This is a genomic window from Burkholderia sp. MSMB1072 (genome assembly GCF_001524725.1).
Lineage (GTDB): Bacteria > Pseudomonadota > Gammaproteobacteria > Burkholderiales > Burkholderiaceae > Burkholderia.
In genome coordinates this window covers 113,575-170,269 of sequence record NZ_LOYC01000066.1, presented here as the reverse complement: position 1 = coordinate 170,269, position 56,695 = coordinate 113,575, and the positions used below count along the sequence as shown (strand labels likewise).

Here is a 56,695-nt window from a genome sequence, read left to right as displayed (position 1 = left end):
GCGTCTCGTGAACGCCCAGCCCCCAGCCGATCCCGCCGGCGACGACGTTGTCGAGCATGCCGGGGTCCGTGGCCTTGGTCGAGCTGCGGCGGCCGAGCCACAGCTTCGGCGTGGCCGCGGCGGCCGGCTCGCCCGGCGTAACCGCGTATTCTACGATGCCGTTCACGTGCACCGCATAGGTCTGCGTGCCGAAGAAGCGCGAAGCGGCGCGCTCGATGTACGCGAGCGGCGGATCGTCGAAGCGGTTGCGTATCGCATAGATCTCGTCGCGCCAGCCGGGAATCGCGCCTTCGGCGGCGAGCGCGCCGATCGCGCTGGCGAGCGCCATGCTGCGCGCGTCGACCGAATCGTAGCGCGCCGACAGCACGACCCGCTCGCCGGTCAGCTCGAACACGTCGGGCCAGCGCGCGAGCTTCGCGACGTCCCGGCGGCGCACCCAGCCGACCGCCTGGCCGGCGATCTCGAAGCGCAGGTGCGCGGCCGGATCGAAGCGGCGCGCGGCCGCGATGCAGGGAAACGTCATCGCGCTCAATCCTTCAGCGCGACCCGGATGCCGATCGCGATGAACGTCGCGCCGGCGATCCGGTCGAGCCACACGCCGGCCTTCGGGCGACGCTTCAGCCACGCGCCGATCATGCCCGCGCCGACACCGAACAGCGAGAAGACCGCGGCCGTCTGCAGCATGAACAGCGCGCCGAGCTCGAACATCTGCAGCGTCACGCCCTGCGCGCCGTGCGGATCGACGAACTGCGGCAGGAACACGACGAAGAACAGCGTGACCTTCGGGTTCATCAGGTTGCCGATCACGCTCTGCCGGAAAATCGCGCCGAGCGGCTGCGGCGGGCGCGCATGCGCATTCGCGAGGCCCTGGCTGCGCAGCGCCTTGATACCGATCCACACGAGGTACGCGGCGCCCGCGAGCTTCAGGATCTGGAACGCGACCGGCGACGAACGCAGCACGGCCGCGACGCCGAGCGCCGCGAGCATCGTGTGGAACAGGATCCCCGCCGTGAAGCCGAGCGCGGCGACGAAGCCGGCCGCGCGGCCCTGCGAGATGCCGCGTGCGAGCACCTGCAGGTTGTCGGGCCCCGGCGCGAGCGTGATCGCGATCGACGTGGCGAGAAACAGCATGAAGTTGGGCATCGTGACCTCGCTGCGTAGCGTGACCCGGGTGAACCGGGCAAGCCGGGGCGGTACCCCGGGGCGGACCGGCGTTCAGTGGCCGGAGAATTCGGTAACGGTATAGACGGGCAGGCCGGCGTTGCGCAGCAGCGCGGAGCCGCCGAGATCGGGCAGGTCGATGATCGCCGCGCCTTCGACGACCACCGCGCCGAGCCGCTGCAGCAGGTTGCGCCCCGCCATCATCGTGCCGCCGGTCGCGATCAGGTCGTCCATGATGATCACGCGGTCGCCGGGGCGGCACGCATCTTCGTGGATCTCGACCGTCGCGCTGCCGTATTCGAGGTCGTACGATTCCGAACGGGTCTTGTACGGCAGCTTGCCGACCTTGCGGATCGGCACGAAGCCGACGCTCAGCTCGTACGCAACGATCGGCGCGATGATGAAGCCGCGCGCGTCGAGGCCCGCGACGTAATCGAGCTTCGCATCGACATAGCGTTCGACGAACAGGTCGACGAGGATGCGCAGCGCCTTCGGGCTCTGCAGCAGCGTCGTGATGTCGCGGAACTGCACGCCCGGCTGCGGCCAGTCGGGCACCGTGCGGATCTGGCTATGGATGAAGGCGACCGGATCGAGCGGTGCGCCCGACGACGAATGCGGCATGAAACTCTCCGAAAAAAACGGTGCGCGAAGATCGGGCACCGTTTCTGATCAATACGGGTCAGGTTGCGAATCGCGGCTCACGCAGCCGCGGCCGGCGGATCGCGCCGATGGCGCGACAACCGCTCCTCCGCGAGCGCGAGCGCCTCGGGCAGCCCGCGCAGCACCACGATGTCGCTCGCGCGCAGCTTGGTTTGCGGATCGGGTTCGACGCCGCGAATGCCGTGCCGGCGGATCGCGGTGACTTCCAGCCCGAGCGCGTACAGCCCGAGTTCTTCCAGCGAACGCCCGACCGCGTCCGCGCGCGCATCGACCGGCACCGATTGTAGCCGCACCTGCTCGTGATCGTCGTCGTCCGCATCGTCCGCGCCGCGGAAATAGCCGCGCAGCAGGCTGTAGCGCTCGTCGCGCATCTCCTCGACGCGCCGCACGACCTTGCGCATCGGTACGCCGACCAGCACCAGCGTATGCGACGCGAGCATCAGGCTGCCTTCGACGATCTCCGGAATCACCTCGGTCGCGCCGGCTGCGAGCAGCTTCTCCAGATCGGCATCGTCGACCGTGCGCACGATCGCCGGCAGCGTCGGCTCGAGCTCGTGCACGTGATGCAGCACGCGCAGCGCGGACGGCGTGTTCGCGTAGGTGATCGCGACGGCCGCCGCACGGTGGATACCGGCCGCGAGCAGCGACTCGCGGCGCGCCGCGTCGCCGAACACGACCGATTCGCCGGCCGTCGCGGCCGCGCTGACGCGATCGGGATCGAGGTCGAGCGCGACGTACGAAATGCCTTCCTGCTCGAGCATGCGCGCCAGGTTCTGGCCCGCGCGGCCATAGCCGCAGATGATCACGTGGCCGCGCTGCTTGAGGCTTTGCGTCGCGATCCGCGTCATCTGCAGCGATTGCTGCATCCACTCCGTCGACGACAGCCGCATCACGATGCGGTCGGCGTTCTGGATCAGGAATGGCGCGGCGAGCATCGACAGCAGCATCGATGCGAGGATCGCCTGCAGCAGCGTCGAATCGACGAGATGCCGGTCGAGGATCAGGTTCAGCAGCACGAAGCCGAATTCGCCGGCCTGCGCGAGGCCGATCCCCGTGCGCATCGCCACGCCCGGCGTCGCGCCGAACAGCCGTGCGAGCCCCGCGATCATCGTCGCCTTGAACAGGATCTGCCCGACGAAAAAGCCGAGCACGATCAACGGATGCTCCCAGATCACGCGCGGATCGAGCAGCATCCCCGTCGTCACGAAGAACAGGCCGAGCAGCACGTCGCGGAACGGCTTGATGTCCTCTTCCACCTGATGGCGGAACGGCGTCTCGGAAATGAGCATCCCGGCGATGAACGCGCCGAGCGCGAGCGACAGGCCGAAGCGGTCGGTGACGAACGCGGCGCCGAGCGTGACGAGCAGCAGGTTCAGCACGAACAGCTCCTGCGAGCGGCGCCGCGCGACGACGTTGAGCCAGCGCGTCATGAAACGCTGGCCGATGACCAGCAGCAGCGTGAGCGCGATCACGATCTTGACCGCCGCGAAACCGAGCGTGATCGCGAGATCCTTCGACGATTCGGCGCCGAACGCGGCGATCACGATCAGCAGCGGCACGACCGCGAGATCCTGGAACAGCAGCACGCCGAAGATGTTGCGGCCGTGCTCCGTCTCGATCTCGAGCCGCTCGGCGAGCATCTTCGACACGATCGCCGTCGACGACATCGCGAGCGCGCCGCCGAGCGCGATGCTGCCCTGCCACGTGATGTGCACCCAGCGCTCGAACAGCACGCCGAGCACGAGCGCGAGCACGAGGGTCGCGACGACCTGCAGCAGGCCGAGCCCGAACACGAGCCGCTGCATCGCCCTCAGCTTCGCGAGCGAGAATTCGAGGCCGATCGAAAACATCAGGAACACCACGCCGAATTCCGCGAGGTGCTCGGCCCGTTCGAGATCTGCCGCGACGCCAAATGCGTGCGGGCCGACCAGGATGCCGACGGTCAGGTAGCCGAGCATCGGCGGCAGGTTCAGCGAGCGGAATACGACGACGCCCACCACCGAGGCCAGCAGCAGCAGCAGGGTCATTTCGAGCGGGGAAATCACAGGCGAAGCGTCCTCGTTCGTCGGGGCCACGGCAATGCGGGCGCGGGTGGTGGCGGTGGGCAGGCGACATCGGACGAGTCCGAAGGCGCGGCGCGGCGAACAAACGCCTTTGCTATACTCCGCGCATGATAGCGAAAATCAATGATGATCGGGCGCTCGCGCTCGCCCGCGACGTGCTCGACATCGAGGCGGACGCCGTGCGCGCGCTGCGCGACCAGCTCGACGGCGGCTTCGTCCAGGCCGTTGCGCTGCTGCTCGGCTGCCGCGGCCGCGTCGTGGTCTCCGGGATCGGCAAATCGGGGCATATCGCCCGCAAGATCGCGGCCACGCTGGCCAGCACCGGTACACCGGCCTTCTTCGTCCACCCTGCCGAGGCCAGCCACGGCGACCTCGGGATGGTCACCTCCGACGACGTCTTCATCGGCATCTCCTATTCCGGCGAATCGGAAGAGCTCGTCGCGATCCTGCCGCTCGTGAAGCGGATCGGCGCGAAGTTGATCGCGATCACGGGCCGCGCGGGGTCGAGCCTCGGCACGCTCGCCGACGTGAACCTGAACGCCGCGGTGTCGAAGGAAGCGTGCCCGCTGAACCTCGCGCCCACCGCGAGCACGACCGCCGCGCTCGCGCTCGGCGACGCGCTCGCCGTCGCCGTGCTCGACGCGCGCGGCTTCGGCTCGGAAGATTTCGCGCGCTCGCACCCGGGCGGCGCGCTCGGCCGGCGCCTGCTCACCTACGTGCGCGACGTGATGCGCTCGGGCGACGACGTCCCGTCCGTCGGGCTGAATGCAACGCTGTCGGACGCGCTGTTCCAGATCACCGCGAAGCGCCTCGGCATGACGGCCGTGGTCGACGCCGACGGCAAGGTCGTCGGCATCTTCACGGACGGCGACCTGCGCCGCGTGCTCGCGCGCGACGGCGACTTCCGCTCGCTGCCGATCACCGAAGTCATGACGCGCGACCCGCGCACGATCGCGCCGGATCACTTGGCGGTCGAGGCCGTGGAACTGATGGAGCGCCACCGGATCAACCAGATGCTGGTCGTCGATGCCGACGGCGCGCTGATCGGCGCGCTGAACATGCACGACCTGTTTTCGAAGAAGGTGATCTGATGAGCGCAGCGCTGACTGCGGCCGAACGCGCGAGCCGCGTGAAGCTGATGATTTTCGACGTCGACGGCGTACTGACCGACGGCGGCCTGTTGTTTACAGCGGCCGGCGACGCGATGAAGTCGTTCAATTCGCTCGACGGCCACGGCGTGAAGCTGCTCGGCGAAGCCGGCATCGCGACCGCGATCATCACGGGCCGCCGCTCGGACATCGTCGCGGCGCGCGCGAAGGAAATGAAGATCGCGCACCTGTTCCAGGGCGTCGAGAACAAGCTCGCCGTGTTCGCCGACCTGATCGCGTCGCTCGGCCTGACGGCCGACGCCTGCGGCTACATGGGCGACGACTGGCCCGACCTGCCGGTCATGCTGCGCTGCGGCTTCGCAGCGGCCCCCGCGAACGCGCACCCCGAGGTGATCGCCCGTGCGCACTGGGTCGCCGAAGCCCGCGGCGGCCACGGCGCCGTGCGCGAGGTCTGCGATGCGATCCTGCGCGCGCAGCGTCGCTACGACGCGCTGCTCGCCGCCGCCTGCGGAGCCTGACCGATGAGCACGCATTTCCGCTGGACCCAGATGCTGCCGCTCGCCGCGGTCGCCGCGCTCGCGGGCGTCACCTGGTGGCTGCTGCAGGCCACGCTGCCGCCGCCCGGCGAGGGCGCCGCGCAGCCGAAGCGCCATACGCCCGACTACTTCGCGGACAACTTCTCGGTCACCGAGCTCGACCAGTCCGGCACGACCCAGTACCGGCTGACGGCCGCGAAGCTGGTCCATTACGAAGACACCGAAAGCAGTGACCTGACCGATCCGGCCATGCGTGCGTTCCAGCCCGGCAAGCCCGTCGTGACGACCACCGCGAAGCGCGGCACCGTCAACGGCGACGTGTCGATCGTCGATTTGTACGACGATGCGCGCATCCTGCGCGCGGCCGGCGGCGGCGATCCGCAGATGCAGGCCGATTCCCAGCATTTCCGGATCTTCGTCAATGACGATGTGATCCAGACCGAAAAGCCGGTTAAACTTCAGCGCGGCCTGTCGCTCGTCAACGCGACCGACGGCATGAAGTACAACAACGTCACCCGGGTCATCGAGCTTTACGGCAACGTGCGCGGCACGATCGCCGCGGCGGACACGTCCGGCGGCTCGAAAGGTCAACCCAAGTGACGCATCCCTCACGTGACTGCATGAACGAACCGTTCCCTCGACAGATTTCCGGCGGCGCTGCGCGCGCCGTCCGCGCCGCGCTCGCCGCGACGCTCGTGGCGCTCCCGCTCGTCGGGCTGGCGCCGCTCGCCCATGCCGAGAAGGCCGACCAGAACAAGCCGATCAACGTCGAGGCCGACAATCTGACCTACGACGATCTGAAGCAGGTCACGGTCGCGACCGGCAACGTCGTGATCACGAAGGGCACGATCATCATCAAGGGCGATCGCGTCGAAGTGCGTCAGGACCCGGAAGGCTACCAGTACGCCACCTCGTTCGGCAGCGGCAAGAAGCACGCGACGTTCCGCCAGAAGCGCGAAGGCCTCGACGAATACATCGACGGCGACGCCGAGCGCATCGACTACGACGGCAAGCAGGACCTGACCACGCTGACCACCGCCGCGACCGTGCGCCGCCTGCAGGGCACGTCGACCGTCGCCGATACCGTGCACGGCAGCGTGATCACGTATGACGGCCAGCGCGACTTCTACACCGCGAAGGGCGGCAAGGACGTCGCGGCGCCGGGCAACCCGAACGGCCGCGTGCGCGCGATGCTGTCGCCGAAGAACGGCGGCCCCGCGCCGCTGAACGGGGCGCCGGCCAAGCTGTCGCCGTCGACCACGATCCAGGGAGCGCCCGGCCAATGAACGCGCTCCCGAACCGCCAGCCGGCCGGCACCACGAGCTCGCTCGTCGTCCGCAACCTGAAGAAGCGCTACGGCTCGCGCACGGTCGTCAAGGACGTGTCGCTCGACGTGAAGAGCGGCGAGGTCGTCGGCCTGCTCGGCCCGAACGGCGCCGGCAAGACCACGTCGTTCTACATGATCGTCGGCCTCGTGCCGACGGATGCGGGCGAGATCTCGCTGAACGGCAGCTCGATCGGCCTGCTGCCGATCCACAAGCGCGCGTCGCTCGGCCTGTCGTACCTGCCGCAAGAGGCGTCCGTGTTCCGCAAGCTGACCGTCGAGGAGAACATCCGCGCGGTGCTCGAGCTGCAGCACGGCGAAGACGGCAAGCGGCTGTCGAAGGACGCGATCTCGTCGCGCACCGAAGCGCTGCTCGACGAGCTGCAGATCGGCCATCTGCGCGAGAACCCCGCGCTGTCGCTGTCGGGCGGCGAACGGCGCCGCGTCGAAATCGCGCGCGCGCTCGCGACCAACCCGAGCTTCATCCTGCTCGACGAACCGTTCGCCGGCGTCGACCCGATCGCGGTGCTCGAGATCCAGAAGATCGTCAAGTTCCTGAAGCAGCGCAACATCGGCGTGCTGATCACGGACCACAACGTCCGCGAAACGCTCGGCATCTGCGACCACGCGTACATCATCAGCGACGGTTCGGTGCTGGCCGCCGGCGCGCCGAGCGAAATCATCGAAAACGAAAGCGTGCGCCGCGTGTACCTCGGCGAACACTTCCGCATGTAACTTTCTCCTCGTGGCTGGCTGCACCCCGCCCGGCATCGCCGCGCGGAGCCGCGCCCCGCTTGCATCCACGCCCGCGGCCATGCCCGCGGCCAGGCGGCGCGCCGCGCGTAATCGCGGATGGCTCAATGCGCCTGGGTCGTGGCAAACTGCCGGTATGACTCCCTCCTTGCCATGAAAGCCAGCCTCCAACTTCGCCTGTCGCAACATCTGGCGCTGACGCCGCAGCTGCAGCAGTCGATCCGGCTCCTGCAGTTGTCGACGCTCGAATTGCAGCAGGAAGTCGCGATGGCCGTCGCGCAAAACCCGCTGCTCGAGAACGACGACGAATGGATCGCGAGCCCGCTGCGCGTCGCGGCGGACGGATCGCTGATCGCGCAGACGCCGCCCGCACAGAACACCGAGCCCGCCGCGACGAACGGCAGCGGCACGTCCAGCGATCGCGCGGAGCGCGACGAGCCGGCCGGCGCCGACGAATACGACGGTTACGGGTCCAGCGACGGCAACGACGGCCCGCAGTGGAACCTCGACGAATACGGCCGCTCGGGCGGCGCGTCCGACGACGACGACCTGCCGCCGCTGCAGGTGCAGGAAGCCGCGACGTCGCTGCGCGACCACCTGTCCGCGCAGTTGCGCGTCACGCAGGCCGGCCCGCGCGATCGCGCGCTCGTGATGTTCCTGATCGAATCGCTCGACGACGACGGCTACCTGACCGCCACGCTCGACGAAGTGCTCGCCGACCTGCCGCCCGAACTGGAAATCGACTGCGACGAACTGAACGCGGCGCTCGCGTTGCTGCACAGCTTCGACCCGGCCGGCGTCGGCGCGCGCTCGGCCTCCGAATGCCTGAAGCTGCAGTTGCTGCGTCTCGATCCGTCCCCGACGCGCACGCTCGCGCTCGACATCGTGTCGCAGCATCTCGAACTGCTCGCCGCCCGCGACTTCACACGGTTGCGCAAGCACCTGAAGGCGAGCGACGACGCGCTGCGCGACGCGCACGCGCTGATCCGCTCGCTCGAGCCGTTCCCCGGCGCCGCATACGGCAAGGCCGAGGCCGACTACGTCGTGCCCGACATCATCGTGAAGAAGGCCGGCCAGGGATGGCTCGCGGAGCTCAATCCGGAGGTCGTGCCGCGCCTGCGGATCAACAACCTGTACGCGAACATCCTGCGCAACAGCCGTGGCGATCCGTCGGCCGGATCGCTGAAGCAGCAGCTTCAGGAAGCGCGCTGGCTGATCAAAAACATCCAGCAGCGTTTCGACACGATCCTGCGTGTCGCGCAGGCTATTGTCGAGCGTCAGAAGAATTTCTTTGCGCACGGTGAAATTGCCATGCGCCCCTTGGTTTTGCGGGAAATAGCTGATACGCTGGGCCTACACGAGTCGACTGTCAGCCGTGTGACAACCGGGAAGTACATGCTGACCCCGTTCGGGACGCTCGAATTTAAGTACTTCTTCGGATCTCACGTTTCGACCGACACCGGTGGCGCCGCCTCGTCGACCGCCATCCGAGCCCTCATCAAGCAACTGATAGGAGCTGAAGACCCAAAATCGCCACTTTCGGACAGCCGCATTGCCGAGCTGCTGGCAGAACAGGGTTTCGTGGTCGCGCGCCGCACGGTTGCGAAATATCGCGAAGCCCTCAAGATCCCGGCAGTGAATCTGCGCAAGTCTCTTTAAGCCTGCTGCCTGCCCGGCGGCAGGCGTGTTCCGGCCACCGCGCACACGGGGAACAGGCCGGGCGACCTGTCCGCGATACGCCGCCTCGTGCGGCACGGGCAAGTCGACCGGAGCGCCGCCTCGATGCGGCCGGGTGGTCACTCGCTTGGAGAAGCACTATGAACCTGAAGATCAGTGGACATCATCTCGAAGTCACGCCTGCAATTCGCGAATACGTGATCACCAAGCTGGACCGGGTGCTACGGCATAGCGATCAGGTGATCGATGGCACTGTGATCCTCTCGGTCGACAACCACAAGGAAAAGGACAAGCAGCAGCGCGCGGAAATCAATCTGCACCTGAAGGGCAAGGACATCTTCGTCGAAAGCGCGAACGGCAACCTGTACGCCGCGATCGATCTGCTGATCGACAAGCTGGATCGCCAGGTCGTCAAGCACATGGAGCGCCTGCAAACGCACGCGCACGACCCGATCAAGCTGCAGCCGTCGATCGACCAGATCGAACTGCCGCCGCAATAACCGTCACTGCAACACGCACGCCGCCCGGTTCGCCGGGCGTTTTTTTTGCGACTCCGCGCGAAGGTGCAACCGGTCGGTCCGTGCTGCGCCACGCACGCGGCTGTGCTCTATAATGTTCCGGTTATCGCCGGGGGGTGTTGGATGCGGTAGCGGCGTTGCAGGTTGCCATGCCACATACCTTGATATCGCCGAACATGGAAAATCAGTCCGCCGCCGCAAGGAGACCCCAGGCCGCCCAATCGCCTGCCAACATGAATCGCCTAGCCAAAATCCTGCCCATAGAGAACGTCGTCATCGACCTCTCGGTCACCAGCAAGAAACGCGTCTTCGAACAAGCCGGGCTGATGTTCGAGAATCAGAACGGCATCGGCCGCAGCACCGTCACGGACAACCTGTTCGCACGCGAGCGCCTCGGTTCGACCGGGCTCGGCGAAGGTGTCGCGATTCCGCACGGCCGCATCAAGGGCCTCAAGCACCCGCTCGCCGCGTTCGTCCGCCTCGCCGATGCGATCCCGTTCGAAGCGCCCGACGGCCAGCCGGTCGGCCTTCTGATCTTCCTGCTCGTCCCCGAGCAAGCTACCCAGCAGCACCTCGAGATCCTGTCGGAAATCGCGCAACTGCTGTCCGATCGCGACGCACGCGAGCGTCTGCACAACGAAACGGATATCGCCGAGTTGCATCGCCTGCTCACTCAGTGGCAACCTTGAGTTGTTCCGGGCGGAATATTTCCCCGTACCAGGCGGCACGCGCCGCCGTCCAGGGCCGCCCGGCGCCGGCCCGGCATGGCGACGTCCGTCGCCGCGCGCCCGCACCGGCCCATTGGAGTGACGAGAGTCATGGATACGTCCAGCATCAACGCCCAGAGCATCTTCGACGACAACGCAGCCACGCTGAAACTGAGCTGGCTGACGGGGCATGAAGGCTGGGAACGCGGCTTTTCGGCCGACACGGTCGGCAACGCAACGTCGAGCGCCGACCTCGTCGGCCACCTGAACCTGATCCATCCGAACCGGATCCAGGTGCTCGGCGAAGCCGAAATCGACTACTACCAGCGACAGACCGACGAAGACCGCTCGCGCCACATGGCCGAGCTGATCGCGCTCGAACCGCCGTTCCTCGTCGTCGCCGGTGGCGCCGCTGCGCCGCCCGAACTGGTGCTGCGCTGCACGCGCTCGTCCACGCCGCTGTTCACGACGCCGATGTCGGCGGCCGCGGTGATCGACAGCCTGCGGCTCTACATGTCGCGCATCCTCGCGCCGCGCGCGACGCTGCACGGCGTGTTCCTCGACATCCTCGGGATGGGCGTGCTGCTGACCGGCGATTCGGGCCTCGGCAAGAGCGAGCTCGGCCTCGAGCTGATCAGCCGCGGACACGGCCTCGTCGCCGACGACGCGGTCGACTTCGTCCGTCTTGGCCCCGATTTCGTCGAAGGGCGCTGCCCGCCGCTGCTGCAGAATCTGCTCGAAGTGCGTGGCCTCGGCCTGCTCGACATCAAGACGATCTTCGGTGAAACCGCGGTGCGACGGAAAATGAAGCTGAAGCTGATCGTCCAGCTCGTGCGGCGCCCCGACGGCGAATTCCAGCGCCTGCCGCTCGAAAGTCAGACCGTCGACGTGCTCGGTTTGCCGATCAGCAAGGTCACGATCCAGGTCGCGGCCGGCCGCAACCTCGCGGTGCTCGTCGAGGCGGCCGTCCGGAACACGATCCTGCAGTTGCGCGGAATCGACACGTTGCGCGATTTCATGGATCGACAACGACTCGCGATGCAGGATCCCGACAGTCAGTTCCCCGGCAAACTGGTGTAACCCGCACGCGCCCGGCCGCGCAACGCCGACGCGTCGAGCCGGTGCTATGATGAAACGTCAGGATTCTCCGTTCCCATGCGCATCGTCCTCATTACCGGCATCTCCGGCTCAGGCAAGTCCGTCGCGCTGAACGCGCTCGAAGACGCAGGCTATTACTGCGTCGACAACCTGCCGCCGCACGTGCTCCCCGAACTCGCCCGCTACCTCGCCCAGGACGGCCAGCGCCGGCTTGCGGTCGCGATCGACGCGCGCTCCAGCGCGTCGCTCGATGAAATGCCCGGCCTGATCCGCGAGCTGTCCCGCGAGCACGACGTGCGCGTGCTGTTCCTCAACGCGAGCACCCAGGCGCTGATCCAGCGCTTCTCCGAAACGCGCCGCCGCCATCCGTTGTCCGGCTCGCGGTCGCACGATGCGGACGTCGGCTTGCTGTCGTCGCTCGAGGAAGCGATCGAGCGCGAGCGCGAGCTCGTCGCGCCGCTCGCCGAATTCGGCCACCAGATCGATACCAGCACGCTGCGCGCGAACGCGCTGCGCACCTGGGTCAAGCGCTTCATCGAGCAGAAGAACAACGACCTGATGGTGATGTTCGAATCGTTCGGCTTCAAGCGCGGCGTGCCGCTCGACGCCGACCTGATGTTCGACGTGCGCGCGTTGCCGAACCCGTACTACGACCACCAGTTGCGCCCGCTCACCGGGCTCGACCAGCCGGTCATCGCCTTTCTCGACGCACTGCCGATCGTCCATCAGATGATCGACGACATCCATGCGTTCCTGATGAAATGGCTACCGCACTTCCGCGATGACAACCGCAGCTACCTGACCGTCGCCATCGGCTGCACGGGCGGCCAGCATCGCTCGGTGTTCATCGCGGAAACGCTCGCCGCGCGCCTCGCGCGCGACGCGAACGTGATCGTGCGGCATCGTGACGCGCCAGTGGATGTCGACGCGTCGTCGCGGCTCGTCTCCGAGGTCGATCGACCCTAGCGACACCCGCCCCCACGCCCGCGCGCCATGTCCTCCCTCTCGACCACCCTGATCGACCTGCCGCTGTTTCCGCTGCACACGGTGCTGTTTCCGGGAGGGCTGCTCCCGCTCAAGGTGTTCGAGGCGCGCTATCTCGACATGTCGCGCGCATGCCTGCGCGACGATGCGCCGTTCGGCGTGTGCCTGCTCAAGAGCGGGCCCGAAGTCGCGCAGGACGGCGCGGTGTCGGTGCCCGAAACCATCGGCTGCATGGCGCGCATCACCGAGTGCGATACCGGCGAGTTCGGGATGCTGTATCTGCAGGCGGTCGGCACGCAGCGTTTCGAGCTGCTGTCGTATCGCGTCGAAAGCAACGGGCTGCTGGTCGGCATCGCGGAGCCGCTGCCCGACGACATCCCGCTCGAAGGCGAACAGGCGCTCGCGCAGTTCGGCTCGTGCGCCGAGGTGCTCGAGCGCATCATCGACGCGCTGAAGAAGTCCGATCCGGAGAAAATGCCGTTCGGCGAACCGTTCCGCCTCGACGATCCGAGCTGGGTATCGAATCGCCTCGCGGAACTGCTGCCGCTCGACCTGCGCGCGCGGCAGAAGCTGATGGAGTTTCCGGACGTCGGCGCGCGCATCGACGCCGTGCACCACGTGCTCGACCGGCACGGCTGGCTGTAACGCCGCAGGCTCCGTCGCGCAGCGCACCTGCCCGGCGCACGCCTGCCTGCGCGACGGCACAGCCGCGGCAGTCAGGCGCCTTCCCGAACGCGGCCCGCGCCGCGCCCTACGCCGTTCGTTACAGCAGCGGCCCGCTCAGCGCATCGAGCAGCTTGCGCACCGGCGCCGGCACGCCGTACGCGTCGAGCCGGCTCAGCGGCACCCATGCGGTGTCCGCGTCCCGCGCCGGCGACGGTAGGCCCTTGCCCTCCGTCAGATCGCTCAGCCGCGGCTCGATTTCGAGCCGGAAATGCGTGAACGTGTGCGTGAGCGGCGCGAGCGGCACCGTGCCGCCGCCGCCGAAGCCGCGCGCGAGATCCGCGAGCGCGGCATCGCCGTCCGCTTGCGGCAGGCTCCACAGTCCGCCCCAGATGCCGGTCGGCGGCCGGCGCTCGAGCAGCACGGCGTCGCCGTCGCGCAGCACGAGCATCCAGGTCTTGCGCGTCGGCACGGCCTTCTTCGGCCGCGCGGCCGGCAGTTCGCGCTGACGGCCGGTCGATTGCGCGACGCAGTCGCCCGCGAACGGGCAGCGGGCGCAGTCGGGTTTGCCGCGCACGCACAGCGTCGCGCCCAGATCCATCAGCCCCTGCGTATACGCGCTCACGTCGGCCGCGTTCGCGGCGTCGGGCAGCAGCGATTCGGCGAGCGCCCACATGTCGTTCTCGACGCGCTTCTCGCCCGGAAAGCCCTCGACGCCGAATACCCGCGCGAGCACGCGCTTCACGTTGCCGTCGAGGATCGTCGCGCGCGCGCCGTACGCAAACGACGCGATCGCGGCGGCCGTCGAGCGACCGATGCCCGGCAGTTCGGCCAATGCGTCGGGGGTCGCCGGAAACGCGCCGCCGTGCTCGGCGACGACGACCTGCGCGCAGCGGTGCAGGTTGCGCGCGCGCGAGTAGTAGCCGAGCCCGGCCCACAGCGCCATCACGTCGTCGCTCGGCGCGGCCGCGAGCGCGGCGACGTCGGGGTAGCGGTCGAGAAAACGCGTGTAATACGGAATGACGGTCGATACCTGCGTCTGCTGCAGCATGATTTCCGACAGCCAGATCCGGTACGGATCGCGGGTGTTCTGCCATGGCAGATCATGGCGGCCATGCTCGCGCTGCCACGCGACGAGACGCGTGGCGAACGTGCGGTGCAGCGGCGTGACGGGGAACGGAGCGGGGGTGATGCGGGGCGGCTTCAAGTTTGTCTGATGGCGGAAAAGGGTTTCAACGCTGGCACGTCGGGCAGAAATAGGTCGATCGCTGGCCCTGCACGATCTGGCGGATCGATGTGCCGCATACGCGGCACGGCTGGCCGGCGCGATCGTAGACGAAGCAGTCGAGCTGGAAGTAGCCGCTTTCGCCGTTGCTGCCGACGAAATCGCGCAACGTGCTGCCGCCGCGCTCGATCGCGTCGGCGAGCGTCGCGCGTACCGCATCGGCCAGCCGCTCGTAGCGCGGCAGCGACACCTTGCCGGCGGCCGTCGTCGGCCGGATGCCGGCGCGAAACAGGCTCTCCGACGCGTAGATGTTGCCGACGCCGACAACCATGTCGCCCGCGAGCAGCGCCTGCTTGACCGATACCGTGCGGCCGCGTGTACGCGCATGCAGCAACGCGCCGGTGAACGCCGGCGAGAACGGCTCGACGCCGAGGCTCGCGAGTAGCGGATGCGCATGCACGTCGCCTGCGTCGCGCGGATGCCAGAGTACGGCGCCGAAGCGGCGGGGATCGCGGAACCGCAGCACGAATTCGTCGAAGATCCAGTCGATGTGGTCGTGCTTCGCCGCGACCGGCACGCCAGTTGCGGGCAGCACGCGCAGCGTGCCGGTCATCCCGAGATGGACGATGAACCAGCCTGCATCGACCTCGAACAGCAGGTACTTGCCGCGGCGCTCGACGGCGAGCACCTCGCGCGCGCGCAACTGTTCGGCGAGCCCCGCCGGCACGGGCCAGCGCAACATCGCGGTACGGACGTCGACACGCTCGACGCGGCGGCCCGCGACAAAGGGCTCGATACCCCGGCGCGTGACTTCGACTTCTGGCAACTCTGGCATGTTTTGCGGGTCTGAGGCTACGGTCTGTTTACATAGGAACGCGAGCGCTGCCACGAGAACGGCCGCGCTCGCGGCGCCCCCGAACGAGACGCGGGAATGCCCGAAATCGCCCGCCCGGCAGCACGCGAGACGGGCGATTTCGGGCATTCGCATGGGGATTCCACAGGTAAGCGGACCCTATCACGATCGTGCGTGTATTGTAGCGAGCGCGTTACAATCGGTTGAAACATCGAACGGATTTCCATGACCCTGCCCTCGAAGCTGCTTCAGAAGCGCCCCGCCGCCGTGCGCGGCGCGCGCGCCTTCCCGGTCCGCCGTGCAATCGGTGCCGCGCTGCTTGCCGCCTGGACCCTCACCGCCTTTCCGGCCCACGCGCAGGATCCGGCCTCGGACGACGCGGAGCCGCAGGGCGCGTTCGAGCATGTGATGCCGGACGAGCAGAAGAATCTCCCCGGCGTGCCGCTGACGAGCCAGATCGTCTACCAGGTGCTCGCCGCCGAGGTCGCGCTCCAGCGCAACCAGCCGGCACCGGCCTACCAGACCTACCTCGCGCTTGCCCGCGACACGCGCGATCCGCGCATGGCGCAGCGCGCGACCGAAATCGCGCTCGGCGCGCAGAGCCCGGCCGACGCGCTGTCCGCCGCGAATCTGTGGCGCCAGTACGCACCGGATTCGAACCGCGCGTCGCAGGTCGACGCCGCGCTGCTGGTGCTCGCCGGCAAGCCGGCCGACGCGCAACCGATGCTCGCGCGCGAGCTGGCCCGCGCGACCGGCGACACGCGCGGCCCGGCGATCCTCGCGCTGCAGGCGCTGCTCGTGCGCGGCCCCGACCGCGTCGGCGGCCTCGCGGTGCTGAAGGACATGTTGAAGAACGACATGAATCGCCCCGAGGCGCAGCTCGCGATCGCGCGGCAGCAGCTCGCGGTCGACGACAAGGACGGCGCCGCGCAGTCGCTGAAGCAGGCGCTGCAGATTCGCCCCGATTACCTGCCGGCGGCGCTGATGCTGTCGCAAATGGGGCCGGCGGAACGCGCGGCGGGCATCGCGTCGTTCGAGAAGTATGTTCAGCAGAATCCGAAGTCGCGCGACGCACGGCTCGCGCTGTCGCAGCTCTATCTCGCCGACGATCGCCTCGACGACGCACAGAAGCAGTTCGAGACGATGCGCAAGCTCGACTCGAAGGATCCGACGCCGCTGATGGCGCTCGCGCTGATCAAGATCCAGCAGAAGAAGCTCGACGAGGCGACCGGCTACCTGAAGCAGTACGTGCAGCTCGGCGACAAGCAGCCGAATCTCGACGTCGGCCAAGGCTACATCTACCTCGCGCAGATCGCGATCGACCAGAACAACGACGCGCAGGCGTCGCAATGGCTCGACAAGGTCGACCAGACGAGCCAGCACTACCTGCCCGCGCAGATCACCCGCGCGCAACTGCTGCAGAAACAGGGCAAGACCGACGAGGCGCGCAAGGTGCTCGACAACCTGCCGATCACGGATCCGCGCGACGCGGCCGTGGTGGCGCGCACCGATGCGTCGATCCTGTTCACGGCGAAGCGCTATCCGGAAGCGGAGGCGCGGCTCGGGCAGGCCGTCCAGGACTTCCCGGACGATCCCGACCTGCGCTACGACTACGCGATGGCGGCCGAAAAGACGGGCCACTATGCGACGATGGAAAAGCAGTTGCGCGAGCTGATCCGTACGCAGCCCGACAACCCGCAGGCCTACAACGCGCTCGGCTATTCGCTCGCCGACCGCAACCAGCGCCTGCCCGAGGCCAGCAAGCTGATCGACAAGGCGATGGCGCTCGCGCCGAACGACGCCTACATCATGGACAGCCTCGGCTGGGTGAAGTACCGGATGGGCGACACGGCCGGCGCGACGAAGGTGCTGCAGCGTGCATATGAACTGCAGCCGAACGCCGAAATCGGCGCGCATCTCGGCGAGGTGCTTTGGAAGAGCGGCGCGCAGGAAGACGCGCGCAATGCGTGGCGTGCCGCGCAGAAGCTCGAGCCCGACAACGAAACGCTCGTGCAGACGCTGAAGCGCCTGCAGATCAACGGCCTCTGATGCGGATGTTCCCGATGTTTTCCCTGTCCTCCCGCGCGTGGCGCACGCTCGCCGCGGCCGGCGCGGCGCTCGCGCTCGCCGGCTGCGCGAGCACGCCGCCGTCGGCCGGCACGCCGGCGGGCGCCGCACTGCAGACGGCGGCGACGCATGCGTACCACGGCCGCTTCGCGGTGCGGTACGACGATCGTCTCGGCAACCCGCAGAACGTGTACGGCAACTTCGACTGGCAGGAACACGGCGACGACGTGTCGCTCGAACTGCGCAGCCCGCTCGGCCAGACGCTCGCGGTCGTGAAAGCGACGCCGCACGCGGCGTCGCTCGAATTGCCGAACCGTCCGACCCAATATGCGCCGGACGTCGGCGACCTGATGCAGAAGACGCTCGGCTTCGAGCTGCCGCTCGCGGGCCTGCGCTACTGGCTGCTGCCGACCGCCGCGCCCGCGACGCCCGCGGAAACCGTGCGCGACCCGGCCGACGGCACGCGCATCAAGCAGCTCCGCCAGGACGGCTGGACGATCGACTACCTCGCCTACGCGGATGCCCCGGCCACGGGCGTCAAACGCGTCAACCTCGTGCGCGCGACGCCGCCGCTCGACATCAAGCTCGTGCTCGATCAGTGAGCACGCGCGCCTAGCCCCCGATACCCGCATGACCGATTCGACCCGCTCGCTGCGCAACTGCCTGGCGCCCGCGAAACTCAACCTGTTCCTGCACATCACCGGTCGCCGCCCGAACGGCTATCACGATCTGCAGAGCGTATTCCAGCTGCTGAACTGGGGCGACACGCTGCACTTCACGCGGCGCGACGACGGCCGCGTCGCACGCGTCACCGACGTGCCCGGCGTGCCCGAGGAAAGCGATCTCGTCGTACGCGCGGCCAACCTGCTGAAAGCGCATACGGGCACCGCGCACGGCGTCGACATCGAGATCGACAAGATCCTGCCGATGGGCGCCGGTCTCGGCGGCGGCAGCTCCGACGCGGCGACGACGCTGCTCGCGCTGAACCGCCTGTGGCAACTCGATTTGCCGCGCGCCGAACTCCAGTCGCTCGCGGTCAAACTCGGCGCCGACGTCCCGTTTTTTATTTTTGGAAAAAATGCGTTCGCAGAGGGTATCGGAGAAGAATTAGCTGAGGTAGAATTGCCGACTCGCTGGTTCCTGGTTGTGACGCCACGCGTTCATGTCCCGACCGCTGAAATATTTTCAGATGAGTTGTTGACAAGAGATACGAAGCCCGTCACAATTGCTGACTTTCTTGCACAGCAAACCAGCGATGCGGGATGGCCAGATAGCTTCGGCCGGAACGATATGCAGGAAGTTGTAACAAGGAAGTACGCGGAAGTTGCGCAGGTGGTCAAATGGTTGTATGATGTGACCCCCGCGAGGATGACCGGCTCCGGAGCAAGCGTGTTTGCAGCGTTTCACAGCAAGCACGAGGCAGAAGCGGCGAAAGCCAGACTGCCCGCCAGTTGGAATGGCGCAGTTGCCGAGAGCCTGAACGAGCATCCGCTCTTCGCTTTCGCGTCATGAAGTTTTACTTTGCCGAACGGCCTACACGAGTTCGGTGAAGTTATCAGTTAAGTGTAGGGGAGTCGCCAAGTTGGTCAAGGCACCGGATTTTGATTCCGGCATGCGAGGGTTCGAGTCCTTCCTCCCCTGCCAAAAATTTTCCCGCATTTCCCGCCCAAGCCTGAAGCAGGTGCACGATGAGCAGCCACAGCCATGATGGCCTGATGGTCTTTACTGGCAACGCGAATCCCGCGCTCGCCCAGGAAGTCGTCAATATCCTTGGTATCCCCCTCGGCAAAGCGATGGTCAGCCGTTTCTCCGACGGCGAGATCCAGGTCGAGATCCAGGAAAACGTGCGCGGCAAGGACGTCTTCGTCCTGCAATCCACGTGCGCACCGACGAACGACAACCTGATGGAACTGATGATCATGGTCGATGCGCTCAAGCGCGCATCCGCCGGCCGGATCACTGCAGCCATCCCCTACTTCGGCTATGCGCGTCAGGATCGCCGCCCGCGTTCGGCGCGCGTCGCGATCTCGGCGAAGGTCATCGCGAACATGCTGGAAATCGCCGGCGTCGAGCGGATCATCACGATGGATCTGCACGCCGACCAGATTCAAGGCTTCTTCGACATTCCGGTCGACAACATCTACGCCACGCCGATCCTGCTGGGCGACCTGCGCAAGCAGAACTACTCGGATCTGCTCGTCGTGTCGCCGGACGTCGGCGGCGTGGTGCGTGCCCGGGCACTCGCGAAGCAGCTCAACTGCGATCTCGCGATCATCGACAAGCGTCGCCCGAAGGCGAACGTCGCCGAAGTGATGAACATCATCGGTGAAGTCGAAGGCCGCACCTGCGTGATCATGGACGACATGGTCGATACGGCCGGCACGCTCTGCAAGGCCGCGCAAGTGCTGAAGGACCGCGGTGCGAAACAGGTGTTCGCGTACGCGACGCACCCGGTGCTGTCGGGCGGCGCCGCAGATCGCATCGCCGCATCGGCACTCGACGAGCTGGTCGTGACCGACACGATTCCGCTGTCGGCCGAATCGCTGGCGTGCTCGAAGATCCGCTCGCTGACGAGCGCGAGCCTGCTGGCCGAAACGTTCTCGCGGATTCGCCGCGGCGATTCGGTGATGTCGCTGTTCGCGGAATCCTGATCGCGAAACGACGGAACAAAGTATGCGCGGAAAGCGAAGCGGCAACGCTTCGCTTTTTGCACAATCGGACGGGATAGACGAAACCCCGGCCGTTTCATCGGGGGCCGCTTGATGGCCCCGTTTCACTGCCTGGTCGCGGGCAGCCATTGGAGAATCACATGAAAGTCGTCGCTTTCGAGCGCCAACAGCAAGGTACGGGTGCGAGCCGCCGCCTGCGCAACGCCGGTAAGACCACGGGTATCGTCTACGGTGGCGAAGCCGCCCCGCAAAAGATCGAACTCGATCACAACGCCCTGTGGCACGCCCTGAAGAAGGAAGCCTTCCACTCGTCGATCCTCGACCTCGAAGTGGCCGGCCAGTCGCAACAGGTTCTGCTGCGCGATGTGCAATACCACCCGTTCAAGCAACTGGTGCTGCACGTGGACTTCCAGCGCGTCGACGCGAAGAAGAAGCTGCACACGAAGGTGCCGCTGCACTTCCTGAACGCTGAAGTCAGCCCGGCCGTGAAGCTGTCGAGCGCAGTCGTTTCGCACGTTGCGACGGAAATCGAAGTCGAGTGCCTGCCGGCTGCCCTGCCGGAATTCCTCGAAGTCGACCTGTCGAAGATCGAAGCCGGTCAATCGCTGCACGCGAAGGACATCGCGCTGCCGAAGGGCGTCGCGCTGGTCGCGCACGTCGACGCGGAAAACCCGGTCGTCGCATCGGCAACGATCCCGGCTGGCGCCGTGTCGGACGCAGCAGACGAAGGCGAAACGCCGGCTGCCTAAGCGGCCGCTCACGCGCCCAATCGATCCGTTTCACGAAACGGTCGACGCAACCCGCCGCGGCCTGCCCGGCGGGTTTTTCTTTTTCTGCGCCCAGGCGGCAGCGCCGCCTTCGAAACGTCATGATCAAACTGATCGTCGGCCTCGGCAATCCCGGGGCGGAATACACCGCGACACGCCACAACGCCGGCTTCTGGCTGATCGACCAGCTCGCCCGCGAAGCCGGCACGACGCTGCGCGACGAGCGCCGCTTCCACGGCTTCTATGCGAAAGCGCGCCTGCACGGCGAGGAAGTCCACCTGCTCGAGCCGCAAACCTACATGAACCGTTCCGGCCAATCGGTCGTCGCGCTCGCGCAATTCTTCAAGATCCTGCCCGACCAGATCCTCGTCGCGCACGACGAACTCGACCTGCCGCCCGGCACCGTGAAGCTGAAGCTCGGCGGCGGCAGCGGCGGCCACAACGGCCTGAAGGACATCTCCGCGCACCTGTCGTCGCAGCAGTACTGGCGGCTGCGGATCGGCATCGGCCATCCGCGCGACCTGATTCCGGAAAGTGCGCGCGCCGGCGCGAAGCCCGACGTTGCGAACTTCGTGCTGAAACCGCCGCGCCGCGAGGAACAGGACGTGATCGACGCATCGATCGAGCGCGCGCTCGCCGTGATGCCGATGGTCGTCAAGGGCGAACTCGATCGCGCGACGATGCAACTGCATCGCAACTGACCGCCCGTCGCACCGGCCCGGTGCATCGGCCGTTCGGCGCAACCGGGCGGCCTCGCTCGCCCCCCCGCGGCGCGCACATGCGGTACTCTCGACGTTTTGCCCGACAGGAGCCATGCGGTGAGCCGTTACTGGAGCGACGTCGTTCAGCAACTCGTGCCTTACGTGCCGGGCGAACAGCCCGCACTCGCGCATCCCGTCAAGCTGAACACCAACGAGAATCCCTATCCGCCGTCGCCGCGCGTCGTCGCGGCGATCGCGCGCGAACTCGGCGACACCGGCGACACGCTGCGCCGCTATCCGGACCCGGTCGCGCGCGCGCTGCGCGAGACGGTCGCGGCCCATCACCGCATCGCGCCCGAGCAGGTGTTCGTCGGCAACGGCTCCGACGAGGTGCTCGCGCACGCGTTCCAGGCGTTGCTCAAGCACGACCGGCCGCTACGCTTTCCCGACATCACGTACAGCTTCTATCCGACCTACGCGCGCCTGTACGGCGTCGAGACCACGGTCGTGCCGCTCGCGGACGATTTCTCGATCCGCGTCGACGACTATCTCGACGACGCCGGCGGCGTACTGTTTCCGAACCCGAATGCGCCGACCGGGCGCGCGTTGCCGCTCGCTGACGTCGAGCGGATCGCGGCCGCGAATCCGTCGTCGGTCGTCGTGATCGACGAGGCGTACGTCGATTTCGGCGCGCAGTCGGCCATCACGCTGATCGACCGTCATCCGAACCTGCTCGTCGTGCATACGACGTCGAAGGCACGCTCGCTCGCGGGCATGCGCGTCGGCTTCGCGTTCGGCGATGCGGCGCTGATCGACGCGCTGAACCGCGTGAAGGACAGCTTCAACTCGTATCCGCTCGACCGGCTCGCGCAGGTGGCCGCGCAGGCCGCCTACGAGGACGCCGATTATTTCCACGCCACCTGCCGGCGCGTGATCGATAGCCGGGCGCGGCTCACGCATGCGCTTGACGCACTCGGCTTCGAGATCGTGCCGTCGGCCGCGAATTTCGTGTTCGCGCGCCATCCCGCGCACGATGCGGGCACGATCGCGGCGAAGCTGAAGGAACGGGAAATTTTCGTGCGGCACTTCCGGCTGCCGCGAATCGACCAGCACCTGCGCATCACCGTCGGCACCGATGCCGAATGCGATGCGCTCGTCGCGGCGTTGCACGAGCTGCTGGCCTGACACGAAAGAACCGGCGCCGGGCGGCGCCGATCCGAAAGCGCGACGCGCGCGAGCCCATCGAGGCGCGCGCGTCAGCGCAGGATCACGATGCGTCGTCGCCCTTGGCGGCGATCAACGCGTGATACTTCTCCATCAATTGCGCGTGCGATTCGTCATGCTGCGGATCGCGCGGAATGCATTCGACCGGACACACCTGCTGGCACTGCGGTTCGTCGAAATGGCCGACGCACTCGGTGCACTTGTTCGGGTCGATCACGTAGATCTCCGGGCCCATCGAAATCGCGCCGTTCGGGCACTCGGGCTCGCACACGTCGCAATTGATGCACTCGTCGGTAATCATCAAGGACATACTGATCTCACTTCTTCAGGCCGCCGGCCGGCTTCGCAACGAAACCGGCCGGCGCCGCGTCACGCGGCAGGGCCTCCGATCGCGGCGACCTTCTCGGTCAGCCACTTCTCGACGGACGGGAACACGAACTTGCTGACATCGCCGCCCAATTGCGCGATTTCACGCACGATCGTTCCCGAGATGAACTGGTACTGGTCGGACGGCGTCATGAACATCGTCTCGACGTCGGGCAGCAGATAGCGGTTCATGCCCGCCATCTGGAACTCGTATTCGAAATCGGACACGGCGCGCAGCCCGCGCACGATCACGCGCGCATTGTTGACGCGGACGAAATCCTTCAGGAGGCCGGTGAAACTCATCACCTTCACGTTCGGATAATGACCGAGCACCTCGTTCGCAATCGTCAGACGTTCTTCGAGCGAGAAAAACGGCTTTTTCGCGCGGCTGTCGGCGACACCCACCACCAGCGTATCAAAAATGCTCGACGCACGCCGCACGAGGTCTTCGTGCCCGCGCGTCAGCGGATCGAACGTACCGGGATACACGGCGACTACCATGTCGCTCCTCCTGTCATCACGCAAACGGGATGGCAGCCGTGCGATGCGCACGCCGCTGCCGAGATGGGCATGCGTCGCCTTTGCGGCGCGCCGCCTCGTATGGAACGCGCATTATTCATCATTTTCGCGCCGCAGCAAATGATAGTGAACCGCACCGGCCTTGCCGTGCTTCGCCACCTGCCAGCCCGAGAGCGCGTCGTGCGCGGCCGGATCGAGTTCCGCCCCCGTTTCGACGTACAGCGCGCCGCCGGCCGCGACGAGCGGCGCCGACAACGCGATCGCGCGCTCGAGCGCGGCCAGGTCGTCGAACGGCGGATCGAGGAACACGACGTCGAACGCGCCCGGCGTGAGCCCGGCCGCGAGCCGCAGCGCGTCGGCCTCGGCGATCTCGACCGAGCGGGCGCCGAGCTTGTCCTTGATCGCACGAAGCTGCTGCGCGGCGCGCGGATGGCGCTCGACCATCACGACGCTCGCCGCGCCGCGCGACGCGGCCTCGAAGCCGAGCGCGCCGGTGCCCGCGAACAGGTCGAGGCAGCGCCACCCGTCGAGATCCTGGCCGAGCCAGTTGAACAGCGTCTCGCGGACGCGATCGGGGGTCGGGCGCAGGCCGTCGAGATCGAGCACCGCGAGCGGCGTGCGTTTCCAGTCGCCGCCGATGATGCGGATCGTGTGCGGCTTGCCGCGGCCAGGGGTGGCCGCCGGGCGGCCGGAAGAGGAACGGGACATACGGGATATCGACAACGGAGGGACCGGGCGCGCGCAGGGGGCGCCGCCAAACAGGCGCACGTTACCACAGCGGCGACGCGCACTGGCGCGAGCGCCACGCCGCACTGATAAAATGCACGGTTTCGGCCGCCGTGCGCCGCGCCCGCGCGAACGCAGAACGGCCCGTCCGGCGCCCCCGCCCTCGGCGGCGGCCCGCCCTCTTCCCGACGCCAGACCATGTTCAGTTTCTTCAAACGATTCAAGAAAACGCAGGAGCCCGATCCGGCGGAATCGCAATCGGCCGACGCGCAGCAAGCGGACGAAGCGTCCGACGCCGACGCGCGCGCGACGCCGCCCGCGGCCGACGTGCCGCAGGCGCCCGCGCAACCGGCCGCGCCAGCCGTCGTGATGACGGTCACGCCGACCAACGACGGCCGCGACGAAGTCGTCGAGACGGTCGAGATCGTCCCGCCGCCGCAGCAGGACGCGTCCGCGAAGAAGTCGTGGCTCGCGCGCCTGAAAACAGGTCTCGCGAAGACGGGCTCGAACATCACCGGCGTCTTCGTCAACACGAAGATCGACGAGGATCTGTACGAGGAGCTCGAAACCGCGCTGCTGATGTCCGACGCGGGCGTCGACGCGACCGAATACCTGCTCGGCGCGCTGCGCGAGAAGGTGCGCGCGGGCCGGCTGACCGATCCGCAGCAGGTGAAGAATGCACTGCGCGACCTGCTCGTCGAGTTGCTGACGCCGCTCGAGAAATCGCTGATGCTCGGCCGCGCGCAGCCGCTCGTGATGATGATCGCCGGCGTGAACGGCGCGGGCAAGACGACCAGCATCGGCAAGCTCGCGAAGCATCTGCAGAGCTTCGACCAGTCGGTGCTGCTGGCCGCCGGCGACACGTTCCGCGCGGCCGCGCGCGAACAGCTCGCGGTCTGGGGCGAACGCAACAACGTGACGGTCGTGCAGCAGGAAAGCGGCGATCCGGCCGCGGTGATCTTCGACGCGGTCAGCGCCGCGCGCGCGCGCAAGATCGACGTGATGATGGCCGACACGGCCGGCCGCCTGCCGACGCAGCTCCATCTGATGGAAGAGCTGAAGAAGGTGAAGCGCGTGATCGCGAAGGCGCACGATGGCGCGCCGCACGAAGTGCTGCTGGTGATCGACGCGAACACCGGCCAGAACGCGCTCACGCAGGTGAAGGCATTCGACGACGCGCTGGGCCTCACCGGCCTGATCGTCACGAAGCTCGACGGCACCGCGAAGGGCGGGATTCTCGCGGCGATCGCGCGGCAACGCCCGGTGCCCGTCTACTTCATCGGCGTCGGCGAGAAGGTCGAGGACCTGCAGCCGTTCAGCGCGGCGGAATTCGCGGACGCGCTGCTCGGCTGAACGCCGCCGGCTCGCGTCGCACCTCGCACAGGGCGCCTTCGGGCGCCCTTTTTCATGCGCCACGGGCGCGCCGCGCTCATTCCGCGTCGGGTTGCACGCCGGGCTCGGCGGCCTTGAACGCATCGATCGTCGCCGCATGATCGACGATCCGCTGAATCGTCGGGAAACGCGTCGTGTCGATCGAGAAGCGGTTCGCGTTGAACACCTGCGGCACGAGGCATATGTCGGCGAGCGTCGGCGTGTCGCCGAAGCACAGCGTGCCGGTGCGCGGATCGTTCGCGAGACGCGTCTCGAGCGTTTCGAAGCCGGCCTCGATCCAGTGCCGGTACCACGCGTTCTTGGCGTCCTCGGGCACCTTCAGCGTGTGCTTCAGGTACTTGAGCACGCGCAGATTGTTGAGCGGGTGGATTTCGCATGCGATCTGCAGCGCCACCGCGCGCACGTACGCGCGATCGACCGGCTGCTTCGGCAGCAGCGCGGGCTCGGGATGGGTTTCGTCGAGATATTCGATGATCGCGAGCGACTGCTGCAGCGTCGCGTCGCCATCGATCAGCGTCGGCACGACCGCATCCGGATTCAGCGCGCGGTACGCGTCCTTCAGTTGCTCGCCGCCGTCGCGCAGCATGTGCACGGGTGCGTAGTCGAACGGCAACTGCTTGAGGTTCAGGGCAATCCGCACGCGGTACGACGCGGAACTGCGGAAATAGCTGTAGAGCTTCATGGGATGTCTCTCGTAGTCGTATTCGGCCGGCAACGGCATGGGCGCGGCGCAGCCGGTGCACGCGTCGCCGGGAACCAGAGTGTAGCGCGGCGCGATGCGCGGCCGCGCCCGTGCGATACTCGGGGCATTCCTGATCGCTTGCCGCGCGGCCCGATGCCGGCCGCCCGCCCCACGCCCCGATGACCGCTCCCCACGATCCCGCCGCCGCGCCGTTCCCTTGCGCCCGCTTCATCAAGGAAATCGGCCGCGGCCCGCACGGCGCACGCGCCCTATCCGCCGAGGACACGTTCGAGCTCTATCGCGCGATGCTCGATGCGCGCGTGTCGGATGTCGAACTCGGCGCGATCCTGATCGCCTATCGGCTGAAGGGCGAATCCGCCGACGAACTGGCCGCGATGCTCGCCGCCGCGCAGGCATCGTTCGAGCCCGTGCACGTGCAGGACGCCGCGTTCCGGCCGGTGTCGATCCCGAGCTACAACGGCGCGCGCAAACAGCCGAACCTCGTACCGCTGCTCGCGCTGCTGCTCGCGCGCGAAGGCGTGCCGGTGCTGGTGCATGGAGTGGAATGCGATCCGGGCCGCGTGACGAGCGCCGAGATTTTCTCGGCACTGTCGCTCGCGCCGTCGACGTCGCACGATGCGATCGAGGACACGCTCGCCGAACGCCGGGTCGCGTTCGCCCCGATCGACGTGCTGGCGCCGCGCATCGCGCACCTGCTGTCGATGCGCCGCGTGCTCGGCGTGCGCAATTCGACGCATACGCTCGTGAAGATCCTGCAGCCGTTCGCGCCGGCCGGGCTGCGGCTCGTCAACTACACGCATCCGCCGTACCGCGACAGCCTCGCGCAGTTGTTCCGCGACCATCCGGACGCCGCGCTGGGCGGCGCGCTGCTCGCGCGCGGCACCGAAGGCGAAGCGGTGGCCGACACGCGCCGCCAGGTGCAGGTCGACTGGCTGCACGACGGCGTGTGCGACACGCTGATCGACGCCGAGCGTTCGTCGAGCGATGCACCGCCCGTCGCCCTACCCGAGTCGCGCGATGCGGCGACCACGGCCGCGTGGACGGACGCCGTGCTGCGCGGCGAGGTGCCGGTGCCCGACACGGTGGCGCGACAGGTCGCGACGATCGTCCGGATCGCCCGCGTCGCGCGCTGAGGGCGCCGCGGCGACCCGCCCCTTTATCCCGACATTTGACACGCGAGCGCATCCTGGCATAGAGTGGCCGTCATGCGTTCCTTTCCGAACACCCTCCGAATTACCTCCGGCCGCCTAGCGCGGCCGCTATCGCTACGACTAGCCTAAGGCTGTCGTAGCGCCGTGTGCCGTCCGCACGGTCCTCCCAGCAGTTCCTCGCAGTACCCCTCTCGTAATTTTTACAACCCGAAGTCGTCAGCATTCGTCCGTCCATCCGTCGGCCGATTCGCGAAGATCATCCGCATCCGCGGCGCCATCGCGCGCCGGATGCGAGGCAGCGCCCACCGCCGCCCTGCCGCCCGTCTTCGCTCGCGACTTGAGACCCGAGGTCCAGAAGATGATGCGCAATCCGCAAGACAAGTACCGTCCGTTCGAGCCCGTCCGCCTCAATGGCCGCCGCTGGCCCGCCCGCACCATCGAGCGCGCGCCCGTATGGATGAGCACCGACCTGCGCGACGGCAACCAGTCGCTGATCGAGCCGATGAGCATCGAGCAGAAGCTCGAGTTCTTCGAAATGCTGGTCGCCATCGGGTTCAAGGAGATCGAAGTCGGCTTTCCGTCGGCGTCGCAAACCGACTTCGATTTCGTCCGCAAGCTGATCGACGACGAGCGGATTCCCGACGACGTGACCATCGAAGTGCTCGTGCAGTCGCGCGAGGACCTGATCGCGCGCACGTTCGAGGCGCTCGAAGGCGTACCGCGCGCGATCGTGCACCTGTACAACGCCGTCTGCCCGTCGTTCCGCCGCATCGTGTTCGGGATGTCGAAGGACGACGTGAAGGCGCTCGCGATCGACGGCACGCGCATCATCAAGGAACACGCGGCCGCGCGCCCCGATACGCAGTGGACTTTCCAGTACTCGCCGGAAACCTTCAGCATGACCGAGCTGACGTTCGCGCGCGAGATCTGCGACGCGGTCGCGCAGACGTGGCGCCCGACCCGCGACCACAAGATGATCGTCAACCTGCCGGCCACCGTCGAGGCCGCGAGCCCGAACGTGTTCGCCGACCAGATCGAATGGATGGACCGCAATCTCGCGTATCGCGACAGCATCGTGCTGTCCGTGCATCCGCACAACGATCGCGGCACCGCGGTCGCGGCGGCCGAACTCGCGCTGCTCGCGGGCGCCGACCGCATCGAAGGCTGCCTGTTCGGCAACGGCGAGCGCACCGGCAACGTCGATCTCGTCACGCTCGCGTTGAACCTCTACACGCAAGGTATCGACCCGGGCCTCGACTTCTCCGACATCGACGCCGTGCGCCGCGTCGTCGAGCGCTGCAACCAGATCCCCGTGCATCCGCGCCATCCGTACGCGGGCGACCTCGTGTTCACCGCGTTCTCGGGCTCGCACCAGGACGCGATCCGCAAGGGCTTCGCGCAGCAGCGCCCCGACGCGATGTGGGAGGTGCCGTACCTGCCGATCGACCCGGCCGATCTCGGCCGCAGCTATGACGCGGTGATCCGCGTGAACAGCCAGTCCGGCAAGGGCGGCGCGACGTTCCTGCTCGAACGCGGGATGGGCTTCACGCCGACCCGCCGCGTCCAGATCGAGTTCAGCCATGCGGTGCAGACGCTCGCCGATGCGTCGGGCGAGGAAGTGACGGGCGACGCGATCTGCGCGCTGTTCGCACGCGAATTCTTCGAGACCGACGGCCCGGCCGCGCGCCACGGCAACGGCGCGCGCTGGCAGAACCGCGAGATCGCGGCGGCGCCTGCCGCCGAGGCGACGCCCGACGACGCCGTGCGGCATTTCGCCGCGGCATTTGCGGCGGCCGCCGGCGTCGCGATCGACGTCGCATCGTGCGAATACACGCGCGCCGCGGACGGCCGGATCGCGGTATCGGTCGGCTGTCGGGTCGGCGAGGCGCCGCTGCGGCACGGTGTCGGCATGCACGCCGATGCGGCGAGCGCAGCGCTCGATGCGGTCGTCAGCGCGATCAACCGCTCGGCGTGGCACTGCGCGGACCGCCGCGCGGCGGCCTGAGCGCGGGCTTCGATGCAGGGTTGAAACGTCAGCGAGCGGTGCGTGACCGCCCGTGCGCCGCGCGATCCGCGCCGCACGAGGCAGCAAAAAGCGGCTCACAAGGCCGCTTCGGTCGAGGCATGAAAAGGAGCGCCACCCGCGCTCACGTCTCGGTCGCGCACCGCGTCGCCTGCCACGCGAACAGGGACCAGCGGCCCTGGGCGTGCGTGTGGACGGACGTATAGGCAATCGGGAAGACGAGGCCGCCGTTGTTCGTTTCCATCTCGATCAACGCGCGCCCGGTGACGACGCAGGTCTCGTCGCCGACCGGCAGCACGTCCTGCGACTGGATTTCGATCTGGCGATAGCGGCGGCGGCCGGCGACGATGGCGTCGATGAACTGCTGCTTGGTTTCGCGTTTGCCGTTGGTGTGGACGAAAAACACCTTGTCCGACAACAGCGCGTCGAGCGCCTCGCCGTCGCCGTCCACCATCGCCCGGAACCGGTCGCGCTCGAGCGCGCGGATCGCATCGACCACCTTCGCCATCGCCTGACTCCTCGGCAACGCGCCCGCCTTGCACGGGCGTACGGATCAGAAGTTGTACTGCAAGTAGAACTGGTGGAAATTTATACCAGGATTCGGCTCTTTGATACCCGCGTTAGACACATGTTCGAAACGGTAGCCGACCTGATATTGTTGCCGTTGCCCGAACTGCACGCCCACGCCGCCGGTCGGCGCGAACTGGAACGCGGTCGACAGCGAGAAATTGTTCGAGATCGTCGGGTGCGTCAGAAGCCGGACGCCGCCGCCCGCCTCGATGAACGGGCGAATCTCCCCGCTACTCTTGATGAAACGGAACATCGGCGTGACGCCGAACTCGCCGATGCTGCCATGGACGTTGCCGCCCGTGTGCCAGTAGCCGGCGTGCCCTTCGACGACGAACGCGAAGTGCCACCCGCCGATTTCCCACCAGTTCCAGCCCGGATCCCACACCACGCCGATATCGGCCTTGTCGATCCCGCGACGATCCGAAAACCCGCCGCCCGCCTGGATCCCCCATCGATCCGCGAAAGCCGCACCCGATCCACCCAGAAGAGATGCTGCCAGCATCGCATGCAGCACCAGCCGGCTGCGGGGCCGGCGATTCTTCTTATTGTTCATCTGACACTCCAACTTTGTGGGTTGAATGGAGCCTGCCGCAACGGCCGGGCCCGAGCGAACTGAATGGTATGGTAAAGGACTTTTCGGATCGGCATCACGAAGCGAAATAGCTTGCTTCCAAAAAGACAAAAATCGAAATCGTCTACCGATTCCCATCGAAAACAATGGCTTACGGAACTTCGTGCCACGCCCCTTGTCGGAAGATAGACTATCGACTCGACCGATTCGATAGAAAAATGGGGAACTCGGATGCCCCCGCCTGCTCTAAGGAATTAGCACTCACCTTGCGGGAGTGCTAAGATGACTTCCGGAATCTCATCCGAGACCGGGGTTTGTCCCTGATTCCAAAGGAGTTTTTAGTGAGCAACGCCCTGACCCTCCCGAACACCCTGAGCCCGACGCCGGCCAAGGCCGAATCGGCAGGCTCGCTGGCGCTCGCAGCCCACTCGATGTTGCCCGGCCAGCTCGGCAACATCGACGCGTACATCCAGGCCGTCAACCGTATTCCGCTGCTGACCGCCGAGGAGGAACGCCGGTACGCAACCGAATTCCGCGAAGACAACAACCTCGACGCGGCGCGCCGCCTCGTGCTGTCGCACCTGCGTCTCGTCGTGTCGATCGCGCGCAACTATCTCGGCTACGGCCTGCCGCACGGCGACCTGATCCAGGAAGGCAACATCGGCCTGATGAAAGCCGTGAAGCGGTTCGACCCGGCGCAAAACGTGCGCCTGGTGTCGTATGCGATTCACTGGATCAAGGCCGAGATCCACGAGTACATCCTGCGCAACTGGCGCATGGTGAAGGTCGCGACGACGAAGGCGCAGCGCAAGCTGTTCTTCAACCTGCGCAGCCACAAGAAGAGCATGCAGGCGATGACGCCCGAGGAAATCGACGGCCTCGCGCAGGAGCTCAACGTCAAGCGCGAGGAAGTGACCGAGATGGAAACGCGCCTGTCGGGCGGCGACATCGCGCTCGAAGGGCAGGTGGAAGACGGCGAAGAATCGTACGCGCCGATCGCCTACCTGGCCGACTCGCACAACGAGCCCACCGCCGTGCTCGCCGCGCGCCAGCGCGACATGCTGCAGACGGACGGCATCGCGCAGGCGCTCGACGCGCTCGACGCGCGCAGCCGCCGCATCATCGAGGCGCGCTGGCTGCACGTCGACGACGACGGCTCGGGCGGCTCGACGCTGCACGATCTCGCCGCGGAGTTCGGCGTGTCGGCGGAACGTATCCGCCAGATCGAAGCGAGCGCGATGAAAAAAATGCGCACCGCGCTCGCCGAATACGCGTAAATCCCCGACGATTCAGAGCGCTTCATCGAAAACCGCTGCCCGACCGGCAGCGGTTTTTTTCATCCGTTTTCCACTGCTTTTCATCCGCTTTTCAGCGCCTTTCGCGCTCCGCTTCTTCGCCGATTAATTGACCTGATTCATCTGGTATTACGTCATTTGCGGCGCCCTTCCGCATAACCTTGATCTGCCTCAATTTTTACCCCATGTTTCGCGACGGTCTGCCGCAGCGCAGCACTCGGCATCGGAAAGCCGTCCTTTTAAAATTGGCATGTCAGGCGCAAAAGGATTAAAACAGCTTCACGGCCGTCATAAATCCGACGTAAAGTCGCCCCCAATCCGACCTAAATCGATTCAGGATAATCGCCTTGATCTCGATCAATAAAGAGCCTGCGCCGCCGCCTTCCCGGCCGGCCGGCACGATCGGCTGGCGCGCGCGCATCGCCGCGTGGGCACGCGGGCCGACCCTCGCCCGCGACATCACCCTGGTGCTGATCGTCAAGCTGATCCTCCTGATGTCGCTCAAATACGCATTCTTCAATCATCCGCAGGCCGAGCACATGTCGTTGCCGCCTGCCGCCGTGGCCGAGAAGCTGCTCTCGGTGCCGGCGCCTGCATCCACCGAGGGAGACCACCATGATAAGTAGCGAAGTCGTCGATCTGTCGCGTCTGCAGTTCGGCATCACGGCGCTCTACCACTTCCTGTTCGTGCCGCTGACGCTCGGCCTGTCCTGGCTGCTCGTCATCATGGAAGCGGTCTACGTGATGACCGGCAAACAGGTCTACAAGGACATGACCCAGTTCTGGGGCAAGCTGTTCGGGATCAATTTCGCGATGGGCGTGACGACCGGCATCACGCTCGAATTCCAGTTCGGCACGAACTGGTCGTACTACTCGCACTACGTCGGCGACATCTTCGGCGTGCCGCTCGCGGTCGAAGGCCTGATGGCGTTCTTCCTCGAATCGACGTTCGTCGGCCTGTTCTTCTTCGGCTGGAACCGCCTGTCGAAGGTCAAGCACCTGATCGTCACGTTCCTCGTCGCGCTGGGCTCGAACCTGTCGGCTCTGTGGATCCTCGTCGCGAACGGCTGGATGAACAACCCGGTCGGCGCCGAGTTCAACTACCAGACGATGCGCATGGAGCTGACGAGCCTGTTCGACGTGCTGTTCAACCCGGTCGCGCAGGTGAAGTTCGTGCATACGGTGTCGGCCGGCTACGTGACGGCCGCGATGTTCGTGCTCGGCGTGTCGTCGTGGTACCTGCTGAAGAAGCGCGACGTCGACTTCGCGCTGCGCTCGTTCGCGGTTGCGGCCGGCTTCGGCCTCGCGGCGACGCTGTGCGTGATCGTGCTCGGCGACGAATCGGGCTATACGACCGGCGAAGTGCAGAAGATGAAGCTCGCCGCGATCGAATCCGAATGGGAAACGCAGCCGGCGCCCGCCTCGTTCACGCTGATCGGCATTCCGAACCAGGAGGAACAGCGCACCGACTACGCGATCAAGATCCCGTATGCGCTCGGCCTGATCGCGACGCGCTCGATCGACGAGCCGGTGATCGGCCTGCGCGAGCTCGCGAAGCACAGCGAGGAGCACATCCAGAGCGGGATGGTCGCGTATGGCGCGCTGCAGAAGATCAAGGAAGGCGACACGAGCGACGCGACCCGCGCACTGTTCGACCAGCACAAGCAGTATCTCGGCTACGGGTTGATGCTCAAGCAGTTCACGCCGAACGTGGTCGACGCGACGCCCGAGCAGATCAAGGCCGCCGCGCAGAAGACGATCCCGCCGGTCGCGCCCGTGTTCTTCTCGTTCCGGATCATGGTGTTCCTCGGCTTCCTGTTCCTCGCGACCTTCGCCGCCGCGTTCTGGTTCTGCGCGCGCCGCGAACTGCTGCAGGACAACCGCCGCTGGTTCCTCCGCTACGCGGTGTGGGCGATCCCGCTGCCGTGGCTCGCCGCGGAATTCGGCTGGGTCGTCGCCGAACTCGGCCGCCAGCCGTGGACCATCGCCGGCATCCTGCCGACGCACCTGTCCGCGTCGAGCCTGCAGCCGAGCGACCTGTACCTGAGCCTCGCCGGCTTCATCGCGTTCTACACCGCGCTGTTCGTCATCGAGATCAAGCTGATGTTCAAGTACGCGCGCCTCGGCCCGTCGTCGCTGCATACCGGCCGCTATCACCACGAACTCGCCGCAGCCGGCGAGCGGGCCGCAGTCTGAGCACGCCCTCGCAACCGAACAAGGAATCGCTATGGACTATGCAACTCTCAAGCTGATCTGGTGGCTGCTCGTCGGCGTGCTGCTGATCGGCTTTGCCGTCACCGACGGCTTCGACATGGGCGCGACCGCGCTGCTGCCGTTCCTCGGCAAGACCGACGAGGAGCGCCGCATCATCATCAACACCGTCGGCGCGACGTGGGAGGGCAACCAGGTGTGGCTGATCACGGCCGGCGGCGCGATGTTCGCCGCGTGGCCGCTCGTCTACGCGGCGTCGTTCTCCGGCTTCTACTTCGCGATGCTGCTGGTGCTGTTCGCGCTGTTCTTCCGGCCGGTGGGCTTCGACTACCGCAGCAAGCGGCCCGACCCGCGCTGGCGCGCGGGCTGGGACTGGGGCCTGTTCGTCGGCGGCTTCGTGCCGGCGCTGGTGTTCGGCGTCGCGTTCGGCAACCTGCTGCAGGGCGTGCCGTTCAAGTTCGACAGCGACCTGCGCGTGACCTACTACGGCGGCTTCTGGGCGCTGCTGAACCCGTTCGCGCTGCTGTGCGGGCTCGTCAGCCTCACGATGCTCGTCGCGCACGGCGCCGCGTTCATCAAGATGAAGACCGACGGCGCGATCGCGCGCCGCGCGTCGATCGCGCTGCGCGTCGCGTCGTTCCTCGCGGTCGTGCTGTTCGTGCTGGCCGGCGTGCTGGTGGCGTCTTACATCGGCGGCTTCCACATCACCCACGCCGCGCCGACCGACACCGTCGCGAACCCGCTGCTCAAGGACGTCGCCGCCGGTTCGGGCCTCTGGCTCGCGAACTACGGCGAATATCCGTGGATGATCGCGGCGCCCGTCGTCGGCATCGCCGGCGGCGTGCTCGCGCTGCTGCTCGCCGGCTCGAAGCAGGAGAAGACGGCGTTCTTCTGCACCGGCCTGATGATCGTCGGCGTGATCCTGACCGCGGGCTTCTCGATGTTCCCGTTCATCATGCCGTCGTCGCTCGACCCGCGCAGCAGCCTGACCGTGTGGGATTCGACGTCGAGCCACATGACGCTGCAGGTGATGCTGTTCGCGGTGATCGTGTTCCTGCCGATCATCCTGCTCTACACGAGCTGGGTGTATCGCGTGATGCGCGGCAAGGTCACGCACCAGACGCTCGAAGAGAACAAGCACTCGATGTATTGATGCATTGAACCGGGCGGGGCGCACACGTCCTCGTCCACCGTTTCGCAAGGAGTCGAATCATGTGGTATTTCAGCTGGATTCTCGGTATCGGCGTCGCGCTGTCGTTCGGCATCGTCAACGCGATGTGGCTCGAAGCGCGGCAGAAGCCGCAGGAAGCGCCGGTGCGCGCGCGCCGCGACTGACGGCATCGACGCGCGATACGCGCGCGGCCGAGCGCGCGCGCCGCCGCCGTCAGGAAAGGAAAGAACCTCGCTTCGCGCGAGGTTTTTTTTCGTCCCGGCCGCGCGGGCAGGTGCCGTACGTCGATGCCAATTTAGCGCCAGATTGATACCACTTGAATACCAATAAAAGGTTTCATAAGATCGTTGGACACGGCCGCTAACAGGCCGATTCCTTCCGGGTGGGGGAGACATGCGAATTCCATATATGGCGTGCGCCTGCGCGCCGTGTCGACGTCCGTGTGCGAGAGCGCGCGCCGTCGTCGCGACCGTGCGCGGCCGGACGAATGCCGCCGGCTGCCGCCGATGAATCCGCGCCCGCCGCCGCGCCGGTCCGATCGGCACGCATGCCCGCCACCCGTTCCGTAACGCACGCTTCCGCGTGCCGAATGCGCGCGGGGCACCCGCATCGCCCCGCGTGCTGGTATCGCCCGCAGCTCCACTGAAAGACCCGCTCGCAGCGACGTCGCGTCACGACGCCGCTACGCCCCCTTTTTCTCAGGAGTTCGAATGAAACCTACCTTGCCCTCCCTCATTGCCGGTCTGCTGATCGCGGTGCTGTCGCCGGCCGCGATCTCGGCGGCATCAGCGCCGGTGTCGGCCGCTGCTGGCGCGAGCGCCGGCGCCGCCCAGGCGGCCGGTCTCGCGGCGCTGCTGTCGAACGGCCTCGCGTTGCGCGTGGCGGTCGACAACAACCACGCGGCCGCGGCCGGCGTGCCGTGCGCCGATCTCGGCGCCGACGGTGCCGCCTGCGCGACGGGCCGCCTGATCCTGCAGAACCGCGGCCACCAGGCGATCGCCGACGGCGGCTGGAAGCTCTACCTGCACAGCATCCGCCGCCTGCTGCGGATCGATCGTCCGGGCTTCGCGCTGCGGCGGCTCACCGGCGACCTGTACGAACTGACGCCGCAGCCGGGCTCGGTGCGGCTCGCGCCCGGCGAGCGCATCGAGCTGCCGTTCGTCGCCGAATACTGGCTGCTGCGTTACAGCGACGTGATTCCGCGCCCCTATGTCGTCGTCGACGGCGCGCCCCCGGCCGTGCTGCGCTACGACGACACCGACAACGAACTGCGCTACGTCGAATCGCTGCCGGCCGACGCGCAGAACAACTCGACCGGCAACGCGCCGCCGGTGGCCGCCCGCCCCGATCCGGGCCGCGCGCTGCCGAGCGTGAAGCGCGAACAGCCGCTGCCCGGCACGCTCGATCTGCGCGGTGTCGAACTCTCGCTGCCGGACCTGCCGGACGCCCAGGTCGCGGCGCTGCGCGAGCGCGCGACGACCCTCGGGCTCGACGGCGCGCGCGTGCCGGTTCGCGGCGCACTCGCGCCGCGCCGGCTGCCGGCCGACCTCGCGACACCGGGCAGCTACCGGCTCGCGATCGGGCCGCGCGGCGTGCTGATCGAAGGCTACGATCGCGCGGGCCTCTACTACGGCGTGCAGACGCTCTTCTCGCTCGCGCCGGCCGGCGGCGGCCCGATCCCGGCGATGCTCGTCGAGGACGCGCCGCGCTTCACGCATCGCGGCATGCACGTCGATCTCGCGCGCAATTTCAAGCATCCGGCCACGCTGCGCCGCCTGATCGACCAGATGAGCGCGTACAAGCTCAACCGCCTGCACCTGCATCTGTCCGACGACGAAGGCTGGCGCATCGAGATTCCCGGCCTGCCCGAGCTGACCGAGATCGGTGCACGCCGCTGCCACGACCCGAGCGAGACGCGCTGCCTGCTGCCGCAGCTCGGCTCCGGCCCCGACAACCGCTCCGGCGGCGGCTACCTGACGCGCGACGACTACGTGGCGCTCGTGCGCTACGCGGCCGCGCGCTTCGTGCAGATCATCCCCGAGATCGATATGCCCGCGCATGCACGGGCGGCCGTCGTGACGATGGAGGCGCGCTACCGGCGGCTGCATGCGGCCGGCCGCGAGCAGGAGGCGAACGCGTATCGGCTGCTCGACCCGCAGGACACGACGAACCTGACGACGGTGCAGTTCTACGACCGGCGCAGCGACCTGAACCCGTGCGTGCCGGGCGCGCTCAACTTCGCGTCGAAGGTGATCCGCGAGATCGCGGCGATGCACGCGGACGCGCAGGCGCCGCTGCAGACCTGGCACTACGGCGGCGACGAAGCGAAGAACATCTTCCTCGGCGGCGGCTTCCAGCCGCTGAACGGCACCGATCCGAACAAGGGGCGCATCGATCTGGCCGCGCAGGACAAGCCGTGGGCGCGGTCGCCCGCGTGCACGGCGCTGCTCCAGCGCGGCGAGATCAAGTCGATCGACGAACTGCCGACGCGTTTCGCGAAACAGGTGAGCGCGGCGGTCAACGCGAACGGGATCGGCACGATGGCCGCGTGGCAAGACGGCATCAAGCATGCGAACGGGCCGCAGGATTTCAGCACGCGCCACGTGATGGTGTCGCTATGGGACACGATCTTCTGGGGTGCGTCGGACAGCGCGCGCGACCTGAGCGGCAAGGGCTACCTGACGGTGCTCGCGCTGCCCGACTATCTGTACTTCGACTTCCCGTACACGCTCAATCCGCGCGAGCGCGGCTACTACTGGGGCTCGCACGCAACCGACGAGTACAAGGTGTTCTCGTTCGCGCCGGAGAACCTGCCGCAGAACGCCGAAGTGATGGGCGACCGTGACGGCAACCCGTTCGAGGTGACGGGCACGGGGGCCGCGCCGCGCATCGAAGGCATGCAGGGCCAGGCGTGGGGCGAAGTGATGCGCAACGACACCTTCCTCGAATACATGGCCTATCCGCGGCTGCTCGCGCTCGCGGAGCGCGCGTGGCACCGGGCCGACTGGGAGCTGCCGTATGCGGCCGGCGTGCGCTTCAAGCGCGGCGACACGCACCATGTCGACATCGCCGCGCTGCAGCGCGACTGGGCCGGCTTCGCGACGCTGCTCACGCAACGCGAATTGCCGAAGCTCGACCGCGCCGGCGTCGGCTACCGGAAGCCGACCTTCACGCTGACGAATCCGTGAACGGCTGAAGGCATCCGGCGATGCGCGATGCGGGCAAACGCATCACGCATCGCCCGCCCCAAAAAGAAAAAACGGCTTGCGACGCGTACGTCGCAAGCCGTTTTCTTTTGACCGCCTGCCCGAGTCCGCCGCGCGGATCGATCAGGCCGGCTTCACCGCATCACGCCGGTTGTGCGGCCGTGCCGCCGCCCGACGGCGGCAGGCGCGCGCCGAGCTGTTCGGCATAGCGCGCCGCCGCGTTGCCGCAGACGATGTGGAACGTGTCGAGCGACACCCATGCAACGTCGAGCGTGCCGAGACGCTCGCGATCGACCGCCGACGGATCGCGCACGACCACACGCAGGCGCGTGGCGGCCACCGCCTCGAGCGACGCGACGTTGGTCGCCCCGCCGAACACCGCGAGCCAGCGGGCCGGCTCCGGATCGAGCGGCCCGGCGGCCGCGCCCGTGACGGGCTGCGCGGCAGCGCCGGTTGCCGCCGATGCGGCACCGGCCGCGCCGCCGCCGATCGCGGCACGCATCTCGTCGGCGATGATGTCGGCCTCGGGCCCGATGATCACCTGCACGCTGTTGCCGCCGCGCTTGAGCACGCCGCGTGCGCCGATCAACTTCAGTTCCGGCTCCGATACCTTCTCCGGATCGACGACGGTCAGGCGCAGGCGCGTCGTGCACGCATCGACGACCGACAGGTTGGCCGCCCCGCCGAGCGCGGCGATGTAGCGTTGCGCGCGCGGTGCGGCAGCCGTTGCAGCCACGCCCGGCGCGACGAAGCCGCCCGAAGCGTACGATTGCGCGGCTGCGTCGGTCGATGCCGGCTCACGGCCCGGCGTGGCCATGTTGAACTTGCGGATGAAAAAGCGGAACAGCCCGTAGTACGCGGCGCCATACGCGATGCCGAGCGGAATCGCGATCCAGCCCTTCGTCGACAGCCCGTAGTTCAGCACGTAGTCGATCGCGCCGGCCGAGAACGTGAAGCCGAGCTTCACGCCGAGGATCTGGCAGATCGCGAGCGACAACCCCGTCAGCACCGCGTGGATCACGTACAGCACCGGCGCGAGGAACATGAAGCTGAACTCGATCGGCTCGGTCACGCCGGTCAGGAACGACGTCAGCGCCATCGAGAACAGCAGGCCGCCCACCATCGCGCGGCGCTCCTTCGGCGCTTCGTGCAGCATCGCGAGACACGCCGCCGGCAGGCCGAACATCATGATCGGGAAGAAGCCGGCCATGAAGGTGCCCGCGGTCGGGTCGCCCGCAAAGAAGCGGTGCAGGTCGCCGTGCACGATCTCGCCGCCGGCGGGCGGCGTGAAGTTGCCGAACACGAACCACGCGAGCGAGTTGATGATGTGGTGCAGGCCGGTGACGAGCAGCAGACGGTTCAGGAAGCCGAATACGAACGCACCGATCGCGCCCGCCGTCGTCAGCCACTGGCCGGCCGCATCGATCGCATGCTGGATCGGCTGCCACACGTACCCGAACGCGATGCCCAATATCACGCAGGCCAGCCCCGTGATGATCGGCACGAACCGCTTGCCGCCGAAGAACGCGAGGTAGTCCGGCAGCTTGATGTCCTTGTAGCGGTTGTACAGCAGGCCCGCGACGACACCCGCGATGATCCCGGACAGCACGCCCATGTTCAGCTTGGGATCGATGTCCTTCATGATCGCGGTTTCGATCAGGTAACCGATCGCGCCCGCAAGCGCCGCCACGCCGTTGTTGTCCTTCGCGAAGCCGACCGCCACGCCGATCGCGAACAGCAACGGCAGGTTGTCGAAGATCGCGCCGCCGGCGTCGGCGATCATCTTGATGTTGAACACATCCGGCTGGCCGAGCCGCAGCAGGATTCCGGCGACCGGCAATACCGCGATCGGCAGCATCAGCGCCCGACCCAGGCCCTGTATCTTCAGAAACGGGTTCCCGTCCATTCAGTCCTCCAATCCATGTCTCGTCATTAAGCGTCGTTGATCTAATTGCTTTCGTAGTAAAACGGGTCGCGCGCCCCCCGTCGACGTCAGTCGAGCGGCCAGACCTCGCGGCTTGCTGCCCTTACCGCCTGTGCCGAATCGAGCGCGAGCAGATCCTGCGCGCGCTGACGGCACAACTGGTAATCGAGACGGCGCACACGCGCCTTGATGCCCGGCACCGACACCGGGTCGACCGACAGTTCGGTCACGCCGAGGCCCACCAGGACCGGCACCGCGAGCGGATCGCCGCCGAGCGCACCGCACACGCCGACCCACTTGCCGTGCTTTGCCGCGCCGCGCACCGCGATGTCGATCAGGCGCAGCACGGCCGGATGCAGGCCGTCGGACTGCGCGGCCAGGTCGGCCTGGCAGCGGTCCATCGCGAGCGTGTACTGGGTCAGGTCGTTGGTGCCGATCGACAGGAAATCCGCGTGCTGCGCGAGCTGGTCGGCCAGCAGCGCGGCCGACGGCACCTCGATCATCACGCCGACCTCGATCGGCTCGGTACGGCCCTGCGCGCGCGCGAATTCGTCGATGCGCTTTCTCAACCGCACGAGTTCGCCCGCGTCGGTCACCATCGGCAGCAGGATGCGCACCGCGCCGAACGGCTTCACCGCGAGCAGGCCCTGCAATTGATCGTCGAGCAGATCGGGGCGCACCTGCGCGAGACGGATGCCGCGCAGGCCGAGCGCCGGGTTCGGTTCGGGCGGCAGCGTCAGGTAGTCGACTTCCTTGTCCGCGCCGACGTCGAGCGTGCGGATGATCGCCGTGCGGCCCTGCAGCGCGTCGACGATCGACTGGTAGCTCTGCCGGTGTTCGACCGCCGTCGGCGCGGCCTGGCGATGGATGAACATCAGCTCGGTGCGCAGCAGGCCGACCGCGTCCGCGCCGTTGTCGACCGCGGTGTTCGCGTCGTCGAGCGTCGCGATGTTCGCGGCGACTTCGATCGCGCGGCCGTCGACCGTCGCGGCCACCTCGCCGGCCTGTTGCCGGTTCGCCTCGCGCACGCCGTCCAGGCGCTGGCGCTCGTGCCGCGCGCGCTCGACGTCGAGCGCGGTCGGCGCGTGTTCGAGCCGGCCCGCGCTCGCATCGACGACGACCTGCGTGCCGTCCGGAATCGCGTACAGCGCGTCGCCGACCGCCACCAGCGCCGGGATGCCGAGCTGCCGCGCGATGATCGCCGCATGCGACGTCGCGCCGCCGCGCGCCATCACGAGCGCGGTCACGCGCTCGCGATCGAGCGACGACAGGTCGGACGGCGTGAACTCGTCGGCCGCGAGCACGGCCTCGTCGGGCAGCGCACGCGCGGCGCCGGTCGTGTGGCCGAGCGCGCGCAGCACGCGTTTCTCGATGTCGCGCAGGTCGGCCGCGCGTTCGGCGAGCAGCGCGTCGTCGAGCTTCGACAGCGTGTCGATCTGCGTGCGGATCGTCGCGCGCCATGCGAAGCCCGCGCCCTTGCCGAGACTGATCAGGTCGCGCGCCGCGTCGAGCAGCGTCGGGTCCTCGAGCAGCACGCGATGCACCGCGAAGATGCCCGCTTCGCCGACCGCGCCGCGCGCCGAGGCGTTGCGCACCGTTTCGCCGAGTTCGGCGTCGACCGCCTTCAGTGCCTGGTCGAGCCGGCGGCTTTCCGCGGCTGGCGTGCCGGTCGCCTGTTCGGGCGGCACGATGTCCGCATCGTCGAGACGCACCAGCGTGCCGACCGCGATGCCGGGCGACGCGCATACGCCGGCGAGCGTGTTCGGATCGATGGGCGCGCCATCGCGCGGTGCGCCGGTGTGGCGTGCGACCGTCTGCGGCGCGGGCGATTTCAGCCGCGCCGGCTGTTCCTCCACTTCGCCGTGCGCTTCGCGCAGCAGCTCGTGCTCGACCGCATCGACGGCCTGTTGTGCGTGCGCGCCGCGGCCGACCAGTTCGACCGTCGCACCTTCGCCGGCGCCGAGGCCGAGCAGGCCGACGACGCTCGCGATCGACGCCTTGCGGCCGTCGAACAGCACATCGATGGTCGCGTCGAACCCGCGCACGGCTTCACGCGCCCGTGCGGCCGGCCGCGCATGCAGGCCGCCCGGCTGCGCGAGCACGATCTCGCGGCGCACTTCGTTGTGCGCGGCAGCACCAGCCTGCGCCGCCTGCGCGGCGGCGTCGCCCTTGCCGCGCAGCGCGAGCAACGGCGTCTCGCCGGCGGTCGCGAAACCGCTCGCGCGATCGACGACCTCGAACGCGTCGGAATTCGCGATCGCGATCACCGACACGAGCGAATGCGCGTGGCGCGCCACCGCGTCCTGGTCGAACTCGATCAACAGCGCACCCGCTTCGACGCGCGCGCCGGCTTCGACGTGCGCGATGAAGCCCTGCCCGTTCAGCTCGACGGTGTCGATGCCGATGTGCAGCAGCACTTCCGCGCCTTGCGGCGTCGTGATCGTCACCGCGTGGCCGGTGCGCGCCAAATGCGACACGACGCCCGCGCACGGCGCGACGAGCCGGCCCGCGAGCGGGTCGACGCCGATGCCGTCGCCGAACATCCCGCCGGAGAACACCGGATCGGGCACGTCGGCCAATGCGACGATCGGCCCCGTCAACGGGCTGAGCAGAACGATCTGATCGTGGGTGGGGCTCTTCAACTGGGATTCCTCGGCGCGTCTCATCGGCTTTCTCGGCTATCAGTGCGTTTCTGTCACTTTGTTCAGGTGGCGCGGCGTGTCGGGATTGCGGCCGCGCGCGACGGCGAGATCCGCCGCCATCACGTAGAACGAAAGAATGGCGGCGATCGGGTCGAGCGCCGAATGGGCGGACTGCGCGAGCGGCAGCACGGTGCCCGATACGCCGGGCGTGCCGGCGGGCGCCGCGAGCAGCACGGCGGCGCCGCGTGCGCGCATGTCCGCGGCAAGCTGCAGCAGGCCGGCCTGCTCGGGCCCGGGCGGCGCGAACACGAGCAGCGGATAGTCGCGGTCGATCAGCTCCATCGGACCGTGACGGACTTCGGCGCTCGAGAACGCCTCGGCCTGGATGCCGGACGTTTCCTTCAGCTTCAGCGCGGCTTCCTGCGCGATCGCGAGGCCCAGGCCGCGGCCGATGACGATCATCCGCTCGACGCCCGCGAGCGCCCCGACGGCCTGCGACCAGTCGAGCCGGCCGGCCTGCGCGAGCACGTCGGGCAGGCCGCGCAGCGCGGTCATCAGCGCGGCGTCGCGCTGCCAGTACGCGACGATCTGCGCGGACAGCGACAGCATCGCGATATAGCTCTTGGTCGCGGCGACCGACAGCTCGGGGCCGGCAAGCAGCGGCAACTGGTGCTCGCACGCGTCGGCGAGCGGCGACGGCAGCACGTTCACGGCGGCGACGGTGCGTGCGCCGGCTTCGCGCAGCGCGGCCATCGTATTGACGAGGTCGGGGCTCTTGCCCGACTGGGAAAAGGCGATCGCGAGCTGGTCCTGCACCTTCAGCGGCGCCTGCTGCAGCGTCGCGACCGACATCGGCAGCGACGCGACCGGCACGCCGAGGCGGCTCATCGTCAGGCTCGCGAAATAGCTGGCGGCGTGATCCGAGCTGCCGCGCGCGACCGTCAGCGCGACGGCCGGCGGGTGATCGAGCAATTGGCCGGCGAGCGCTTCGACGCGCGCGGTGTCGGCGATCTGCGCGGCGACGACCCGGGCGGACTCGCGCGCTTCCTTAAGCATATTCGACAATCGATTCTCCTTCGACGTAGGTCGCGGTGAGGTTCAGGTCGCGATCGAACACCGCGAGGTCGGCCCATGCGCCGCGCTCGAGGCGGCCTCGATCGGCGACGCCGAGGTAGTCGGCCGCGTAGCGCGACATCCGGTTCGACACGTCGGCGATCGGCAGGCCGAGCGACACGAGGTTGCGCAGCGCCTGGTCCATCGTCAGCGTGCTGCCGGCGAGCGTGCCGTCGGCGAGCCGCACGCCGCCGAGGCACTTCGTCACGTGCTGGCTGCCGAGCCGGTATTCGCCGTCGGGCATGCCGGTGGCGGATGTGCTGTCGGTCACGACGTACAGGCGCGGGATCGCGCGCAGCGCCGCGCGAATCGCGCCCGGATGGACGTGCAGCAGGTCGGGAATGATTTCCGCGTATTCGGCGTGCGCGAGCGCCGCGCCGACGAGGCCCGGGTTGCGGTGATGCAGCGGCGACATCGCGTTGAACAGATGCGTGAAGCCGCATGCGCCGTGCTTGAGCGCGGCGACCGCGTCGTCGTAGGTCGCGAGCGAGTGGCCGAGCTGCACGCGCACGCCGCGCGCGGCCATCTCGCCGATGATCTCGATGTGGCCCGCGATTTCCGGTGCGAGCGTGACGACGCGGATCGGCGCGATCGACAGGTACTTCAGCACCTCGTCGAGCGCGGCCGATACGGCCGCGTCGGGCTGCGCGCCGAGCTTGCCGGGGTTGATGTACGGCCCTTCGAGATGCACGCCGAGCACGCGCGCGCCGCCCGGCGTGCGGGTGCGCGCGACGGCGCCGAGGTTCGCGACGACCTCCATCAGCTCGTCGCGCGGCGCGGTCATCGTCGTCGCGAGCAGGCTCGTCGTGCCGAATTGCGCGTGCGTGCGGACGATCGTTTCGATCGCGTCGCCGCCTTCCATCACGTCGGCGCCGCCGCCGCCGTGCACGTGCAGGTCGATGAAGCCGGGCAGGATGTACGGTGCGTCGTTCTGCGCAGGATCGACGGGCACGCCGTCGAGCGTGGTGATGCGACCGTTCTCGCTATCGAGCGAACCGTGAATCCAGCCGTCGGGGGTGAGGATGTTGCCAGTCAGCATGACGTTCTCTTGATGATCCGGTGACGCGGGCATCCGCGTCGTGATTTGCCAATTCGTTGCGATTCATCGCGCGCGATTGCGTTCCATCGCGCGTGGTGCGCCGGCAGTCTCCCGCGTCAGCGTTTCAGTTCGGCGACGAAGTCGTAGTAGTCGTCGCGGCAATACGTTTCGCTCATTTCGATCGCGCGCTGGTCGGCGCCGTAGCCGATCCGCGTGATCACCAGCAGGGCCGAGCCCGGCTTCACCGCCATCCATTTCGCGATCGCGTGCGTCGCGTTCGCTGCGCGAAAGTGCTGCAGCGCGCGCACGACGGCCATGCCGCGCGCGTCGAGATATTCGTACAGCGACGCGCCGAGCGCCTGCGGATCGGGCACCACCGCGGCGGGCAGCGTCGAATGCTCGACGGCCATCACGATGCCGTCCGCGCGGCGCAGCCGTTCGAGCCGCGCCACCGTCGCGCCGGGCGCGAGGCCGAGATGCGTGGTCTCGTCGCGGCTCGCGGCGCGCAGCGTGCGCGACAGCCACACCGAATCGGGCACGAAGCCGCGCTGCCGCATCTTCGCGGTGAAGCCGACGAGATGCGACAGCGGATCGGCGACACGCGGCGTGATGAAGCTGCCCGCGCCGCGCGCCCGCTTGATCAGTCCCTGCTCGACCAGCAGCGCGAGCGCCCGACGCGCGGTGATCCGCGACACGCCGACCGACACCGACAGCAGCCGCTCCGACGGCAGCGCCTCGCCGGCCCGCCACGCGCCGGCGTGGATCGCGCTCGCCAGCTTGCGGGCGAGCTGCAGATAGAGCGGCGTATCGTCGAGGGGATCGGGCGCCAGTTCGGACCAGCCGGTTTCCATGTGCCTCCGCGTGTCGGACGACGATCTCAGACCGTCGAAAGTGAACGCATTATATAACCACCATAATACCAGTCAACGAACTGGTATTAGCACCGCGAAAATCGCCGAAAGCCTTGCACGGCAAGCGTTTTAGCGCCGGAAAAGCCTTTGTTTACAACGCGGCGCAGGATAGGGATTTACCCGGGGTGGTATGCAAGGGGACAGTTACCGGGTGGGATTCAGGCGTGTTTCGAGAGTGGATATGAGACCGGAATAGAACCAATTGAGCCAACTGGTATGCATCGTGGCGATGTGCCGCCGGGCCGGCGGTTCGCGTCAGGGGAGTCGTTCGGGGGCCGTGGGCGGCGGCGGAATGTCAGTGGAATTCGCGGCTCGACGTGCGCAGGCCGCCGAGCAGCGGCGTCAGATCCTCGAAATGCTGCGCGACGAGGTGTCTTACATCGCTCACGACCTGCCACACGCCGGACGCCGCAAGCAGTTTCGAATCGAGTGTTTCGCGACGCTGCCGCGCGAGCAGTTCGGGCCGGACGATCACGTTCACGCAGCCCGTTTCGTCTTCGAGCGTCATGAACATCACGCCTTTCGCGGTGCCCGGCATCTGCCGCGCGGTCACGAGCCCGCACGCGCGGGCGAGCCGGCCGTCGGGGCGATCGCGCAGTTCGGCCGCGGACGACAGCCGCCGCGCGCGCAGCGCCGGCCGCAGCAACGCGACGGGGTGGCGGTTCAGCGTGAGGCCGGTGGTGTCGTAATCGGCGAGGATCTCGTCGGCTTCGGACGGCGCGCCGAGCGCGGGCTTGTCCGGTTCGTCGATCGGCGCGGCGGCGAGCAGGTCGCGCTCCGGCGCCGCGGCGACCGCTTGCCATAGCGCATCGCGGCGATGGCCGGCGAGCGTCGCGAGAGCGTTCGCGGCGGCGAGCGCTTCGAGGTCGCGCCGTTCGAGCTGCGCGCGGCGGGCGAGTTCGTCGACGCTCATGAACGGGCCCACTACGCGCGCGGCTTCGATGCGGCGCGCGGCGGCTTCGCCGAAGCCGCTCACGAGCGACAGGCCAAGCCGCACGGCCGGCTGGCCGTGTGGCGGCGGCTGGCCGGGCAGCGCTTCGAGCGATGCCTCCCAACCGCTTTGCGTCACGTCGATCGGCAGGACCTGCACGCCGTGGCGCTTTGCGTCCTGCACGAGTTGCGACGGCGGATAGAAACCCATCGGCTGGCTGTTCAGCAGCGCGGCGAGGAAGATCGCCGGTTCGTGGCATTTGAGCCAACTGCTCGCATAAGCCAGTTTCGCGAAACTGGCCGCGTGGCTCTCGGGGAAGCCGTATTCGCCGAAGCCCTTGATCTGCTCGAAGATCTGTTCGGCGAATTCGCGCGTGTAGCCGCGGGCCAGCATGCCGTCGACGATCTTGTCGTGGTAAGGGCCAAGATCGCCCCGGCGCTTCCACGCGGCCATCGCACGACGCAGCTTGTCGGCTTCGCCGGGTGTAAAGCCGGCCGCGACGATCGCGATCTGCATCACCTGTTCCTGAAAGATCGGGATGCCGAGCGTGCGTTCGAGCACTTCCTTCAGCGCGTCGCTCGGATAGGTGATCTTCCCTTTCTCCTCCCCCGCCTTGATCCTGCGCCGCTTCAGATACGGATGCACGGCGCCGCCCTGGATCGGCCCGGGGCGCACGATCGAAACCTCGATCACCAGATCGTAATAGTCGCGCGGCCGCAGCCGCGGCAGCATCGACATCTGCGCGCGCGATTCGATCTGGAACACGCCGACCGTATCGGCGCGGCAGATCATGTCGTAGGTCGCTTCGTCGTCCTGCGGAATGTGCTTCAGCGTGAACGGCTTGCCGTCCTTCGCCGGGCCGCGCCACGCGGTGCGCAGGTCGAACGCGCGATGCAACGCCGACAGCATGCCGAGCGCGAGCACGTCGACCTTCATCAGCCCGAGTGCTTCGAGATCGTCCTTGTCCCACTGGATCACGCGCCGCCCGTCCATCGCCGCGTTCTCGACCGGCACGAGCCGCGTGAGCTTGCCGCGGCTGATCACGAAGCCGCCCGAGTGCTGCGACAGATGACGCGGAAAGTTGAGCAGGCGCCCCGCCAGTTCGGCCCATGCGCGAATGATCGGCGTCGCCGGATCGAGCCCGACCGACGCGAATTGCTGCAGCAGATCGCGGCTGCCGTCGAACCAGCGATGCCCCTTCGCGACACGGTCGACCAGCATCGGATCGACGCCGAGCGCCTTGCCGGTTTCGCGCAGCACGCCGCGCGGACGATACGTCGAGACGGCGGCCGCGAGCGCCGCGCGGTCGTGTCCGTATTTCTGGTAGATGTGCTGAATCACTTCTTCCCGACGCTGATGCTCGAAGTCGACGTCGATATCCGGCGGCTCGCCGCGCTCCACGCTGATGAAGCGCTCGAACAGCATCGTGCTTTGATCCGGATTGACTTCGGTGATGCCGAGGCAATAACAGACCACCGAGTTCGCGGCCGACCCGCGCCCTTGGCACAAGATGTTCCGGCTGCGCGCGTATTTGACGATGTCGTAGACGGTCAGGAAGAACGGTTCGTACTCCAGCTTTGCGATCAGGGCAAGCTCATATCGAATCTGCTTCGCCACTTTCGCCGGCACACCATTCCAATAGCGTCGAGCGACACCTGCCCACGTCTCCTGCTTCAGGTAACTGGTCGGTGTGTGACCGCGCGGCACGAGTTCGAGTGGATATTCATACTTCAGATCGTCGAGTTCGAAATCGCATGCATCGAGAATCGCACACGTCTCCGCGATCTCCGCCGACGAAAACAGCTTCGCGATCCGCCCGCGCGAACGCAGATGCTGTTCCGCGTTCGGTGCGAGCGCATGGCCGCATTCCGACACCGGCATCCCGACGCGGATCGCCGTCATCACGTCCTGCAGCGGCTTGCACGAGCGCCGGTGCATCGTCACGTCGCCCAGCGCGACGACGCGCACGCCGCGTCGCTCGCCGGCCTCGCGAATCTCGTCGCGCTGCACACCATCCAGCGCGCGCTGCAATTGCACGAGCCCGAGCCGCGCCCGCTCACCGAACGTCGCGCGGAACCACGCGACCTGCGCATCGAGCACATTCGCGCGAACGGGATACACCGGCACGAGAATCGCGAAGCAATCGGGCATGCCGCGCAAGTGGGCGAACGCCGCCGGCGGCGCCGACAGCATGCGCGGCGTCAGCGTGTACGTCCCCTTCGGCGCCGCCATCCGCCGCCACGAAATCAGCTCGGCAAGATTGCCGTACCCCTCGCGGTTCTGCGCGAGCAGCACGAGCCCGAACGAACCGGGGCCCGGATCGTGGCCGGGCGCGACGTCATCCGGTGTCACCTCGAAGTACGAACCGACGATCAGCGGCAGCCCGGCCGCCTTCGCCGCGACATGCATGCGCGGCGCACCCGCGAGCGAGCATTCGTCGGTGATCGCAATCCCGCGATAGCCGAGTTCCGCCGCACGCTCGACCAGTTCTTCCGCATGCGACGCGCCATGCAGGAACGAAAAGTTCGAGCGGCAGAACAACTCCGCGTAATCGGGCAGCCCGCTGAAATCCGCAACCATCTTCGTTCACCCGAACAGGCCGTGCAGGAACCAGTGCGGTTCGGACTCGCTTCCAGCTCGCTCCCTGAACACCCAATAGCACGCACCGGCTTCGTCCTGCGCGACGTGGTAATCGCGTGCAGCGAGCTGACCGTCGAACCACCCGGCCTCGATCCGCTCCGGCGACGACATCATCCGCAGCGGTGTATGAAATACCGGCCGCTCGCCGCGCATCAGCAACGGCAGCGGTTCGGCGAGCAGCCACGCGGGACGCGGCGGCACGGCCGGCGGCCCGCCGGCCGGCTTGCCCGCCTGCGCATCGAGCGGCAGCCAGCGGTTCGCCACCTCGGGCCGGTAATCGGCGACGGGCGCCGCGCGCAATACGTTCTCCGCGCCGAGCCGGGCGACCAGCAGTTCGAACAACCGCTCGCGGGTTTCCCGCGTCCCGCCCGGCTCGGGAAAGAGATCGTCGGCCGGCGGCGCGACCGATTCGACGCGCGTGGCCTTCAGGCGCACCGCGATCACCGCGGCCGGCAACTCGACGCGTGCGAGCCGCTCGCCGAGCAGCCGCATGAAATGCGCGTCGTCGCGCACGGGTGCGGCAAACGCGAGCTCGAGCGGCGTCGGCGGCACGGCCTGACGGCCGCGCTCGTGCTCGAGCTCGAACGTCATCGCGGCCAACGACAATTGCCGCGCGGCCAGCCAGCCGCACAGCTGCACGACGAGCCGCCGCGCGGCGAACAGCACGGCTTCCGCGTATTCGACGCGCTCCGGCAATTCGAGCCGCACGTCGAACACGGGCGGCACCGCCATCCACGCGAGCGGCTCGACCGCTTCGCCGTACGCACGATCGAGCGCGGCCAGCAGCGCGGGACCGCAGCGCCGCTGCAGCCCCGCGCGCGGCAGGCGGCGCAGATCGGCGAGCGTGCGGCAGCCGAGGCCGTCGAACCAGCCCGCATACGGACGCGCATCGGGCAGCAGCACACAGGGCAGCCGGTCGAGCGTGCGGACGAGCGAGGCCTGGCGCGCGACGCGGCGCCGGATGCGCGCTCGCGCCGACGTGCGTGCGAGCAGCCACGCGCCGCGCCCGGTCGGCGCGGCGGACAGGCGCGCCGCATAGCCGAGCGCCGCGAGCGTCGCGCGCACCTGGCGGCACAGCGACGGCAAGCCGCCGAACAGGCGCAGGCTCGGACCGACGTCGACGATCAGCGTGGCTTCGTCGTCGAACGCAACGCACGGCGAAAAGCGCAGCAACGCGAGCGCGACCGCGCGCAGCGCATCGGCTTCGCGGGCGGGATCGCGTTCGACGAGCTGCGTGTCGGGCGCAAGCGTGAGCACGCCGCCGCGCTTCATGCCCGCACGCACGCCCTGCCGGCGCGCGGCCGCATCGGCAATCAGCACGACACCCTGCTCGAGCACCGCACTGCCGGCCTCGCCGGCGGCTGCGTCAGACGGCGGCGGGACGCACACGTCGAGCGGCAGGCGCGGCAGATGGATGCCGAGCAAGACGCGCATAGCGGCTCTCCACGATGGGCGACGGCAAATCGAGCACGAGCGGCTCGCTACGCGCAGGCCCGCGACGCTTGACGATGTCGAGCGACACGCCGCCCGGCACCGGATACAGCGCGACGCGCAGCACGGCCGGCGACGGCTGCCGCGCGGCCGACATCGGGCGCAGCATCACGAACAGCGTGTCGCCCGTGCGCGCGGCCGCGAGATGCAGGCGCCGCAGCGCATCGGGCCGCGCGTCCTGCCAGAGCAGCAGTGCGCCGCAACAGCCGGTCTTGAGCGCCTGCTCGGCGGCCCACAGCGCATCGGTGCGACTGCCGGCGCGCAGCCACAGCAGCGTGTCGGCCGGCACGCCGAGACTGGCGAGCGCGGTGGCATGCGGCGACTGCGGCGGCGCGACGAGCGCGAGCGGCCGCCGGGTGCTGACGCTGCGGGCAAGCGCGGGCGCGAGCAACCGCATCTCGCCGCAACCCGGCTGCGCGGCCAGCAGTTCGACGAGGCCGCCGACCGGCCAACCGCCGCCCGGCAGCTCGGCGGACAGCGCCGCGAAGCCCGTATCGATCGTGCGCAGACCGCCGCGCGCAAGCTGCGAGCCGCGCCACAGCGACGGATGAAGGGTTTCGGGGGACAGGGATGACGCGGACATCATGCGGCTCGATGCTGTATGGATATACAGTATAGAGGATCGTGCCGGGCGCTGTCAGGTCTCAACAAAAAGGGACATGCAGATCGTCGGAAGGCCCGGGAGGGCCGGAACGCACGCGTCCGCCGCTGCGAAATCGAAGGTCGTGCCGACGCGACGGAACGGCCGTATTCCGCATACGAAAACGGACCGCTCGACCGACGCCAAACCTGCGCGCCGGCCGGGCGGCCCGAACAGCCGTCCGGTCGATCAGCCCGGATCAGCCTGAATCAGCCGGGATCCGGCGAAAGCAGCCGGGAACACCCGAGAGACCAGCCAAAACAGCCGAAAGCAGCCCCAATCACCCCAGCAACAACGCGTCGTCGTCGAGCTGCTCGTGCCGCACCTTCTCGAACATCTGCAGCAGGTCCGGCACGTCGAGTCCCTTGCGCTGGTCGCCCGACACGTCGAGCACGACCTGCCCCTGGTGCAGCATTACCGTGCGATCGCCGTAGTCGAGCGCCTGACGCATGCTGTGCGTGACCATCATCGTCGTCAGCTTGCTCTCGGCGACGATGCGCGCGGTCAGCTCCAGCACGAACGCGGCCGTCTTCGGGTCGAGCGCGGCCGTGTGCTCGTCGAGCAGCAGGATGCGCGACGGCCGCAGCGACGCCATCAGCAGGCTCACGGCCTGCCGCTGCCCGCCCGACAGCAGCCCGATCCGGTCGGTCAGCCGGTTTTCCAGCCCGAGGTTCAGGAGCCGCAGCTTGTCGCGGAACAGCTCGCGCGACGGGCGATCGAGCGCGGCCCGGAAACCGCGCCGCACGCCGCGCGCCATCGCGAGCGCCATGTTCTCCTCGATCGTCAGCGCCTCGCAGGTGCCGGCCATCGGATCCTGGAACACGCGCGCGACGAGGTGCGCGCGGTCCCACGCGGCCTTGCGCGTCACATCCGCGCCGTCGATCGCGATGCGCCCCGCATCGACGCGCTGATCGCCGCTGACCGCATTGAGGAAGGTCGACTTGCCGGCGCCGTTCGAGCCGATCACCGCGACGAACTGGCCGTCGGGAATCTCGAGCGACAGCCCGCGCAGCGCGCGCGTCTCGATCGGCGTGCCGGGATTGAACGTGAGTTTCAGGTCTTGTGCAGACAGCATGTCATGCCCCTCCGTTCTTGCGCGCGAACAGCTTCTTGCGCGTCGCCGGCAGCACCAGCGCAATCGTGACGAGTGCGGCCGTCACGAGGTTCAGGTCCTGCGCCTTCAGACCGATGAATTCGCTGTTCAGCGCGAGCGCGATGAAGAAGCGGTAGACGATCGCGCCGAGCACGACGGCGAGCGTCGTCAGCACCAGCCGGCGTGCGGGCAGCAGCGTCTCGCCGATGATCACCGCGGCCAGCCCGATCACGATCGTGCCGATCCCCATCGAGATGTCCGAGCCACCCTGCGTCTGCGCGAACAGGGCGCCCGCGAGCGCGACGAGCGCGTTCGACAGCGCCATGCCGGCGAGTGTCGCGCGACCGGTCGCGATGCCTTGCGCACGCGCCATTCGCGGATTCGCGCCGGTCGCGCGCATCGCGAGGCCGAGCTGCGACGAGAAGAACCAGTCGAGGCCGAGCTTCGCGACCACGACGACGATCGCGAGCAGCGCCGGGCGCAGCACGTAATCGGGCATCCAGTCGGGCTGCAGCACGGTGAACAGCGTCGGCTCGGTGATCAGCGGCACGTTCGGCCGGCCCATGATCCGCAGGTTCACCGAGTAGAGCGCGATCATCATCAGGATGCTGGCGAGCAGATCCATGATCTTCAGGCGCACGTTCAGCCAGCCGGTGACGAAGCCGGCCAGCGCGCCCGCGACGATCGCGAGCGCGGTCGCGGAAAACGGGTCGTAGCCGGCCGAGATCAGCGTCGCGGCGACGGCGCCGCCGAGCGGAAAGCTGCCGTCGACGGTGAGGTCGGGGAAGTTGAGGATGCGAAACGAGATCAGCACCCCGAGGGCGACGAGGCTGAAGATCAGGCCGATCTCCAGTGCGCCCAGAAACGAGAACAGAGACATGATGGGAAAATCCTGTTGCTTCCCGGCCGGACGTGTACGGCCGGGCGAAGCGAACGGGCGGCCCGGGTGGGAGCCGCCCGTCCGGCGATGTCGTCGCGGCCCGGATCGGGCCGGCAAGCGCGGCGGTCGGGCCGCGGGCTTACTTGATGACCGTCTTCGCTTCCTTCACGAGATCCGGCGCCAGCGTGACGCCCTGCTTCGCGGCCGCGCCCGTATTGACGAACAGTTCGAGGTTGCTGCTCGTCTCCGACGCGATCGCGCCCGGCTTCTCGCCCTTCAGGATGCGCGCGACGACCTTGCCGGTCTGCCGGCCCAGATCGCCGTAATTGATGCCGAGCGCCGCGATGCCGCCGCGCTTCACGCTGTCGGTGTCGCCCGCGACGAGCGGAATCTTCGCTTCGTTCGCGACCTTCACCAGCGCTTCGTACGCGGACACGACGTTGTTGTCGGTGTTCGTGTAGATCACGTCGACCTTGCCGATCAGGCTCTTCGCGGCCGGGCCGATGTCGACGGTGCGCGGTGCGGCCGCTTCCTTCAGCGCCATTCCCTGCTTCGCGAGGAGCTCCTTGAGCTCCTTCACGACGACGACCGAATTCGCCTCGCCCGGGTTGTAGACCATGCCGACCGTCTTCGCATTCGGCACGACGCGCTTGATCAGCGCGACCTGGCGGTCGAGCGGCAGCTTGTCGGATACGCCCGTCACGTTGGTGCCCGACGGCCCCCAGCCCTTCACGAGCTGCGCGGCGACCGGGTCGGTCACGCCCGAGTAGACGACCGGCACGCTCTTCGTCGCCGCGACGACCGACTGCGCGGCCGGTGTCGCGATCGCGACGATCACGTCGGGCTTGTCGCCGACGAACTTGCGTGCGATCTGCGCGGCCGTGCCCGTGTTGCCCTGCGCGCTCTGGTATTCCCACTTGAGCTTGTCGTCGCCGTAACCTTGCGCCTTCAGTTCGGCGCGCACGCCGTCGCGGATCGCATCGAGCGCCGGATGGTCGACGATCGACAGCACCTTGACCGTCTGCGCGTGCGCGGCGCCGGCCAGCGCGAGTGCTGCGACGCCGGCCGTGATCGAACGGATCGCGAAAGTCTTGAAACGATTCATGGGTGAGTCTCCCCCGTATTGTGTCGGTTCTGGATGATGGATTCCCGCCGCCGTCGGGCGGGCGTCCGCCGCACGTGCGAGACGCGGGCGATCGGCCCGCGCACGCTCCGGGAAAGCGTGCGGCGGCGAACGCACGAGGATACCATTTCCGCAGACCACCGCCTGACTCCGCGCTTTCGCGCGAGCGGCCGATGCGCGGCGCCGCCGCGCCCCCATGAAATGCCTGGAAAGCCCGGCTGGCGGCGCTCCGCGCCGGTCCCGGCGCAACGCGCCAGCCGCGCTCGCGGCTTTACGTTATGCTGTCCGCCGACCCGATCCACACCATCGGAGGGGACATGAAACGAACGATTCGTGCGATCGCCTTCGCGGCCGTCGCGCAGGCGCTGCCGGGCGCGGCATTCGCGCTGACCGACGGCAGCGCGCAATATGACGACTGCATGCTCAATGCGCTGCGCGAAAGCCGCAACGGCGCCGCCGCGCAGTTGATCCAGCGCTCGTGCGACGCGCTGTACCGCAACAACGCGATGCTGCTGCCGCGCGAGCGGCGCGTTCACGAGTGCATCGTGCAGTCGCTGCCCGGCGTGCGCGACAACTACGCGATCCAGCAGATCATGGCGATCTGCTCGCGGCGCGGCGAGATGTAGGGTCGGCGCGCGCCTGCCGCACCAATGAACAAAGGGCCTGCGCGAGCAGGCCCTTTTCGTTCAGCGGTCCGACCGGTGAGCGGCGTTCAGAACGACGCGACCATCGAGCCCTTGAACTGCTTCTTGATGAATTCCTTCACTTCCGGCGACTGGTACGCCTTGACCAGCTTCTTCACCCACGGCTGATCCTTGTCCTTCGCGCGCACGGCGATCAGGTTCGCGTACGGGCTCGTCAGCGATTCGAGCGCGATCGCGTCCTTGGTCGGCTGCAGGTTCGCGGCCAGCGCGTAGTTCGTGTTGATCACGGCCGCGTCGACGTCCGACAGCACGCGCGGCAGTTGCGCGGCGTCGAGTTCGGAGATCTTCAGCTTCTTCGGGTTCTCGGCGATGTCGAGCACCGTCGCGTTGTTGCCGCCCGTGCCGGCGCCCGATTTCAGCTTGATCACGCCTTGCGTCTGCAGCAGCAGCAGCGCGCGGTTTTCGTTCGACGGATCGTTCGGCACCGCGAGCTTCGCGCCCTGCGGCAGATCCTTCAGCGACTTGAACTTCTTCGAGTACACGCCGATCGGCGAGATGTAGGTCAGGCCCGCGCTGACGATCTTGTAGCCGCGCTGCTTCACCTGGCTGTCGAGGTAGGGCTGGTGCTGGAAGCTGTTCGCATCGAGGTCGCCCGAATCGAGCGCCGCGTTCGGCTGCACGTAGTCGTTGAACTCGACGACCTTCACGTTCAGGCCTTCCTTCTCTTTCGCGACCTTCTGCACGACTTGCCACACTTCCGAATCCGGGCCGGCGACCGTGCCGACCTTGATCACCTTGTCTTCGGCGTGCGCGCCTGCCGACAGCGTCAGCGCGGCACCGGTGGCCAGCACGGAAAATACCTTCAGGAGACTGCGACGCTTCATCTGTTTCTCGCTTTCTTGCTTACTTGAAATGGGGCGCGATACGGGTATGCCCCGACTCGCAGGAAGGGCCAAATGGT

Annotated in this window: 52 protein-coding genes and 1 tRNA gene (1 of these 53 cut by a window edge); 29 read left to right on the top strand and 24 right to left on the bottom strand. The window is 67.7% G+C overall.

Going from position 1 to position 56,695, the window contains the following annotated elements:
- The 4 genes from WS89_RS29095 to WS89_RS29080 form a co-directional block, all read right to left on the bottom strand.
- Positions 1 to 523, bottom strand: the 5' portion of a protein-coding gene (locus tag WS89_RS29095) for an NUDIX hydrolase (RefSeq protein ID WP_059795521.1). It extends 344 nt beyond the left edge of the window; the window shows 523 of its 867 coding nt (coding positions 1-523); it begins with the start codon at positions 521 to 523; the stop codon falls past the left edge of the window.
- A 5-nt stretch (positions 524 to 528) separates the two neighbouring features.
- Entirely contained in the window at positions 529 to 1,143 is a 615-nt protein-coding gene (locus tag WS89_RS29090) for a LysE family translocator (RefSeq protein ID WP_059795519.1), read from the bottom strand.
- 72 nt (positions 1,144 to 1,215) lie between these two features.
- Entirely contained in the window at positions 1,216 to 1,782 is a 567-nt protein-coding gene (locus tag WS89_RS29085) for an adenine phosphoribosyltransferase (RefSeq protein WP_034178636.1), read from the bottom strand.
- A 77-nt stretch (positions 1,783 to 1,859) separates the two neighbouring features.
- Positions 1,860 to 3,866 carry a monovalent cation:proton antiporter family protein gene (locus WS89_RS29080; protein WP_059506665.1) on the bottom strand — a complete coding sequence of 669 codons (2,007 nt, stop codon included), beginning with the start codon at positions 3,864 to 3,866 and terminating at the stop codon, positions 1,860 to 1,862.
- Positions 3,867 to 3,991: 125 nt separating this feature from the next.
- Between WS89_RS29080 and kdsD the strand changes: the two genes are divergently transcribed.
- The 11 genes from kdsD to WS89_RS29025 all read left to right on the top strand — a co-directional run bounded on the left by kdsD (position 3,992) and on the right by WS89_RS29025 (position 13,235).
- Positions 3,992 to 4,975: an arabinose 5-phosphate isomerase KdsD gene (kdsD, locus tag WS89_RS29075; protein ID WP_059506663.1), complete on the top strand. Its 984-nt coding sequence runs from the start codon at positions 3,992 to 3,994 to the stop codon at positions 4,973 to 4,975.
- Entirely contained in the window at positions 4,975 to 5,511 is a 537-nt protein-coding gene (locus WS89_RS29070; RefSeq protein WP_059506661.1) for a KdsC family phosphatase, read from the top strand. Before kdsD ends, WS89_RS29070 begins: the two co-directional genes overlap by 1 nt.
- 3 nt (positions 5,512 to 5,514) lie before the next feature.
- Complete coding sequence (gene lptC / locus WS89_RS29065) at positions 5,515 to 6,129, top strand: LPS export ABC transporter periplasmic protein LptC (RefSeq protein ID WP_059506659.1); 615 nt, start codon at positions 5,515 to 5,517, stop codon at positions 6,127 to 6,129.
- A gap of 20 nt (positions 6,130 to 6,149) precedes the next feature.
- The gene (lptA, locus tag WS89_RS29060) at positions 6,150 to 6,815 is read left to right on the top strand and encodes a lipopolysaccharide transport periplasmic protein LptA (protein ID WP_006483139.1); all 666 of its coding nucleotides are present in this window, start codon (positions 6,150 to 6,152) and stop codon (positions 6,813 to 6,815) included.
- Complete coding sequence (gene lptB, locus WS89_RS29055; protein ID WP_059506655.1) at positions 6,812 to 7,588, top strand: LPS export ABC transporter ATP-binding protein; 777 nt, start codon at positions 6,812 to 6,814, stop codon at positions 7,586 to 7,588. Before lptA ends, lptB begins: the two co-directional genes overlap by 4 nt.
- 171 nt (positions 7,589 to 7,759) lie before the next feature.
- On the top strand, positions 7,760 to 9,265 hold the full coding sequence (locus WS89_RS29050) for an RNA polymerase factor sigma-54 (protein ID WP_059506653.1): 1,506 nt from the start codon (positions 7,760 to 7,762) through the stop codon (positions 9,263 to 9,265).
- A 158-nt stretch (positions 9,266 to 9,423) separates the two neighbouring features.
- On the top strand, positions 9,424 to 9,783 hold the full coding sequence (hpf, locus tag WS89_RS29045) for a ribosome hibernation-promoting factor, HPF/YfiA family (RefSeq protein WP_006477786.1): 360 nt from the start codon (positions 9,424 to 9,426) through the stop codon (positions 9,781 to 9,783).
- Between the two features lie 194 nt (positions 9,784 to 9,977).
- Positions 9,978 to 10,490: a PTS sugar transporter subunit IIA gene (locus tag WS89_RS29040; protein WP_027806888.1), complete on the top strand. Its 513-nt coding sequence runs from the start codon at positions 9,978 to 9,980 to the stop codon at positions 10,488 to 10,490.
- A gap of 129 nt (positions 10,491 to 10,619) precedes the next feature.
- Positions 10,620 to 11,588 carry an HPr(Ser) kinase/phosphatase gene (gene hprK, locus WS89_RS29035; protein ID WP_006483133.1) on the top strand — a complete coding sequence of 323 codons (969 nt, stop codon included), beginning with the start codon at positions 10,620 to 10,622 and terminating at the stop codon, positions 11,586 to 11,588.
- A gap of 75 nt (positions 11,589 to 11,663) precedes the next feature.
- On the top strand, positions 11,664 to 12,572 hold the full coding sequence (gene rapZ / locus WS89_RS29030; RefSeq protein WP_006477783.1) for an RNase adapter RapZ: 909 nt from the start codon (positions 11,664 to 11,666) through the stop codon (positions 12,570 to 12,572).
- Between the two features lie 27 nt (positions 12,573 to 12,599).
- On the top strand, positions 12,600 to 13,235 hold the full coding sequence (locus WS89_RS29025) for an LON peptidase substrate-binding domain-containing protein (RefSeq protein ID WP_034208417.1): 636 nt from the start codon (positions 12,600 to 12,602) through the stop codon (positions 13,233 to 13,235).
- 118 nt (positions 13,236 to 13,353) lie between these two features.
- On the opposite strand, the gene mutY is transcribed toward WS89_RS29025, so the two are convergent.
- Together mutY and mutM are read right to left on the bottom strand one after the other, a co-directional pair.
- Positions 13,354 to 14,460: an A/G-specific adenine glycosylase gene (mutY, locus tag WS89_RS29020; protein WP_059795517.1), complete on the bottom strand. Its 1,107-nt coding sequence runs from the start codon at positions 14,458 to 14,460 to the stop codon at positions 13,354 to 13,356.
- 25 nt (positions 14,461 to 14,485) lie between these two features.
- Complete coding sequence (gene mutM / locus WS89_RS29015; protein ID WP_059506649.1) at positions 14,486 to 15,313, bottom strand: bifunctional DNA-formamidopyrimidine glycosylase/DNA-(apurinic or apyrimidinic site) lyase; 828 nt, start codon at positions 15,311 to 15,313, stop codon at positions 14,486 to 14,488.
- A gap of 243 nt (positions 15,314 to 15,556) precedes the next feature.
- Here mutM and WS89_RS29010 point away from each other — a divergent pair, with 243 nt between their 5' ends.
- The 8 genes from WS89_RS29010 to hisC all read left to right on the top strand — a co-directional run bounded on the left by WS89_RS29010 (position 15,557) and on the right by hisC (position 22,720).
- The gene (locus tag WS89_RS29010) at positions 15,557 to 17,380 is read left to right on the top strand and encodes a tetratricopeptide repeat protein (protein ID WP_059795516.1); all 1,824 of its coding nucleotides are present in this window, start codon (positions 15,557 to 15,559) and stop codon (positions 17,378 to 17,380) included.
- Positions 17,380 to 18,000 carry a lipoprotein insertase outer membrane protein LolB gene (gene lolB, locus WS89_RS29005; protein ID WP_059795514.1) on the top strand — a complete coding sequence of 207 codons (621 nt, stop codon included), beginning with the start codon at positions 17,380 to 17,382 and terminating at the stop codon, positions 17,998 to 18,000. The genes WS89_RS29010 and lolB overlap by 1 nt, the downstream gene beginning before the upstream one ends.
- Positions 18,001 to 18,028: 28 nt before the next feature.
- Positions 18,029 to 18,910, top strand: a complete 882-nt coding sequence (ispE, locus tag WS89_RS29000) for a 4-(cytidine 5'-diphospho)-2-C-methyl-D-erythritol kinase (protein ID WP_059506643.1) — start codon at positions 18,029 to 18,031, stop codon at positions 18,908 to 18,910.
- 55 nt (positions 18,911 to 18,965) lie between these two features.
- Positions 18,966 to 19,042 (top strand) — tRNA-Gln (locus WS89_RS28995).
- Between the two features lie 44 nt (positions 19,043 to 19,086).
- The gene (locus tag WS89_RS28990; RefSeq protein WP_006483739.1) at positions 19,087 to 20,049 is read left to right on the top strand and encodes a ribose-phosphate pyrophosphokinase; all 963 of its coding nucleotides are present in this window, start codon (positions 19,087 to 19,089) and stop codon (positions 20,047 to 20,049) included.
- 158 nt (positions 20,050 to 20,207) lie between these two features.
- Positions 20,208 to 20,816: a 50S ribosomal protein L25/general stress protein Ctc gene (locus WS89_RS28985; protein WP_034208424.1), complete on the top strand. Its 609-nt coding sequence runs from the start codon at positions 20,208 to 20,210 to the stop codon at positions 20,814 to 20,816.
- Positions 20,817 to 20,935: 119 nt separating this feature from the next.
- Complete coding sequence (gene pth / locus WS89_RS28980; protein WP_048246979.1) at positions 20,936 to 21,535, top strand: aminoacyl-tRNA hydrolase; 600 nt, start codon at positions 20,936 to 20,938, stop codon at positions 21,533 to 21,535.
- 117 nt (positions 21,536 to 21,652) lie between these two features.
- Positions 21,653 to 22,720 (top strand): histidinol-phosphate transaminase, encoded by a 1,068-nt coding sequence (gene hisC / locus WS89_RS28975; RefSeq protein WP_059506641.1) that lies wholly within the window; start codon positions 21,653 to 21,655, stop codon positions 22,718 to 22,720.
- Between the two features lie 82 nt (positions 22,721 to 22,802).
- Here hisC and WS89_RS28970 read toward each other — a convergent pair whose 3' ends face one another.
- The 3 genes from WS89_RS28970 to rsmD all read right to left on the bottom strand — a co-directional run bounded on the left by WS89_RS28970 (position 22,803) and on the right by rsmD (position 24,352).
- Complete coding sequence (locus tag WS89_RS28970; RefSeq protein ID WP_059506639.1) at positions 22,803 to 23,069, bottom strand: YfhL family 4Fe-4S dicluster ferredoxin; 267 nt, start codon at positions 23,067 to 23,069, stop codon at positions 22,803 to 22,805.
- Positions 23,070 to 23,128: 59 nt separating this feature from the next.
- On the bottom strand, positions 23,129 to 23,626 hold the full coding sequence (gene coaD / locus WS89_RS28965) for a pantetheine-phosphate adenylyltransferase (RefSeq protein ID WP_027785472.1): 498 nt from the start codon (positions 23,624 to 23,626) through the stop codon (positions 23,129 to 23,131).
- A 111-nt stretch (positions 23,627 to 23,737) separates the two neighbouring features.
- Positions 23,738 to 24,352: a 16S rRNA (guanine(966)-N(2))-methyltransferase RsmD gene (gene rsmD, locus WS89_RS28960; RefSeq protein ID WP_059795512.1), complete on the bottom strand. Its 615-nt coding sequence runs from the start codon at positions 24,350 to 24,352 to the stop codon at positions 23,738 to 23,740.
- A gap of 216 nt (positions 24,353 to 24,568) precedes the next feature.
- Here rsmD and ftsY point away from each other — a divergent pair, with 216 nt between their 5' ends.
- Entirely contained in the window at positions 24,569 to 25,723 is a 1,155-nt protein-coding gene (ftsY, locus tag WS89_RS28955) for a signal recognition particle-docking protein FtsY (protein WP_059795510.1), read from the top strand.
- Between the two features lie 76 nt (positions 25,724 to 25,799).
- Here ftsY and maiA read toward each other — a convergent pair whose 3' ends face one another.
- Positions 25,800 to 26,444, bottom strand: coding sequence for a maleylacetoacetate isomerase (maiA, locus tag WS89_RS28950; protein WP_059795543.1), 645 nt, complete (start codon positions 26,442 to 26,444; stop codon positions 25,800 to 25,802).
- Between the two features lie 179 nt (positions 26,445 to 26,623).
- Between maiA and ybiB the strand changes: the two genes are divergently transcribed.
- Both ybiB and leuA read left to right on the top strand, forming a co-directional pair.
- Entirely contained in the window at positions 26,624 to 27,598 is a 975-nt protein-coding gene (gene ybiB, locus WS89_RS28945) for a DNA-binding protein YbiB (RefSeq protein WP_059506631.1), read from the top strand.
- 376 nt (positions 27,599 to 27,974) lie between these two features.
- Positions 27,975 to 29,621, top strand: coding sequence for a 2-isopropylmalate synthase (gene leuA, locus WS89_RS28940; RefSeq protein ID WP_059795508.1), 1,647 nt, complete (start codon positions 27,975 to 27,977; stop codon positions 29,619 to 29,621).
- 142 nt (positions 29,622 to 29,763) lie between these two features.
- Here the strand turns inward: leuA and WS89_RS28935 are convergent, their stop codons facing one another.
- Positions 29,764 to 30,147 carry a nuclear transport factor 2 family protein gene (locus WS89_RS28935; RefSeq protein WP_059506627.1) on the bottom strand — a complete coding sequence of 128 codons (384 nt, stop codon included), beginning with the start codon at positions 30,145 to 30,147 and terminating at the stop codon, positions 29,764 to 29,766.
- A gap of 45 nt (positions 30,148 to 30,192) precedes the next feature.
- A complete protein-coding gene (pagL, locus tag WS89_RS28930) occupies positions 30,193 to 30,762 on the bottom strand; it encodes a lipid A 3-O-deacylase PagL (RefSeq protein ID WP_034208431.1) in 570 nt (189 codons plus the stop codon).
- A 359-nt stretch (positions 30,763 to 31,121) separates the two neighbouring features.
- Between pagL and rpoH the strand changes: the two genes are divergently transcribed.
- The 6 genes from rpoH (at position 31,122) to WS89_RS28900 (ending at position 38,645) form a co-directional block, all read left to right on the top strand.
- Positions 31,122 to 32,057 carry an RNA polymerase sigma factor RpoH gene (gene rpoH / locus WS89_RS28925; RefSeq protein WP_059506625.1) on the top strand — a complete coding sequence of 312 codons (936 nt, stop codon included), beginning with the start codon at positions 31,122 to 31,124 and terminating at the stop codon, positions 32,055 to 32,057.
- A gap of 365 nt (positions 32,058 to 32,422) precedes the next feature.
- Positions 32,423 to 32,701 (top strand): cytochrome oxidase putative small subunit CydP, encoded by a 279-nt coding sequence (gene cydP, locus WS89_RS28920; RefSeq protein WP_059795507.1) that lies wholly within the window; start codon positions 32,423 to 32,425, stop codon positions 32,699 to 32,701.
- Positions 32,691 to 34,271: a cytochrome ubiquinol oxidase subunit I gene (locus tag WS89_RS28915; protein WP_059506621.1), complete on the top strand. Its 1,581-nt coding sequence runs from the start codon at positions 32,691 to 32,693 to the stop codon at positions 34,269 to 34,271. Before cydP ends, WS89_RS28915 begins: the two co-directional genes overlap by 11 nt.
- A 31-nt stretch (positions 34,272 to 34,302) precedes the next feature.
- A complete protein-coding gene (cydB, locus tag WS89_RS28910; RefSeq protein ID WP_059506619.1) occupies positions 34,303 to 35,439 on the top strand; it encodes a cytochrome d ubiquinol oxidase subunit II in 1,137 nt (378 codons plus the stop codon).
- A gap of 59 nt (positions 35,440 to 35,498) precedes the next feature.
- The gene (cydX, locus tag WS89_RS28905; protein ID WP_006483737.1) at positions 35,499 to 35,621 is read left to right on the top strand and encodes a cytochrome bd-I oxidase subunit CydX; all 123 of its coding nucleotides are present in this window, start codon (positions 35,499 to 35,501) and stop codon (positions 35,619 to 35,621) included.
- Positions 35,622 to 36,167: 546 nt separating this feature from the next.
- Complete coding sequence (locus WS89_RS28900; RefSeq protein ID WP_059795505.1) at positions 36,168 to 38,645, top strand: family 20 glycosylhydrolase; 2,478 nt, start codon at positions 36,168 to 36,170, stop codon at positions 38,643 to 38,645.
- Positions 38,646 to 38,805: 160 nt separating this feature from the next.
- On the opposite strand, the gene nagE is transcribed toward WS89_RS28900, so the two are convergent.
- From nagE to WS89_RS28845, 11 genes are all read right to left on the bottom strand, one after another.
- Positions 38,806 to 40,569 carry an N-acetylglucosamine-specific PTS transporter subunit IIBC gene (gene nagE / locus WS89_RS28895; protein ID WP_059795504.1) on the bottom strand — a complete coding sequence of 588 codons (1,764 nt, stop codon included), beginning with the start codon at positions 40,567 to 40,569 and terminating at the stop codon, positions 38,806 to 38,808.
- 86 nt (positions 40,570 to 40,655) lie between these two features.
- Positions 40,656 to 43,253, bottom strand: a complete 2,598-nt coding sequence (gene ptsP, locus WS89_RS28890; protein WP_059795502.1) for a phosphoenolpyruvate--protein phosphotransferase — start codon at positions 43,251 to 43,253, stop codon at positions 40,656 to 40,658.
- Between the two features lie 15 nt (positions 43,254 to 43,268).
- On the bottom strand, positions 43,269 to 44,285 hold the full coding sequence (locus WS89_RS28885) for an SIS domain-containing protein (protein WP_059795500.1): 1,017 nt from the start codon (positions 44,283 to 44,285) through the stop codon (positions 43,269 to 43,271).
- On the bottom strand, positions 44,278 to 45,381 hold the full coding sequence (nagA, locus tag WS89_RS28880) for an N-acetylglucosamine-6-phosphate deacetylase (protein ID WP_059506700.1): 1,104 nt from the start codon (positions 45,379 to 45,381) through the stop codon (positions 44,278 to 44,280). The genes WS89_RS28885 and nagA overlap by 8 nt, the downstream gene beginning before the upstream one ends.
- 116 nt (positions 45,382 to 45,497) lie before the next feature.
- Positions 45,498 to 46,232 (bottom strand): GntR family transcriptional regulator, encoded by a 735-nt coding sequence (locus WS89_RS28875; protein ID WP_059506609.1) that lies wholly within the window; start codon positions 46,230 to 46,232, stop codon positions 45,498 to 45,500.
- A gap of 355 nt (positions 46,233 to 46,587) precedes the next feature.
- Positions 46,588 to 49,803, bottom strand: a complete 3,216-nt coding sequence (locus WS89_RS28870; RefSeq protein ID WP_059795498.1) for an error-prone DNA polymerase — start codon at positions 49,801 to 49,803, stop codon at positions 46,588 to 46,590.
- Between the two features lie 6 nt (positions 49,804 to 49,809).
- Positions 49,810 to 51,297, bottom strand: coding sequence for a Y-family DNA polymerase (locus WS89_RS28865; protein ID WP_059795497.1), 1,488 nt, complete (start codon positions 51,295 to 51,297; stop codon positions 49,810 to 49,812).
- Complete coding sequence (gene imuA / locus WS89_RS28860; RefSeq protein WP_059795541.1) at positions 51,230 to 51,937, bottom strand: translesion DNA synthesis-associated protein ImuA; 708 nt, start codon at positions 51,935 to 51,937, stop codon at positions 51,230 to 51,232. Before imuA ends, WS89_RS28865 begins: the two co-directional genes overlap by 68 nt.
- Before the next feature lie 337 nt (positions 51,938 to 52,274).
- Positions 52,275 to 53,069, bottom strand: coding sequence for an ABC transporter ATP-binding protein (locus tag WS89_RS28855; RefSeq protein WP_059795495.1), 795 nt, complete (start codon positions 53,067 to 53,069; stop codon positions 52,275 to 52,277).
- Position 53,070: 1 nt separating this feature from the next.
- Positions 53,071 to 53,967 (bottom strand): ABC transporter permease, encoded by an 897-nt coding sequence (locus tag WS89_RS28850; protein ID WP_059506601.1) that lies wholly within the window; start codon positions 53,965 to 53,967, stop codon positions 53,071 to 53,073.
- A 139-nt stretch (positions 53,968 to 54,106) separates the two neighbouring features.
- A complete protein-coding gene (locus WS89_RS28845) occupies positions 54,107 to 55,072 on the bottom strand; it encodes an ABC transporter substrate-binding protein (RefSeq protein ID WP_059506599.1) in 966 nt (321 codons plus the stop codon).
- Positions 55,073 to 55,407: 335 nt separating this feature from the next.
- Between WS89_RS28845 and WS89_RS28840 the strand changes: the two genes are divergently transcribed.
- Positions 55,408 to 55,716, top strand: coding sequence for a VF_A0006 family four-cysteine protein (locus WS89_RS28840; RefSeq protein WP_059506597.1), 309 nt, complete (start codon positions 55,408 to 55,410; stop codon positions 55,714 to 55,716).
- Between the two features lie 86 nt (positions 55,717 to 55,802).
- Here the strand turns inward: WS89_RS28840 and WS89_RS28835 are convergent, their stop codons facing one another.
- Complete coding sequence (locus WS89_RS28835; protein ID WP_059795494.1) at positions 55,803 to 56,618, bottom strand: MetQ/NlpA family ABC transporter substrate-binding protein; 816 nt, start codon at positions 56,616 to 56,618, stop codon at positions 55,803 to 55,805.
- Positions 56,619 to 56,695: the final 77 nt, after the last annotated feature.

Excerpts from the sequence above, each read along its gene's own strand:
- WS89_RS29090 (WP_059795519.1), bottom strand. The coding sequence starts at position 1,143 with ATGCCCAACTTCATGCTGTTTCTCGCCACGTCGATCGCGATCACGCTC.
- WS89_RS29085 (WP_034178636.1), bottom strand. The coding sequence starts at position 1,782 with ATGCCGCATTCGTCGTCGGGCGCACCGCTCGATCCGGTCGCCTTCATC.
- kdsD (WP_059506663.1), top strand. The coding sequence starts at position 3,992 with ATGATAGCGAAAATCAATGATGATCGGGCGCTCGCGCTCGCCCGCGAC.
- WS89_RS29070 (WP_059506661.1), top strand. The coding sequence starts at position 4,975 with ATGAGCGCAGCGCTGACTGCGGCCGAACGCGCGAGCCGCGTGAAGCTG.
- lptC (WP_059506659.1), top strand. The coding sequence starts at position 5,515 with ATGAGCACGCATTTCCGCTGGACCCAGATGCTGCCGCTCGCCGCGGTC.
- lptA (WP_006483139.1), top strand. The coding sequence starts at position 6,150 with ATGAACGAACCGTTCCCTCGACAGATTTCCGGCGGCGCTGCGCGCGCC.
- lptB (WP_059506655.1), top strand. The coding sequence starts at position 6,812 with ATGAACGCGCTCCCGAACCGCCAGCCGGCCGGCACCACGAGCTCGCTC.
- WS89_RS29050 (WP_059506653.1), top strand. The coding sequence starts at position 7,760 with ATGAAAGCCAGCCTCCAACTTCGCCTGTCGCAACATCTGGCGCTGACG.
- hpf (WP_006477786.1), top strand. The coding sequence starts at position 9,424 with ATGAACCTGAAGATCAGTGGACATCATCTCGAAGTCACGCCTGCAATT.
- WS89_RS29040 (WP_027806888.1), top strand. The coding sequence starts at position 9,978 with ATGGAAAATCAGTCCGCCGCCGCAAGGAGACCCCAGGCCGCCCAATCG.
- hprK (WP_006483133.1), top strand. The coding sequence starts at position 10,620 with ATGGATACGTCCAGCATCAACGCCCAGAGCATCTTCGACGACAACGCA.
- rapZ (WP_006477783.1), top strand. The coding sequence starts at position 11,664 with ATGCGCATCGTCCTCATTACCGGCATCTCCGGCTCAGGCAAGTCCGTC.
- WS89_RS29025 (WP_034208417.1), top strand. The coding sequence starts at position 12,600 with ATGTCCTCCCTCTCGACCACCCTGATCGACCTGCCGCTGTTTCCGCTG.
- mutM (WP_059506649.1), bottom strand. The coding sequence starts at position 15,313 with ATGCCAGAGTTGCCAGAAGTCGAAGTCACGCGCCGGGGTATCGAGCCC.
- WS89_RS29010 (WP_059795516.1), top strand. The coding sequence starts at position 15,557 with ATGACCCTGCCCTCGAAGCTGCTTCAGAAGCGCCCCGCCGCCGTGCGC.
- lolB (WP_059795514.1), top strand. The coding sequence starts at position 17,380 with ATGCGGATGTTCCCGATGTTTTCCCTGTCCTCCCGCGCGTGGCGCACG.
- ispE (WP_059506643.1), top strand. The coding sequence starts at position 18,029 with ATGACCGATTCGACCCGCTCGCTGCGCAACTGCCTGGCGCCCGCGAAA.
- WS89_RS28990 (WP_006483739.1), top strand. The coding sequence starts at position 19,087 with ATGAGCAGCCACAGCCATGATGGCCTGATGGTCTTTACTGGCAACGCG.
- WS89_RS28985 (WP_034208424.1), top strand. The coding sequence starts at position 20,208 with ATGAAAGTCGTCGCTTTCGAGCGCCAACAGCAAGGTACGGGTGCGAGC.
- pth (WP_048246979.1), top strand. The coding sequence starts at position 20,936 with ATGATCAAACTGATCGTCGGCCTCGGCAATCCCGGGGCGGAATACACC.
- WS89_RS28970 (WP_059506639.1), bottom strand. The coding sequence starts at position 23,069 with ATGTCCTTGATGATTACCGACGAGTGCATCAATTGCGACGTGTGCGAG.
- coaD (WP_027785472.1), bottom strand. The coding sequence starts at position 23,626 with ATGGTAGTCGCCGTGTATCCCGGTACGTTCGATCCGCTGACGCGCGGG.
- rsmD (WP_059795512.1), bottom strand. The coding sequence starts at position 24,352 with ATGTCCCGTTCCTCTTCCGGCCGCCCGGCGGCCACCCCTGGCCGCGGC.
- ftsY (WP_059795510.1), top strand. The coding sequence starts at position 24,569 with ATGTTCAGTTTCTTCAAACGATTCAAGAAAACGCAGGAGCCCGATCCG.
- maiA (WP_059795543.1), bottom strand. The coding sequence starts at position 26,444 with ATGAAGCTCTACAGCTATTTCCGCAGTTCCGCGTCGTACCGCGTGCGG.
- ybiB (WP_059506631.1), top strand. The coding sequence starts at position 26,624 with ATGACCGCTCCCCACGATCCCGCCGCCGCGCCGTTCCCTTGCGCCCGC.
- leuA (WP_059795508.1), top strand. The coding sequence starts at position 27,975 with ATGATGCGCAATCCGCAAGACAAGTACCGTCCGTTCGAGCCCGTCCGC.
- WS89_RS28935 (WP_059506627.1), bottom strand. The coding sequence starts at position 30,147 with ATGGCGAAGGTGGTCGATGCGATCCGCGCGCTCGAGCGCGACCGGTTC.
- pagL (WP_034208431.1), bottom strand. The coding sequence starts at position 30,762 with ATGAACAATAAGAAGAATCGCCGGCCCCGCAGCCGGCTGGTGCTGCAT.
- WS89_RS28915 (WP_059506621.1), top strand. The coding sequence starts at position 32,691 with ATGATAAGTAGCGAAGTCGTCGATCTGTCGCGTCTGCAGTTCGGCATC.
- cydB (WP_059506619.1), top strand. The coding sequence starts at position 34,303 with ATGGACTATGCAACTCTCAAGCTGATCTGGTGGCTGCTCGTCGGCGTG.
- cydX (WP_006483737.1), top strand. The coding sequence starts at position 35,499 with ATGTGGTATTTCAGCTGGATTCTCGGTATCGGCGTCGCGCTGTCGTTC.
- WS89_RS28900 (WP_059795505.1), top strand. The coding sequence starts at position 36,168 with ATGAAACCTACCTTGCCCTCCCTCATTGCCGGTCTGCTGATCGCGGTG.
- nagE (WP_059795504.1), bottom strand. The coding sequence starts at position 40,569 with ATGGACGGGAACCCGTTTCTGAAGATACAGGGCCTGGGTCGGGCGCTG.
- ptsP (WP_059795502.1), bottom strand. The coding sequence starts at position 43,253 with ATGAGACGCGCCGAGGAATCCCAGTTGAAGAGCCCCACCCACGATCAG.
- WS89_RS28885 (WP_059795500.1), bottom strand. The coding sequence starts at position 44,285 with ATGCTTAAGGAAGCGCGCGAGTCCGCCCGGGTCGTCGCCGCGCAGATC.
- nagA (WP_059506700.1), bottom strand. The coding sequence starts at position 45,381 with ATGCTGACTGGCAACATCCTCACCCCCGACGGCTGGATTCACGGTTCG.
- WS89_RS28875 (WP_059506609.1), bottom strand. The coding sequence starts at position 46,232 with ATGGAAACCGGCTGGTCCGAACTGGCGCCCGATCCCCTCGACGATACG.
- WS89_RS28870 (WP_059795498.1), bottom strand. The coding sequence starts at position 49,803 with ATGGTTGCGGATTTCAGCGGGCTGCCCGATTACGCGGAGTTGTTCTGC.
- WS89_RS28865 (WP_059795497.1), bottom strand. The coding sequence starts at position 51,297 with ATGCGCGTCTTGCTCGGCATCCATCTGCCGCGCCTGCCGCTCGACGTG.
- imuA (WP_059795541.1), bottom strand. The coding sequence starts at position 51,937 with ATGTCCGCGTCATCCCTGTCCCCCGAAACCCTTCATCCGTCGCTGTGG.
- WS89_RS28855 (WP_059795495.1), bottom strand. The coding sequence starts at position 53,069 with ATGCTGTCTGCACAAGACCTGAAACTCACGTTCAATCCCGGCACGCCG.
- WS89_RS28850 (WP_059506601.1), bottom strand. The coding sequence starts at position 53,967 with ATGTCTCTGTTCTCGTTTCTGGGCGCACTGGAGATCGGCCTGATCTTC.
- WS89_RS28845 (WP_059506599.1), bottom strand. The coding sequence starts at position 55,072 with ATGAATCGTTTCAAGACTTTCGCGATCCGTTCGATCACGGCCGGCGTC.
- WS89_RS28840 (WP_059506597.1), top strand. The coding sequence starts at position 55,408 with ATGAAACGAACGATTCGTGCGATCGCCTTCGCGGCCGTCGCGCAGGCG.
- WS89_RS28835 (WP_059795494.1), bottom strand. The coding sequence starts at position 56,618 with ATGAAGCGTCGCAGTCTCCTGAAGGTATTTTCCGTGCTGGCCACCGGT.